52 protein-coding genes and 1 riboswitch (1 of these 53 cut by a window edge) are annotated in these 55,723 nt (G+C 73.3%); of the genes, 25 read left to right on the top strand and 27 right to left on the bottom strand.

All coding sequences use genetic code 11. The annotated features are described in order from the left end of the window. Both ACFCV8_RS07160 and ACFCV8_RS07155 read right to left on the bottom strand, forming a co-directional pair. Positions 1–484 carry the 5' portion of a lysoplasmalogenase gene (locus tag ACFCV8_RS07160; protein ID WP_376684258.1) on the bottom strand. The gene continues 200 nt to the left of window position 1, outside the view, so 484 of the gene's 684 nt are visible here — the first part of the coding sequence; the start codon lies at positions 482–484; the stop codon falls past the left edge of the window. Then, complete coding sequence (locus tag ACFCV8_RS07155; protein WP_376684257.1) at positions 484–1,359, bottom strand: sterol desaturase family protein; 876 nt, start codon at positions 1,357–1,359, stop codon at positions 484–486. Before ACFCV8_RS07155 ends, ACFCV8_RS07160 begins: the two co-directional genes overlap by 1 nt. Before the next feature lie 160 nt (positions 1,360–1,519). Here ACFCV8_RS07155 and ACFCV8_RS07150 point away from each other — a divergent pair, with 160 nt between their 5' ends. Beyond that, complete coding sequence (locus ACFCV8_RS07150) at positions 1,520–4,624, top strand: NACHT domain-containing protein (RefSeq protein ID WP_376684256.1); 3,105 nt, start codon at positions 1,520–1,522, stop codon at positions 4,622–4,624. Between the two features lie 10 nt (positions 4,625–4,634). Here ACFCV8_RS07150 and ACFCV8_RS07145 read toward each other — a convergent pair whose 3' ends face one another. The 4 genes from ACFCV8_RS07145 to ACFCV8_RS07130 are packed head-to-tail and all read right to left on the bottom strand — an operon-like array spanning position 4,635 to position 11,489. Continuing rightward, positions 4,635–5,348 carry a VIT family protein gene (locus ACFCV8_RS07145; protein WP_376684255.1) on the bottom strand — a complete coding sequence of 238 codons (714 nt, stop codon included), beginning with the start codon at positions 5,346–5,348 and terminating at the stop codon, positions 4,635–4,637. Between the two features lie 51 nt (positions 5,349–5,399). Continuing rightward, positions 5,400–6,014, bottom strand: coding sequence for a hypothetical protein (locus ACFCV8_RS07140; RefSeq protein WP_376684254.1), 615 nt, complete (start codon positions 6,012–6,014; stop codon positions 5,400–5,402). Beyond that, entirely contained in the window at positions 6,011–6,334 is a 324-nt protein-coding gene (locus ACFCV8_RS07135) for a hypothetical protein (RefSeq protein ID WP_376684253.1), read from the bottom strand. Before ACFCV8_RS07135 ends, ACFCV8_RS07140 begins: the two co-directional genes overlap by 4 nt. Beyond that, positions 6,318–11,489, bottom strand: a complete 5,172-nt coding sequence (locus tag ACFCV8_RS07130; RefSeq protein ID WP_376684252.1) for a caspase family protein — start codon at positions 11,487–11,489, stop codon at positions 6,318–6,320. The genes ACFCV8_RS07135 and ACFCV8_RS07130 overlap by 17 nt, the downstream gene beginning before the upstream one ends. Positions 11,490–11,794: 305 nt before the next feature. Between ACFCV8_RS07130 and ACFCV8_RS07125 the strand changes: the two genes are divergently transcribed. The 5 genes from ACFCV8_RS07125 to ACFCV8_RS07105 all read left to right on the top strand — a co-directional run bounded on the left by ACFCV8_RS07125 (position 11,795) and on the right by ACFCV8_RS07105 (position 16,698). Then, positions 11,795–12,793, top strand: coding sequence for a DEDDh family exonuclease (locus ACFCV8_RS07125; RefSeq protein ID WP_376684251.1), 999 nt, complete (start codon positions 11,795–11,797; stop codon positions 12,791–12,793). Between the two features lie 63 nt (positions 12,794–12,856). Continuing rightward, a complete protein-coding gene (locus ACFCV8_RS07120) occupies positions 12,857–13,090 on the top strand; it encodes a hypothetical protein (protein ID WP_072482991.1) in 234 nt (77 codons plus the stop codon). 81 nt (positions 13,091–13,171) lie between these two features. Then, complete coding sequence (locus ACFCV8_RS07115; RefSeq protein ID WP_376684250.1) at positions 13,172–13,984, top strand: SURF1 family protein; 813 nt, start codon at positions 13,172–13,174, stop codon at positions 13,982–13,984. 154 nt (positions 13,985–14,138) lie between these two features. Then, positions 14,139–15,938, top strand: coding sequence for a glycoside hydrolase family 15 protein (locus ACFCV8_RS07110; RefSeq protein WP_376684249.1), 1,800 nt, complete (start codon positions 14,139–14,141; stop codon positions 15,936–15,938). Between the two features lie 4 nt (positions 15,939–15,942). Continuing rightward, a complete protein-coding gene (locus tag ACFCV8_RS07105) occupies positions 15,943–16,698 on the top strand; it encodes an SDR family oxidoreductase (RefSeq protein ID WP_376684248.1) in 756 nt (251 codons plus the stop codon). Between the two features lie 27 nt (positions 16,699–16,725). On the opposite strand, the gene amaP is transcribed toward ACFCV8_RS07105, so the two are convergent. The 5 genes from amaP to ACFCV8_RS07080 are packed head-to-tail and all read right to left on the bottom strand — an operon-like array spanning position 16,726 to position 19,025. Further along, a complete protein-coding gene (amaP, locus tag ACFCV8_RS07100) occupies positions 16,726–17,304 on the bottom strand; it encodes an alkaline shock response membrane anchor protein AmaP (protein WP_376684268.1) in 579 nt (192 codons plus the stop codon). A gap of 5 nt (positions 17,305–17,309) precedes the next feature. Next, positions 17,310–17,972 (bottom strand): DUF6286 domain-containing protein, encoded by a 663-nt coding sequence (locus tag ACFCV8_RS07095; protein ID WP_376684247.1) that lies wholly within the window; start codon positions 17,970–17,972, stop codon positions 17,310–17,312. Further along, positions 17,969–18,331, bottom strand: coding sequence for a hypothetical protein (locus ACFCV8_RS07090; RefSeq protein WP_376684246.1), 363 nt, complete (start codon positions 18,329–18,331; stop codon positions 17,969–17,971). Before ACFCV8_RS07090 ends, ACFCV8_RS07095 begins: the two co-directional genes overlap by 4 nt. Beyond that, positions 18,328–18,519 (bottom strand): hypothetical protein, encoded by a 192-nt coding sequence (locus ACFCV8_RS07085; RefSeq protein ID WP_376684245.1) that lies wholly within the window; start codon positions 18,517–18,519, stop codon positions 18,328–18,330. The genes ACFCV8_RS07090 and ACFCV8_RS07085 overlap by 4 nt, the downstream gene beginning before the upstream one ends. Positions 18,520–18,551: 32 nt before the next feature. Further along, on the bottom strand, positions 18,552–19,025 hold the full coding sequence (locus ACFCV8_RS07080) for an Asp23/Gls24 family envelope stress response protein (RefSeq protein WP_376684244.1): 474 nt from the start codon (positions 19,023–19,025) through the stop codon (positions 18,552–18,554). A 92-nt stretch (positions 19,026–19,117) separates the two neighbouring features. Between ACFCV8_RS07080 and ACFCV8_RS07075 the strand changes: the two genes are divergently transcribed. After that, positions 19,118–19,819, top strand: a complete 702-nt coding sequence (locus ACFCV8_RS07075) for a hypothetical protein (RefSeq protein WP_376684243.1) — start codon at positions 19,118–19,120, stop codon at positions 19,817–19,819. A gap of 47 nt (positions 19,820–19,866) precedes the next feature. On the opposite strand, the gene ACFCV8_RS07070 is transcribed toward ACFCV8_RS07075, so the two are convergent. From ACFCV8_RS07070 to ACFCV8_RS07060, 3 genes are all read right to left on the bottom strand, one after another. Next, the gene (locus ACFCV8_RS07070; RefSeq protein WP_376684242.1) at positions 19,867–20,658 is read right to left on the bottom strand and encodes an enoyl-CoA hydratase/isomerase family protein; all 792 of its coding nucleotides are present in this window, start codon (positions 20,656–20,658) and stop codon (positions 19,867–19,869) included. A gap of 146 nt (positions 20,659–20,804) precedes the next feature. Continuing rightward, the gene (locus ACFCV8_RS07065) at positions 20,805–21,026 is read right to left on the bottom strand and encodes a helix-turn-helix domain-containing protein (protein ID WP_018518904.1); all 222 of its coding nucleotides are present in this window, start codon (positions 21,024–21,026) and stop codon (positions 20,805–20,807) included. Between the two features lie 343 nt (positions 21,027–21,369). Further along, positions 21,370–22,968, bottom strand: coding sequence for an ABC-F family ATP-binding cassette domain-containing protein (locus tag ACFCV8_RS07060; RefSeq protein ID WP_376684241.1), 1,599 nt, complete (start codon positions 22,966–22,968; stop codon positions 21,370–21,372). A 247-nt stretch (positions 22,969–23,215) separates the two neighbouring features. Between ACFCV8_RS07060 and ACFCV8_RS07055 the strand changes: the two genes are divergently transcribed. Next, the gene (locus ACFCV8_RS07055; protein ID WP_376684240.1) at positions 23,216–24,106 is read left to right on the top strand and encodes a neutral zinc metallopeptidase; all 891 of its coding nucleotides are present in this window, start codon (positions 23,216–23,218) and stop codon (positions 24,104–24,106) included. Between the two features lie 141 nt (positions 24,107–24,247). On the opposite strand, the gene ACFCV8_RS07050 is transcribed toward ACFCV8_RS07055, so the two are convergent. The 3 genes from ACFCV8_RS07050 to ACFCV8_RS07040 all read right to left on the bottom strand — a co-directional run bounded on the left by ACFCV8_RS07050 (position 24,248) and on the right by ACFCV8_RS07040 (position 27,680). After that, positions 24,248–25,546, bottom strand: a complete 1,299-nt coding sequence (locus ACFCV8_RS07050; RefSeq protein WP_376684267.1) for a hypothetical protein — start codon at positions 25,544–25,546, stop codon at positions 24,248–24,250. Between the two features lie 280 nt (positions 25,547–25,826). Next, a complete protein-coding gene (locus ACFCV8_RS07045; protein ID WP_376684239.1) occupies positions 25,827–26,954 on the bottom strand; it encodes an alpha/beta hydrolase in 1,128 nt (375 codons plus the stop codon). 66 nt (positions 26,955–27,020) lie between these two features. Then, entirely contained in the window at positions 27,021–27,680 is a 660-nt protein-coding gene (locus tag ACFCV8_RS07040) for a class II aldolase/adducin family protein (RefSeq protein WP_376684238.1), read from the bottom strand. A 227-nt stretch (positions 27,681–27,907) separates the two neighbouring features. Here ACFCV8_RS07040 and ACFCV8_RS07035 point away from each other — a divergent pair, with 227 nt between their 5' ends. The 7 genes from ACFCV8_RS07035 (at position 27,908) to ACFCV8_RS07005 (ending at position 36,495) form a co-directional block, all read left to right on the top strand. Then, positions 27,908–29,203, top strand: coding sequence for an anion permease (locus ACFCV8_RS07035; RefSeq protein ID WP_376684237.1), 1,296 nt, complete (start codon positions 27,908–27,910; stop codon positions 29,201–29,203). Positions 29,204–29,235: 32 nt separating this feature from the next. Next, entirely contained in the window at positions 29,236–29,466 is a 231-nt protein-coding gene (locus ACFCV8_RS07030) for a hypothetical protein (protein ID WP_376684236.1), read from the top strand. Positions 29,467–29,616: 150 nt separating this feature from the next. Beyond that, positions 29,617–29,747: riboswitch (cobalamin riboswitch) on the top strand. Positions 29,748–29,885: 138 nt separating this feature from the next. Next, the gene (locus ACFCV8_RS07025) at positions 29,886–30,929 is read left to right on the top strand and encodes a cobalamin biosynthesis protein (RefSeq protein WP_376684235.1); all 1,044 of its coding nucleotides are present in this window, start codon (positions 29,886–29,888) and stop codon (positions 30,927–30,929) included. After that, on the top strand, positions 30,926–32,488 hold the full coding sequence (locus ACFCV8_RS07020; RefSeq protein WP_376684234.1) for a cobyric acid synthase: 1,563 nt from the start codon (positions 30,926–30,928) through the stop codon (positions 32,486–32,488). The genes ACFCV8_RS07025 and ACFCV8_RS07020 overlap by 4 nt, the downstream gene beginning before the upstream one ends. Further along, positions 32,485–34,521 carry a putative cobaltochelatase gene (locus tag ACFCV8_RS07015; protein WP_376684233.1) on the top strand — a complete coding sequence of 679 codons (2,037 nt, stop codon included), beginning with the start codon at positions 32,485–32,487 and terminating at the stop codon, positions 34,519–34,521. The genes ACFCV8_RS07020 and ACFCV8_RS07015 overlap by 4 nt, the downstream gene beginning before the upstream one ends. After that, positions 34,521–35,120 (top strand): cob(I)yrinic acid a,c-diamide adenosyltransferase, encoded by a 600-nt coding sequence (cobO, locus tag ACFCV8_RS07010; RefSeq protein ID WP_376684232.1) that lies wholly within the window; start codon positions 34,521–34,523, stop codon positions 35,118–35,120. Before ACFCV8_RS07015 ends, cobO begins: the two co-directional genes overlap by 1 nt. Before the next feature lie 10 nt (positions 35,121–35,130). Continuing rightward, complete coding sequence (locus tag ACFCV8_RS07005; RefSeq protein ID WP_376684231.1) at positions 35,131–36,495, top strand: cobyrinate a,c-diamide synthase; 1,365 nt, start codon at positions 35,131–35,133, stop codon at positions 36,493–36,495. Positions 36,496–36,506: 11 nt separating this feature from the next. On the opposite strand, the gene ACFCV8_RS07000 is transcribed toward ACFCV8_RS07005, so the two are convergent. Further along, positions 36,507–37,229 (bottom strand): ZIP family metal transporter, encoded by a 723-nt coding sequence (locus ACFCV8_RS07000; RefSeq protein ID WP_376684230.1) that lies wholly within the window; start codon positions 37,227–37,229, stop codon positions 36,507–36,509. A 90-nt stretch (positions 37,230–37,319) separates the two neighbouring features. On the opposite strand from ACFCV8_RS07000, the gene cobC reads away from it, so the two are divergent. Further along, positions 37,320–38,828, top strand: a complete 1,509-nt coding sequence (gene cobC / locus ACFCV8_RS06995; RefSeq protein ID WP_376684229.1) for an Rv2231c family pyridoxal phosphate-dependent protein CobC — start codon at positions 37,320–37,322, stop codon at positions 38,826–38,828. Positions 38,829–38,852: 24 nt separating this feature from the next. On the opposite strand, the gene ACFCV8_RS06990 is transcribed toward cobC, so the two are convergent. Beyond that, the gene (locus tag ACFCV8_RS06990; RefSeq protein ID WP_376684228.1) at positions 38,853–40,001 is read right to left on the bottom strand and encodes an SCO1860 family LAETG-anchored protein; all 1,149 of its coding nucleotides are present in this window, start codon (positions 39,999–40,001) and stop codon (positions 38,853–38,855) included. Positions 40,002–40,323: 322 nt separating this feature from the next. After that, positions 40,324–41,424 (bottom strand): amidohydrolase family protein, encoded by a 1,101-nt coding sequence (locus ACFCV8_RS06985; RefSeq protein ID WP_376684227.1) that lies wholly within the window; start codon positions 41,422–41,424, stop codon positions 40,324–40,326. A gap of 110 nt (positions 41,425–41,534) precedes the next feature. On the opposite strand from ACFCV8_RS06985, the gene ACFCV8_RS06980 reads away from it, so the two are divergent. The 4 genes from ACFCV8_RS06980 (at position 41,535) to ACFCV8_RS06965 (ending at position 46,002) form a co-directional block, all read left to right on the top strand. Further along, complete coding sequence (locus ACFCV8_RS06980) at positions 41,535–42,641, top strand: pyridoxal-phosphate-dependent aminotransferase family protein (protein ID WP_376684226.1); 1,107 nt, start codon at positions 41,535–41,537, stop codon at positions 42,639–42,641. A 203-nt stretch (positions 42,642–42,844) separates the two neighbouring features. Next, positions 42,845–43,702, top strand: coding sequence for a class I SAM-dependent methyltransferase (locus ACFCV8_RS06975; protein WP_376684225.1), 858 nt, complete (start codon positions 42,845–42,847; stop codon positions 43,700–43,702). A 35-nt stretch (positions 43,703–43,737) separates the two neighbouring features. Beyond that, complete coding sequence (locus ACFCV8_RS06970; RefSeq protein WP_376684224.1) at positions 43,738–44,940, top strand: hypothetical protein; 1,203 nt, start codon at positions 43,738–43,740, stop codon at positions 44,938–44,940. Positions 44,941–44,982: 42 nt separating this feature from the next. Beyond that, a complete protein-coding gene (locus ACFCV8_RS06965) occupies positions 44,983–46,002 on the top strand; it encodes a VOC family protein (protein ID WP_376684223.1) in 1,020 nt (339 codons plus the stop codon). A 5-nt stretch (positions 46,003–46,007) separates the two neighbouring features. Here the strand turns inward: ACFCV8_RS06965 and ACFCV8_RS06960 are convergent, their stop codons facing one another. The 3 genes from ACFCV8_RS06960 to ACFCV8_RS06950 all read right to left on the bottom strand — a co-directional run bounded on the left by ACFCV8_RS06960 (position 46,008) and on the right by ACFCV8_RS06950 (position 48,765). Then, positions 46,008–47,069 carry an aminotransferase class V-fold PLP-dependent enzyme gene (locus ACFCV8_RS06960; RefSeq protein ID WP_376684222.1) on the bottom strand — a complete coding sequence of 354 codons (1,062 nt, stop codon included), beginning with the start codon at positions 47,067–47,069 and terminating at the stop codon, positions 46,008–46,010. Between the two features lie 82 nt (positions 47,070–47,151). Then, positions 47,152–47,859 (bottom strand): DsbA family oxidoreductase, encoded by a 708-nt coding sequence (locus ACFCV8_RS06955; RefSeq protein ID WP_376684221.1) that lies wholly within the window; start codon positions 47,857–47,859, stop codon positions 47,152–47,154. A gap of 156 nt (positions 47,860–48,015) precedes the next feature. Further along, positions 48,016–48,765 (bottom strand): XRE family transcriptional regulator, encoded by a 750-nt coding sequence (locus tag ACFCV8_RS06950; RefSeq protein ID WP_376684220.1) that lies wholly within the window; start codon positions 48,763–48,765, stop codon positions 48,016–48,018. 115 nt (positions 48,766–48,880) lie between these two features. On the opposite strand from ACFCV8_RS06950, the gene ACFCV8_RS06945 reads away from it, so the two are divergent. After that, a complete protein-coding gene (locus ACFCV8_RS06945) occupies positions 48,881–49,081 on the top strand; it encodes a hypothetical protein (protein ID WP_376684219.1) in 201 nt (66 codons plus the stop codon). 62 nt (positions 49,082–49,143) lie between these two features. Then, a complete protein-coding gene (locus ACFCV8_RS06940; protein WP_376684218.1) occupies positions 49,144–49,314 on the top strand; it encodes a hypothetical protein in 171 nt (56 codons plus the stop codon). Positions 49,315–49,372: 58 nt separating this feature from the next. On the opposite strand, the gene ACFCV8_RS06935 is transcribed toward ACFCV8_RS06940, so the two are convergent. The 4 genes from ACFCV8_RS06935 to ACFCV8_RS06920 all read right to left on the bottom strand — a co-directional run bounded on the left by ACFCV8_RS06935 (position 49,373) and on the right by ACFCV8_RS06920 (position 52,677). Further along, entirely contained in the window at positions 49,373–49,588 is a 216-nt protein-coding gene (locus ACFCV8_RS06935) for a hypothetical protein (protein WP_376684217.1), read from the bottom strand. A 203-nt stretch (positions 49,589–49,791) separates the two neighbouring features. Beyond that, positions 49,792–50,307 (bottom strand): hypothetical protein, encoded by a 516-nt coding sequence (locus tag ACFCV8_RS06930; protein WP_376684216.1) that lies wholly within the window; start codon positions 50,305–50,307, stop codon positions 49,792–49,794. 241 nt (positions 50,308–50,548) lie between these two features. After that, complete coding sequence (locus ACFCV8_RS06925) at positions 50,549–51,160, bottom strand: DUF1349 domain-containing protein (protein WP_376684215.1); 612 nt, start codon at positions 51,158–51,160, stop codon at positions 50,549–50,551. Beyond that, positions 51,157–52,677, bottom strand: coding sequence for an aldehyde dehydrogenase (NADP(+)) (locus ACFCV8_RS06920; protein ID WP_376684214.1), 1,521 nt, complete (start codon positions 52,675–52,677; stop codon positions 51,157–51,159). The genes ACFCV8_RS06925 and ACFCV8_RS06920 overlap by 4 nt, the downstream gene beginning before the upstream one ends. Positions 52,678–52,847: 170 nt before the next feature. On the opposite strand from ACFCV8_RS06920, the gene ACFCV8_RS06915 reads away from it, so the two are divergent. The 3 genes from ACFCV8_RS06915 to ACFCV8_RS06905 all read left to right on the top strand — a co-directional run bounded on the left by ACFCV8_RS06915 (position 52,848) and on the right by ACFCV8_RS06905 (position 55,674). Further along, the gene (locus ACFCV8_RS06915) at positions 52,848–53,618 is read left to right on the top strand and encodes an IclR family transcriptional regulator (RefSeq protein WP_376684213.1); all 771 of its coding nucleotides are present in this window, start codon (positions 52,848–52,850) and stop codon (positions 53,616–53,618) included. A gap of 4 nt (positions 53,619–53,622) precedes the next feature. Continuing rightward, positions 53,623–54,096: a GNAT family N-acetyltransferase gene (locus ACFCV8_RS06910; protein WP_376684212.1), complete on the top strand. Its 474-nt coding sequence runs from the start codon at positions 53,623–53,625 to the stop codon at positions 54,094–54,096. Between the two features lie 126 nt (positions 54,097–54,222). Next, the gene (locus ACFCV8_RS06905) at positions 54,223–55,674 is read left to right on the top strand and encodes a peptidoglycan D,D-transpeptidase FtsI family protein (RefSeq protein ID WP_376684211.1); all 1,452 of its coding nucleotides are present in this window, start codon (positions 54,223–54,225) and stop codon (positions 55,672–55,674) included. Positions 55,675–55,723: the final 49 nt, after the last annotated feature.

Genomic DNA, 55,723 nt, shown 5'->3' with positions numbered 1-55,723 from the left:
CCGCGTACCTGCCGAGCGTGCTCGCCCGGTAGGCCATCGCCGCGAGCAGCAGGCTGTAGCCGGTCATCGGGACGCGCAGCCCCTCCGGCAGCCCGCTCCACAGCAGCACGACGACGGTGGCCAGGGCGACGGCGTACCCGATCCCGACCGGCACCGAGGAACGGACCTTCCCGAAGAGCCACAGGTAGCAGACGTGGCCCACGCCGAAGGAGCCCATCCCCACGAGGAAGGCGAGGTCGGAGTCGAGCAGCAGGAAGGTGTCACCGCCCCAGCCGAACAGGAGCGCCGCGACGAGCAGCCGGGGCCCGCGCCGGGCGGCGGCGTACCCGGCCAGCAGCGGCATCAGCAGCGGCTTGGCCGCCTGGTGCGCGGCCGGGACGTCGGCGAGCAGCCCGAGGAGGTCGACGGCCGAGGCCACCAGGAAGGCGACGAGCAGCGGGCGTACGAGACGCTCCCGCCGGTCCGGAGTGGTCTCGGTGCTCATCAGGCGGTCTCCTCGGAGGTGGCGGCGGTACGGGAGGCGGCCGCGGCGGGCTGCCAGCCGGGCCCGCGGAAGATCCGCCCGGCCCGCTCGCCCCAGCTGCCCGCCGCCCGCACGTCACGGGCGATCGCGGCGTACTCGTGGGTGGCGACCCGCAGCGGGTTGAAGGTGTCGATGTTCTTGGTGAGGCCGAACACGGGCCGCTCGGTCTCGGCGGTGAACGAGCCGAAGAGCCGGTCCCAGACGATCAGGATGCCGCCGAAGTTCCGGTCCAGGTAGCCGCCCTGCGAGGCGTGGTGCACCCGGTGGTGGGACGGCGTGTTCAGTACGTACTCGAAGGGCCGGGGCAGCTTGTCGACGCGCTCGGTGTGCACCCAGAACTGGTAGACGAGATTGGCCGAGGAGCAGAAGGCGAGCGCCGCCGGATGGACCCCGCACGCGATCATCGGCAGGTAGAACGGCCAGACGGTCAGCGAGGTCCAGGGCTGGCGCAGCGCGGTGGAGAGGTTGAACTTCCGGCTGGAGTGGTGGACCACGTGGCAGGCCCAGAGGACACGGATCACGTGGTGCCCGCGGTGCGACCAGTAGTAGAAGAAGTCCTGCGCGAGCAGCATCAGCAGGATCGTCCACCACAGCACGGGGACGCGGAGCGGGGTCAGTTCATAGACCGCGGTGTAGATCGCGACGATGGGGACTTTCCACAGCAGGTCGAAGACCAGGCTGCCCAGTCCCATGCTGATGCTGGTGACGGTGTCCTTCGTCTCGTAGCCGGCGGTGTCCTCGTCCGGATGGAAGCGGTGCAGGGCCATTTCCAGGACGGTGAGCAGGACGAAGGCCGGTATGGACCAGAGCACGACATCGGGCAGGTTCGGCGGCATGCCTGCACCGTAGAGCCGCAGGTCGGCCCGGGACTAGATGTTGTTACCAACAAGTATGCGAGACGCGTTGTCAGCAGTCTTTGGATACTTCTGCCAAGTAGGGCTCCGCGGGCGTCATACGATCCCTGCGTCGAGGTGTCCGGTGGGGGAAGGAACACGCGTGTCCGGTCCGGAAGTTGCGCTGCTACGGCTGGCGACGACGGTCGCCTCCGCGGTGACCAGGTCGCTGCTCACGAAGAAGCCCGGCGCGGGGCTCGTCCCCGACCTGGTGCGCCCGCTCCCCCGCCCGGCGAAGCCGGACCGGCTCGCCCGGGTCCTCGGCGACCGGCTGGCCTCGTCGTACGCCGATCTGCCGGAACACGAGCGGCTGGCGGCGGTGGACGCGGTACGGGACGCCTTCGCGGCGGCGGGCGGGACGACGGCGGAGCGGCTGTTCGCCGTGGACCTCGATCCGGAGCGACTGGCCGCCGAGCTGGGGCCGCCCGCCGAGGGCCTTTCGGAGCGGGCGGCCGGGCTGTACGGGGAGCTGCTCGTCCGGTGCTGCGCGCATGTGGTGGAGCAGCTGACCGCCGAGCCGTCCTTCCTGGCCCGTGCGGCGGTGGAGCAGACCCGCGCGGCGGCACGGACGCAGGAGCTGGTGGCGGACGTACGGGACCGGGTCGGCCCGCGCCCGGACGCGGCCGCGCTGGACTTCGAGCGGCGGTACGCGCAGTTCATGGCCTCGTCGTACGGCCGGATGGGCCTGTTCGGGCTGACGCTCGGGCGGACGGCCGCCGAATGGCCGCTGGAGACGGCCTACATCAGCCTGACGGTGAGCGGGGGTGCCGTCCGGCATCACGACGGGCTGGACCACCCGGTCGCGGTGACGGTCTCCGTGGAGCAGGCCCTCGCCGGGACGGACCGGCTGCTGCTGCGGGGTCCGGCCGGTTCGGGCAAGAGCACCCTGGTGCAGTGGCTCGCGGTGAACGCCGCCCGCCGTACGTTCGGCCCGGCCCTGGCGGAGTGGAACCGCTGCGTGCCCTTCGTCCTGCGGCTGCGCGCCTTCACCTCGGACGACCCGCTGCCCGTGCCGGACGAGTTCCTGCGCGCGACCGGGGTCCCGCTGCACGGCGCGGCCCCCGCCGGGTGGGCGGACCGGCTGCTGGCCGAGGGCCGGGCGCTGGTCCTGGTCGACGGGGTGGACGAGGTGCCGATGCGGCAGCGGCGGCGTACCGAGAAGTGGCTGAAGGACCTGATCACGGCGTACCCGGAGGCCCGGTACGTGGTGACGACGCGGCCTTCGGCGGTGCCGGAGGGCTGGCTGTCCGGTACGGGGCTCGGTTTCGAGCCGCATGCGCTGCTGCCGATGAGCCGGGAGGACATCCGTCTGTTCGTCGAGCACTGGCACGCGGCGGCCCGCACGGAGTGCACCTCCCCGGAGGAGCGCGAGCAGCTCGATGTGTACGAGGCCTCGCTGCGGCGCGCGGTGGGCACGCGCCGCGACCTGGCACGGCTCGCGACGAACCCGCTGATGTGCGCCCTGCTGTGCGCGCTGAACCGGGACCGGCGGATGCAACTCCCGCGTGCCCGGAAGGAGTTGTACGACGCCGCCCTGGACATGCTGCTGGTCCGCCGGGACACCGAGCGGGACATCGCCGGGGTCGAGGGCGTCGACCTGACCCGCGAGGAGCAGACGGCGCTGCTGCAACGCCTCGCGTACTGGCTGATCCGCAACGGCCAGGCCGAGGCCGACCGCGCCGAGGCCCAGGAGATGGTGGCCGAGTGGCTGACGGCCATGACCCAGGTGCGGGGCGACGCCGAGGAGGTCTTCGCCCATCTGCTCATCCGGAGCGGCCTGCTGCGCGAACCGGCGCCGGGCGCGGTGGGGTTCGTGCACCGCACGTTCCAGGACTACCTGGGCGCCAAGGCGGCGGTGGAGGCCCGCGACTTCGGGGTGCTGGTGCAGCACGGGCACGACGACCAGTGGCACGACGTGGTCCAGATGGCGGTGGGCCACGCCCGCGCCGACGAACGGGCGAAGCTGCTGCGGCAGTTACTGAAGCGCGCCGCCCGGACGAAGAAGCACCGCAGCCGTCTCGTGCTCCTGGCGGCGGCCGCCCTGGACCACGCCCCGGAACTGGACCCGGCGGTGCGCGCGGAGGTCCAGGAGCGGACGGCGGAGCTGCTGCCACCGCGTACGCAGGAGGAGGCGGAGGCGCTGGCCGAGGTGGGCGAACTGGTCCTGGGGCTGCTGCCGGGACCGGAGGAGGTGGAGGGCGAGTACGCGGCGGGGTACGTGGTGCGGACGGCGGCGCTGGTGGGCGGCGAGGCGGCGTTCGAGGTGATCAAGGGGTACCGGGAGGACGAGCGGGTCTGGGTGGCCGATGAGGTGTCCCACGCATGGATTTCGTTCGACCCCGACGACTACGCCCGGGAGGTGCTCACGGCGCGGGCCTGGGACGAGACCTACCTGTACGTGAAGAACGACGGTCAGCTGGCGGCTCTGCCACATGTGCCCGAAGCCCGGTCCGTCCATCTGCGGGGCGACCGTCCGGATCTGTCCCCGCTGGTCCCGCACCGCGCGTTGGAGGATCTCTTCGTCTTCTCCAACGCCACGCTGACCGACATCTCCCCACTGGCCTCGATGCCGTCGCTCGCACACGTGGGGCTCAGCCGGTGCCCCGGGGTCCGCGACCTGAGTCCGCTGTCAGGCCTTCCGCTGACCTGGCTCTCCCTGGTCGAGTTGCATCCCGACCTGCCCAAGGAACATCTGGAGCCGCTCACTGGTATCGAGGAACTCCACCTGCACCACCGTTTCCCCGGCAGCAGCCTCGCCGAGCTGCCGCTGGGCCCGCACATCAAGCGGATGTCACTCGGCCACCAGGTCGGATACATGAGCCTGGAAGGCATCGAGCAGTTCACCGAGCTGGAAGAGCTCGGCCTTCAGGACATGCGACAGGTCGAGCAGTTGAGCCGGAATCCGTTCTTCCAGCACCTCACCCAGCTCAGACTCGACGGAGTGGCAGACCTCGATCCGAGCGTTCTCGTCGGCCTCACCGGACTACGGACGCTTACTCTCCTCCGCTGCCCGGTCGTCGAAAACCTGGCCCCCCTCCGGGAACTGCCCTCGTTGACGGCCATGAACCTGTACGGCAGACAGGGCGACGAACCGGTCGACTTGGCTCCCCTGGCCGACCTCGACGGCCTCACCGTCTCTTTCAGCAGCGAAACCGCGGTCACTGGCACCGAACGCTTCCCGCCCGAACGGCTCGTACGGCTCCGCTGAGCCCCGCCCCTCACACCCCCACCGCCCCCAACAACTCCCCCGCCCCGTAAGTAACCGCCATCGCCACCGCGCCTCCCGCCATGTTCCGCAGCACCGCCGGGCCGATCCGGGCCTCCCCGAGGCGGGCGCTCCACCAGCCGGTGAACGCCAGGGCCGCCAGCACCGAGACGACGGTGACCGGGAGCCGCAGCGTGGACGGCGGGAGCACGATGGCGAGCAGGGGCAGCAGGGCGCCGACCGTGAAGGCGAGGAAGCTGGCGCCCGCGGCGTGCCAGGGGTTGGTCAGCTCGTCCGGGTCGATGCCCAGCTCGACCGCCGCGTGGGCGCGCAGCGCGTCGCGTTCGGTGAGCTGGACGGCGGCCTCGCGGGCGACCTCGCGGCTCAGCCCCTTGCCCTCGAGGAGGCCGGTCAGCTCGTCGAGCTCCGCCTCCGGGGCCTCCGCCAGCTCGCGTTTCTCGGTCGCGAGGGCGGCCTGCTCGGAGTCCCGCTGGGTGGAGACCGAGACGTACTCGCCCGCGGCCATCGACATGGAACCGGCCAGGAGTCCGGCCAGGCCCGCCGTGAGGAGGGCGCCGCGGTCGCCGGTGGCCCCGGCCACGCCGACGACCAGGCCCGCGGTGGAGACCACACCGTCGTTGGCGCCGAGGACCGCGGCGCGCAGCCAGTTCAGCCGTGCGCCGAGTCCGTTCTCATGCGGTTCGTGATGCGTCCGGGTATCCGTCACCCCGGGATGGTCTCACCCCGCACGGCGACCCGGCGCGCACCGACACCACACTCAGCACCGTGGTGCCGGTGTGAGCGACCGGACGTCACCTGCCGGTATGCGCCGCAGCGCCTTCTTGCCGCTCATTCTGAGAGTCACCGCGTCGCCGTTGCTCAGCACCAGCTCCCCGCACGTGACACCGGCAGGCGTGGAGACCAGGACCTTCGGCCCGGCCGGCGTCTCTTCCTTGGCCGCTTCGACCGGCACGACCCAGGAGACCGCGATGGCCGCCACGACCGCCGACAGCCCGAGGACCGAACAGCGCCGCGCCGCGGTCAGTACGTCCTGGGTGTGCTCGACCTCGTCCATCACCGCGGACAGCAGCCGGTCTCCGCTCAGCCACATGCCCTGCCCGAGCCGGCCGTGCGCGGCACGCACCGCGGCGAGCGCCCCGGCCAGCAGCAGGGCGAACGCCAGGACGAGGAGCGCCGCCGTGGTCCAGCGCCATACGGCGGGCATCCCCGCGACGCTTTCGCGTCCTTTGAGGACGAAGACGACGCCGACCAGCCCGGTCAGCGCCGTGAGGCCGTTCCGCCAGCCCTCGGCCTGCTTCCGTACGGCGGTGAGCTGCTCGAGCTGGAGCTGCTGGCCGAGCTGGGCGAACCGCTTCCTGGTCAGGTCCGTCATGGCACCGGCACGTCCCAGAAGGCGCCGCAGCCCGTGTCGGGGGACTCGGAGGGCCGGTCGGGGTGCGGGTACCCGCACTGGCAGTAGACCAGGATGTTCCCCGCGTGCGGTTCCGGGGTCCTTCCGCGTCCGAGGCGCCCTCGGCCCTTGTACGGGCCGAGTACGCCGTACGCCACCCGGAACACACCGTCCGCATGGCAGTTCGGGCACGGGCCCGTGACCGTGTACCAGCGGCCGTCGGCGGAACGCGCGACGACGGGGTTCCCGGCGGGCGTGAGCTGTTGCTCGCGGAAAGGTGTCAGGTCATGAGCGGGCGGCATCGGGCTTCCTCTCCTGGTGGGCGTCGCGGTACGGCACCGCGGGCGGGGTCGGTGCCGGGACGTCGGGGTACGTCTCCGGCACGTCCAGGCCGAACACTCCGGCGTACAGGCGCAGTCGCTCCACGACCTGGGCCGTGGTCCATTCGAGCTCCCGCGCGCTGACGGCGATCCGCTCGCCGGACACCCGGCCGCCGAGCGCCGGGGCGCGGCCGGTGTACTCCTCGGTGAGCAGGATCAGATCCTGCCACAGGGGAATGTCGGAGAACTCCGGCCGCTCGACGAGCAGTTGGACCCCGAAGGGACGGTAGAGCGCAAGGCGGTCCCAGGCCCGGTCCATCGGCCAGCCGAAGCGGGCGGCGACCCGCAGGAGGTCGACCGGCCCGACGGGCCGGTCACCGGCGAGGTCGTCCTCGAACATCGCGATGTCGTGCTGGGTGGGGCGCCACCGCGCCCACTCCGCGTCGGCCGCTTCGTCGTGGGGCTGCCACGGGCCGCCGAGCGGGGCGAACCGGCTCAGCCTCTCGACGCTGTCGCCGAGGGTGCCTTCCGTGCTCAGCGCGTGCTGGGCCAGCCTGCCCGCCCGGATCTCCGTCAGCCAGCGGACCCCCTCCGGTGTCCACTCGCAGCTGGCCTCCGCATCGGCCGCGCCGACACGTTGGCCGGACAAGTGCCCGGGCAGGGGTCCCATCGCGTCCTCGGCGCCCAACAGCGGGGCGAGCTCGGCGAGCTTCGCGTACACCACACCGAGCGGAAGGCCGCGTGCGGAGGCGGCCAGCAGGGCATAGGCGGAGTCCAGCCGGGTCGGGCCCGCCACCGCTTCCATCCGGGCAAGGGCCCACGACCAGGGCATGAGGAACTCCATGTCGTCCTGTGGAATCCCGAGCCAATGACCAGCGAGTTCCGGAGCCCGGGCGTCCACGAGTCCGGACTCCGCCAGGCTCGTCAGCGCCTTGATCATGTCAGCGGTGTCGGCCTGGCACGCGCGTGCCGTGACGGCTATCTCCGCGAGCGGCGCGAGGTACGGCGACACCTGCGGACGGACCGTGTACGGCTGGTAGTTCTCGTGAGGCACGGCCGGGTCCGCCACCAACGCGGCCTCCAGTTTGGTGAAGGTCCGGTCCTTCAGCCCGTCCAGGTCGGGAAGGGTTCGGTTCATCCACGCGAACCACGGGGCGAAGCGCTCATGTACCTCTCCCACCGTCATCGACGTCACGGCGGAGGCCATGGCCCAGAATCGGGCGGACGGACCGTGTTCCCCCGACCAATAGGCGCGCCCGAAGGCGGCTTCCACCTCGGTGTGCCCCACACCTTCCCCGGTGTCGCCCCCGGTCTGCGCCATGACCGCGTCCGTGGCCAGCCCGAGCCACTCGTACCGCCGGACGACTTGTTCGAACTCCTCCTGCGACGGCGGCCGGACGTCGCCGAGGTGACGCCCGTCCCCAGCGAATGCCGGATGGCGCCGCAGCACCCGCATCTCCCGCTCCGTCGCGACCGACTCCGCGGGCACCTCACCGAGATCCGCCGACAGCGGCGCCAGGGGGAATCCCACCTCGCTGAATCGCCGGGCCCTCGTCAACGCCTCCCGCAAGGGAAGCCCCGCACCGACGGAGAAGCGGTCCAGCACCGACAGCACTGACAGCACCGCAGAAGGCTTCGTCTCCTGTTCCAGCTCCCCCTTCTCCGCCCACATGGTGATCAGCGAATAGAGGAAGCCCTCGCTCCTCACCAACAACTCGCGGTCAACGGAGTCGAGTTCGAACGCGTGGGCGGCATCGAGATCAGGAACGGCGGGTACCTGGACCCCGGCGATGGCGTATCTACGGAGCCTGGCGAGCAGTCCGGCGAAACTCAGGGACTGGTCACTCGAGTGCGGCACCACCGCCTCCGCCAGTCTGACGCCGCCGCGGTACCGCATCACAACGGCCCCGCTCTCCCACGGCACGGGCTGCGGATACCCGGCCAGCGAGTCCGGAGCCGGCGCGGCTACCCACTGGGATTCCACCGGGATACGCGCCCCCCGCAGGGCGGCCACGCGCCACGCCACCAGACCGGCCCTCGTCGCCCCGAAGGTCTCGTGCTGGATCTCGATCGGCTTCTCGCCCCGGTGGAGCACGAAGTCCATCGGGAAGCATCCGATCTCACGCAACGCGATCCCGGTGGCCCGGTCCCAGCTCGTCGCACTGGCCACGGTCGCATCCGCCCCGATGAGCCTGGCGACCAGCAGCTCCGCGTTCCCGCGTTGGCTGTTCGCGAAGCTCCAGAGCCACTCCATGGTGAACCACGGGGGAATGTCCATGCGTTCCGCCATGGAACGCACCTGCTCCGCGACCCATGCCTTGTCGTACGTGAGGATTGCCGTTCTGCTGGTGTTCAGATCGGGGGAGTGCGTCTCCCTGAGGTCGACCACGCACCCGAACAGCCCATCGCCGATCCGGTTCAAGCGCGGGTTGAACGAACCGCCCTGCCTCAGTTCCTGCTCATGTGTCGCTGTCCAGATCCCGTCCACCAGCAGGCAGCCCCGCCCCGGTACCCACCAGGCGTCGCGGCCCGCCCGGACCGGGGTCGTACGGTCCCCGTTGTAGTAGAGGATGTCCTCCTCCCACTCCCTGACCACCGCACCGGCCCGCTCGACCCGCATCGAGAAGTCGCACCGCCACACGTACTTGGCCAGTTCGGCGGCCACGTCGATCGCGTCGTCGTTGAGGTAGAGCCGCACCCTGGTCCCGCCGCCCGGCTGGGAGGCGTCGCTCTCCTTGATGCGGAAGAGGCTCCCGCTCGACGCGATGTCCACCCGCAGACCACGGCCGGACTCGGGGCGGCCGAACTCGTCCGTGACCCGTGTCCAGATGCTGATCTCGTCGGCCAGCATGAAGTAGCTGAACACCCCGATGCCGAAACGGCTGTTCGCGAAGAGTTTGAGGTCCTTGTCCACGGCCCGCCAGCGGGCCTGTTCCCTGCGGTACTCCCTGGACTGCTCGAACCGGCGCCCGGCGCGCGAGAAGGTGCTGCGCAGCACGGTCTGGCTCATGCCCACGCCGTTGTCCTCGCACTCCACATAGGCGCGGCCGTCCTCGTCCACGCCCTGGCGGAAGACGATCCCGCCGTCCCACTGCTGCCGGATGTCCGCCTTCAGCACGCCGTACCGCACCCGCGCCCGCCGGTAGCGGCAGGCGTCCAGGGCGTTCTGGTAGAGCTCGCGCAGGGCCAGCATCCGGTCCCCGTAGAGCTGGGAGCCCATGAGGAGTTCGCGCATCTCGTCCTCGGCGAGGCTGAACCGCATCAGCGGCAGCCCGTAGGCGTCTCCCCGGTCGGCGGCGTTGTACTGCGGCCGGAGCTTGCGGCAGGTGACGCGTTCGGGAAGGTAGGCGAGCGGGCCCGTGGGTTCGCCCGGTGCGAGGTGCTGCTTGATGTGCTGCACGGCGTCGTCGGCCCAGCCCGTCAGTGTCTCCAGGGCTGCGTGCACCGCCGGGTGCGGGCAGGGCAGGTCCAGGTCGATGCAGTTGCCGAGCCGGTCCCTGGACCAGCGCAGCTCCTGGACCCCGGTCACGGCCTGGGCGGGCACGAGGCCGTCCGTCACGCCGATGTTGTCCACCATGACGCCCGGCATGTCCCGCAGGTCCCCGCCGAGCAGCCCCGCCAGGCCGATCAGCCAGGACAGTTCCCTGGGCCGCCACCGTTCGGTGGGGCCGGTGCGGGGCGCGAGTTCCGACGGCCGCTGCGGCTCGCCCACGGGTTCGCGCTCCCCCGCGTACGGCTGCGACGGGGGCACGGCGGTCTGGCGGCAGACCCGCGTCAGACCGTCCAGGAACTCCGCGAACCGGGGCGACTCCTCGCTGGTGCCGAGCATCGCGAAGGCCAGCGGACGCAGCAGGCCCGGGGCGTAGACGTCCCAGAGCTCCTCGCGGCCCAGGACGTGGCGGTGCATCAGCCACGCGGCGACGGCGGTGGCCTCCTCCTCCGCGCCCCTGCCCGCCAGCTCGCGTCCCTTGCGCCAGATCAGCGGGTGCGCCGCGTAGGTGTGCTCCAGGTCGATCCGGGCCGGGCCGGCTCCGAGCTCGCCCGTCGCCGGCTCCAGCCGGAAGGGCTCCGCGGGCGCCGCCTCCTTGATCCCCATGGCGAACACGGCCTCGCGGACGAAGGGCGCCGCCATGAGCACGGCCAGTTCGCAGGGGTCCAGCACCGGGCCGCCCCGGGTCACCGACGGGGCCAGCAGGGGGCGCAGTCCCGCGGTCAGGACCCGTACCGGATAGCCGTCGTCGGCCCAGGGGTCGGCGGCCTCGGCCAGGGCCGTGGCCCGCAGCTTCGCGCACTCGGCGGTGAGGCGCACCAGTGCCTGCTGGAGTGCGCGTCTGCGGTCCTCGCCGCACTGGACGGCCGTCCACAGCTCGGGGTCGCCCACGGCCACCGACCACTCCTCCTGGAGGGTCCGTCCGGAACAGACCTCGGCCCCGGCGATCGCGCCCGGGCCGCTCGGCGCGTACTGCGGATGGGGCCGCTGTTCGTGCTGTGCCGCCCGGGCGAACTCGGCGGTCCTGCGCGTGGTGTGGGAGATCACGTCCCCCACGGTCCGCGGCGAACTGTCCGAGGCCAGGGCCTCCGCGAGCGCCCGGGTGAAGTGGCTGCCCTCGTGGTCGTCCGAGCCGCAGGTCTGGCCCGCCTCGCAGCCGAACAGGACGGCCACCCGGTCCCGCCACGAGGGGAAGTTGGTCGCGGGGCCGCCGAAGGACGCCTCCGCGTCGGGGAACGCGTCCCGGCAGGCGTCGACGGTGAGCAGGACGGTGCCCGCCCGGCAGCCCTTGAGCAGGGTGGTGAGGTCGAGTTTGATCAGGCTGCCGGCATCGACGTGAGGAGGGTCCGTCGACCAGTTGAGCTGGGCCTCGGAGGGGACGAGGTAGTCGGATCCGTCCACCGAGAGCCCGTGCCCGGTGAAGTGGATCAGTACGGTGCCGTCCTCCGGCGCCGTGCAGCAGACCCTGCTGATGGCGCTGACGATCCGGGAGCGCAGCGCGGGACGGTCCGGGGCGAGCCCCAGCGTCTCGACGCTGTATCCGGACGAGCGCAGCGCGGTGTCCATCAGTTCCACGTCCTTGACCACCGCATGGGTCAAGTCCGGGAAGTGGTCACTCAGTTCGTACTGCGGTACTGCGATGAGCAAGGCCTGCCTGCTGTCGCCCACGGCCGCCGTCGCCTCCCCCCGTCAGGCCTGATCGGTACGGATCACCTTGCCACAGACGGCCCGGCGGCCCGACGGGTTCGGCGACTCCCGGTCACCGGACGCACACCGTCCGGTTCGGCGTGAAGGCGGCGGGCGTCCGGTCCGGGGCCGGGGGCTCGAACCTGCGGGCACCAGCCACCTCGCCGGGTGTCCCGCGGCGCCCCGGCGGACTGGTCCGGCCCTTCCCGAACAGGGGACCGGGTCGTTCCCGAATAGGAGACTGTCAGTGGCGGCCCGTATTCTCTGTGACCATGCTCGACGACCGCCAGACCGCAGCACAGTGGCCGACCGCCTACCCGCAGGGGTACGCGGTCGTCGACGTGGAGACCACCGGGCTCGCCCGGGACGACCGGATAGTGTCCGCCGCCGTCTACCGTCTGGACGCGCAGGGCGATGTCGAGGACCACTGGTACACCCTGGTCAACCCCGAGCGTGATCCCGGCCCGGTCTGGATCCACGGGCTGACCAGCGAGGTGCTGGAGGGCGCGCCGCTCTTCCCGGAGATCGCCGCCCAGCTCTCGGAGCGGCTCACCGGCCGCGTGCTCGTCGCGCACAACGCGGCGTTCGACTGGTCGATGCTGGCCCGGGAGTACGCACGGGCCTCGGTCGTCGCCCCCGTCGAGCAGCGGCTGTGCACCATCGCGCTGGCCAAGGAGCTGCGGCTGCCGCTGCCCAACCACAAGCTGGAGTCGCTGGCCGCGCATTTCGGCGTCGTGCAGCAGCGCGCCCACCACGCGCTGGACGATGCCCGGGTGCTGGCCGAGGCGTTCCGGCCGAGCCTGCACGCGGCGGCGCGGGACGGGGTGCGGCTGCCGCTGCTGGAGTGCCGGCCGCTGACCGAGTGGTCGGATTCGCCGGTCACGCCGAGGGTCGGCTACCAGTCCTCGTACGGTCACGGCAGCTGGCGCCCGTCGCGCAAGCGCCCGGCGTGCCCGTATCCCAACCCGGGGCGGTACGAGAAGGACAAGCCGCTGATGCAGGGGATGCGGGTGGCCTTCTCCGGGGACACCTCCATAGACCGCGAGCTGCTGGAGGACCGGGCCGTGGAGGCCGGGCTGCACGTGGCCACCAGCGTGTCCCGGCTGACCAGCCTGCTGGTCACCAACGACCCGGATTCGGCGACGACGAAGACGGTCAAGGCGAAGTCGTTCGGCACTCCGGTCGTGGACGAGAGCGCCTTCACCCACCTGCTGCGCGACGTGGCACCGGCAACGGCCCGGCAGGCCGCGCCGTCATCGGAGTGAACCGGCGCGACTCGCCCGGCCGCCGCTCGCCCGTCGCCGTCCTCCCGCTCCACCCTGTGGCGCATGGCACGTTGCGAGGTTTGCGGAAACGACTACGGCATGTCCTTCGAGGTGCACGCGCAGGGCGCGGTGCATGTCTTCGACTGCTTCTCCTGCGCCATTCACCGGATGGCGCCCATCTGTGAGCACTGCCGGGTCCAGATCATCGGCCAGGGCGTGGAGGTCGACGGGCACTGGTTCTGCGGCGGCCACTGCGCCCGCGCCGAGGGGAAGGTGGGCATCATCGACAAGGTCTGAGCGACGGCCCCTTTGCCCCCCGGGCCCGCTTCCACCCACCCCTGCGCACGGCGCCCCACGACGCGGTTGTACGGTCGTGGGGTGTACCGCTTCCTGTTGACCCGGCAGTGGATGGCTCTCGCCCTCCTCGTCCTCGTCCTGATTCCCACGATGGTCGAGCTGGGCTTCTGGCAGCTGCACCGGCACGAGCACAGGGTCGCGCAGAACGCCCTGATCTCCCGCAACCTCAAGGCGAAGCCGGTTCCGGTCGCCTCGCTCACCTCCCCGGGGCACACCGTTCCGCGCTCCGACTACTGGCGGACGGTGACGGCCACCGGCACGTACGACGCCACGCACGAGGTGGTGGTGCGCCGCCGGACGTCGACCGACGGCCGGATCGGGGTCCACGTACTGATCCCGTTCGACCTCAAGGGCGGCGGCACGGTCCTGGTCAACCGCGGCTGGGTACCTTCCGCCGCCAGCCAGAGCGCCTTCCCGGACGTACCGCTCACGCCCGAGGGCGAGGTGACGATCACCGGACGGCTGAAGGCCGACGAGACGACCGGCACCAGCGGCATCAAGGACATCTCCGACCTCCCGGACCGTCAGGTCATGCTGATCAACAGCGCCCAGGAGGCCGAGCGGCTCTCCCGGCCGGTGCTCGGCGGGTACGTCGAACTGACCGCCCCCGAGCCCACCGGCGGCTCCCCCGAGCTGATCGAGACCCCGGACTCCGGCTCGATCGGCCCGCACATGGCGTACGCCGTGCAGTGGTGGCTCTTCGCCGCCGGAGTCCCGGTCGGATACGTGGTCCTGGCCCGTCGCGAGAAGCGCGACCGGCTGGAGGCCGCGGCGAAGGAGGCCGCCGGGGAACAGCCCGCCGAGCCGGAGAAGCCGGAACCGGCCACGGCCTGACGCCTCCACCGACCACACCCGCCGTACCAGTCGCACCCAGCCGTACCGGTCATGCCCGCCGTGTCCGCCGGATGCCGGGCACGGCGTCCCGGCCGGGTGACCCCTGCCGTCCGGGTCTGCTTAACCTGCCGCAGGTCCGGGAACACGGCAGAACGTGACCCCACGCATCGAGGACTACGCCCTCATCGGCGATCTCCAGACGGCGGCCCTGGTCGGCAGAGACGGTTCCGTCGACTGGTTGTGCCTGCCCCGCTTCGACTCGGGCGCCTGCTTCGCCGCGCTGCTCGGCGACGAGGAGAACGGCCACTGGCGGATCGCCCCGAAGGGCGCGGAGGTCTGCACCCGGCGCGGCTACGCGGGTGAGTCGCTGGTCCTGGAGACCTTCTGGGAGACCCGTACCGGCACCGTCAAGGTCATCGACTTCATGCCGCAGCGGGACAGGGAACCCGATGTGATGCGGATCGTCGAGGGGGTCAGCGGCACCGTCGAGATGAGCTCGGTGATCCGGCTGCGCTTCGACTTCGGCTCGGTGGTGCCGTGGGTGCGCCGCTCGCAGGGCCACCGGGTGGCGGTCGCGGGGCCCGACTCGGCCTGGCTGCGCAGCGATCCGCCGGTCAAGACCTGGGGCCAGCAGTTCTCCACCTGCTCCTCGTTCACCGTCACGGCGGGCGAGAAGGTGGCGTTCGTACTGACCTGGCATCCCTCCCACTCGCCCCGTCCCGATCTGGTCGACCCGCACGAGGCGCTGGAGAACACCCTGTCCGACTGGGCCGAGTGGTCGGCGCGGTGCAAGTACCGGGGGCCCTACCGCGAGGCGGTGATCCGCTCGCTGATCACGCTGAAGGCGCTGACCTTCGGCCCGACCGGCGGCATCGTGGCGGCGCCCACCACCTCGCTGCCGGAGGAGATCGGCGGCGTACGGAACTGGGACTACCGCTTCTGCTGGCTGCGGGACTCCACCCTGACCCTCGGCGCCCTCGTCTCGGCCGGATATCTGGAGGAGGCCGCCGCCTGGCGGGACTGGCTGCTGCGGGCGGTCGCCGGGGACCCGGCCGACCTCCAGATCATGTACGGGCTCTCGGGCGAACGCAGACTGCCCGAGGCGGAGCTGCCGTGGCTGCGCGGATACGAGAACTCCGCCCCGGTCCGGATCGGCAACGCGGCGGTCCGCCAGCGCCAGCTCGATGTGTACGGGGAGGTCATCGACTCGCTGCGGCTCGCCCGCGAGGCGGGCCTGGACGACAAGCCGCACGCCTGGAACCTCCAGCTCAGCCTGCTCGGCTTCCTGGAGTCCACCTGGCGCGAACCGGACGAGGGGCTGTGGGAGATCCGCGGCCAGCGCCGCCACTTCGTGCACTCGAAGGTGATGGCCTGGGTCGCCGCCGACCGCGCCGTACGCACGCTGGAGAGCAATCCCGCGCTGGCCGGTGACGCCGAGCGGTGGCGGACGATGCGGGACGCGGTGCACCGGGAGGTCTGCGAGCGGGGTTACGACCCGGTGCGGAACACCTTCACGCAGTCCTACGGCTCCCGGAACCTGGACGCCGCGACCCTCCTGATCGCCCGGACCGGCTTCCTGCCGCCGGACGATCCCCGGCTGATCGGGACCGTCGACGCGGTCCGGGCCGAGCTGGGCCGCGGCTGCCTGCTGCGCCGCTACAGCACGGACGGCGCCTCGATCGACGGGCTTCCCGGCAGCGAAGGGGCGTTCCTGGCCTGCTCGTTCTGGCTGGCCGACGCCCTGATCATGACCGGGCGGGCGGAAGAGGCCCGGGATCTCTTCGAACGGCTGCTGGAGCTCCGTAACGACGTGGGGCTGCTCGCCGAGGAGTACGACACCGTCGGCCGCCGTCAGCTGGGCAACTTCCCGCAGGCGTTCAGCCACATCGGGCTGGTGGGCACCGCCATGGCGCTGGCCGGTGAGGACACCCTGGAGCCCGACGCGGCAGGATAGGGGCATGGATCTTGGACTGAAGGACCGTGCGTACATCGTCACCGGAGCGACCCGGGGGCTGGGCAACGCCACGGCGCGGGTGCTCGCCGCCGACGGCGCGAAGGTGGTCATCACCGGCCGTGACGCGGGGCGCGCCGAGGCGGCCGCCGCCGAGCTGGGGCCGGACGCGGTCGGTCTCGCCGCCGACAACGCCGACCCCGATTCCGCGCGGCGGCTGATGGAGGCGGCGCACGAGCGGTTCGGGCGGCTGGACGGCATCCTCATCAGCGTCGGCGGCCCGGCACCCGGTTTCGTCGCCGACAACACCGACGAGCAGTGGCAGTCCGCCTTCGATTCGGTGTTCCTGGGCGCGGTGCGGCTCGCCAGGGCCGCGGCGGCGGTGCTCGGCGAGGGCGGGGTGATCGGTTTCGTGCTCTCCGGCTCCGTGTACGAGCCGATCCCCGGGCTCACCATCTCCAACGGGCTCCGGCCGGGCCTCGCAGGCTTCGCCAAGTCCCTGGCGGACGAGCTCGGTCCCCGGGGCATCCGGGTGGTGGGGGTGCTCCCGGCCCGGATCGACACGGACCGGGTACGGGAGCTGGACGCCCTCTCGGGCGACGCGGAGGCGGCCAGGGCGGCGAGCTCGGCGCAGATCCCGCTGCGCCGGTACGGCACTCCGGAGGAGTTCGGCCGGGCCGCGGCGTTCCTGCTGTCGCCCGCGGCCTCGTACCTGACCGGCATCATGCTGCCGGTCGACGGCGGCTACCGGCACGGCTTCTGAGGCCGGGCCACCCCCGGCCGGCGCCGGTCAGCTCACCCGCTCGGCGCGGTGCCCGACCGCCCTCAGCCGCACCTCGGCGGGCAGCTCGGCCAGCCCCGCCGCATCGCGCGCATGGGCCAGCGCCTCGTCCGTGAGGCGGCCGAGCGCCTCGTCCGGCGCCGCGTGCGGCTCCATCAGCAGACCGATCCGGGCCCGGGGTGCGCCACGCCGCCCGGTCAGCGCGACCCGGGCGCGGGCCACCCCGTCCAGCGTCCCCGCCTCCGCGGCGAGCGCCGCCTCCAGGGCCCGGCCGCGCAGGCGCGCCCCCTCGCCGTCACCGCTGTCCACCAGCACCTCGGCGAGGCGGGCGCGGCGCAGCTGGGCCAGCAGCCACCACAGGGCGAGCACCACCACGACGGCGAGGACGGCGATGACCACCGGCCACCACCAGCCCTCCCCGCGCCAGCGGTCCCGGTCCGCCGCGGAGAGCAGCACGTCGTCCCCGCCGTGCCAGGGCCACCAGGACGGCACGGCGAGGCCGGCCCCGGCGGCGAGCACCGCGCCGCCGCCGCAGACCATCACCAGCCCGGCCAGGCCCAGCAGTACCCGGTTGACGGTCCTGAGCAACGGGTTCACCCCTTCTTCGCGGGCCGGCGCACCTGGACGGTCAGGCCCGGCGGCCTGGCCAGCCCCAGCTCCCTGATCCCGGTCCGGAGCACGGTGTCCAGATCGGCCCGTACGTCGTCGAGTTCGCGGAAGTGCGACACGGCGCGCACCGCGGCCCGGCCCCGGCCCATCCGGACCCGTACCGACTGCACCCCGGCCACCTCGACGGCCCGGTCGCGCAGCACCAGGGCGGCGGCGGAGCGGTCGAGCGCGGCCCGGACGCCGGGGCGGTCGCGGCGCATCGGCAGCAGGGCGCGCAGGCCCGGAGTGGCGGCCAGCACGAGCAGCCACAGGCCGATCAGTACGGCGAGGGCGGCGAGGCCGAGCAGCCAGGGGCTGGAGAGCGGGCGTTCGGCCAGTTCGCCGGCGAGGACCCGGCGCCACCGCATCGCCGGCCGGCCGGCCCGTACCGCCGCCACGTCGTAGAGCAGCAGCCCGCTGCCGCCGAGGAGCACGAGCGCGAGGAGCGCCGCGGGGATGCGGCGCGGCGACCAGAAGCGGCCCGTCCGGCCGCTCCGCGCCCTGCGCGCGGGCGCGGGGTCGTACGAGGCGGACGAGCCGGACGGATCGATCTGGAGGACCTCGCCCTCACGCTGCTCCGTTCCGCCGGGTCCGTGGGGCTCGGTCATCGGACCCTCCCCCGCGCCGCGGTGCCCGCACCGGTCGGATGCAGGCGCTCGACCTGAACGATCACTTCGGGCACGTCCATCCCCGCCAGTGCCCTCACCCGTTCGACGACCCGGCGGCGCACCCCGCCGCACCGGCGGCCGATGTCGCAGGGGTAGCCGAGCTCCAGGCTCACCCGGACGCGGGCGGTGTCGCGGTGCACCGTGACCGTGGCGCGCGGTGCGACAGCCTCCTCGGGCTGTTCGTCGACCGCCTCCTTCGCCGCCTGTGCGGCGATCTTGGCGACCACCCGGTCGGCGATCCGGGTCTCCCCGCGCTCCGCCGCCGCGATCCGGCCGCTCGTTCCCGGCACGGCCGTCACCGGCGCCGGTCGTCGCGCTCGCGACTCCGGAAGAAGTCACCGGGCTCCAGATCGCCCTCCAGGAAGCGGCCGACGACGAAGCCGACCGCTCCGAGGGCGGCCACCAGCAGGAAGGCCCCGAAGCCGCCGAAGTACCCGGCGAATCCGAGTGCCATGCCGGCCACCATGCCGACCACCGCCATGTTCATCGTGCGCTCCTCGGCTCACTGACTGCGACGGGCTACTGGAGACGCGGCTCGGGCTGGTCGTCGTCATCGGTCTCGTCGGGCAGCTTCACGTCGCTGACCGCGATGTTGACCTCGACGACCTCCAGCCCGGTCATCCGCTCGACCGCGGCGACCACGTTCTCCCGTACGTCTCGGGCGACCTCGCCGATCGAGACGCCGTAGTCGACGACGATCTCCAGGTCGAGCGCGGTCTGGGACTCCCCGACCTCCGCCTTCACCCCCCGGGTGACGGACTTGCCGCCGCCGGGCACCCGGTCGCGCACCGCGCCGAAGGTCCGTGAGAGGCCGCTGCCCATCGCATGGACGCCGACCACGTCACGGGCCGCCATGCCCGCGATCTTCTCGACCACCCCGTCGGCGATGGTCGTACGGCCGCGGGTGGCGGCAGCGCCCTGGCCACGCTTGGTGAGCGGGCTCGCTTCCTTGTCGGGGTTCTCGGACCGGTTCCGCTGCGTGGTTTCGGTCATCACCGTGTTTCCCTTCGGGCGGATTTGCACCTCTTTGCCCACACTAGGTGTGCTTGCCCGGTCTCGCGCCATGGATGCGGCAGGCTGGGGAAATGACCACGGCTGACGGCCCGCGCGGGGCCGAGGGACGGACGGCGGCGGACCGGCAGAGGGCGGGGCGGGCCGTCCGGGTCGCGTCGGCCCGCTCCCGACGGCCTCCGGGCCCCGGACGGCTGCTGCCGCTGGGCGGCCCGGCGGACGGGGCCTGGATCGCCGAGCGGACGGCGGTCGCCGTGCTGCGCCGTGCGGTGGCGGGGCCGGGACCGGGCCCGGTGCTCGGGGCGGTCCGGATCAGCACGGCCCGCCCGGAGACGGGGGCGCTGCGGATCGAGGCGGCCATGTCGGCGGTGGCCGGGCGGCCCCTGCCCGAATCGGCCGAGGCGCTGCGCTCGGCGCTGCTGGCGGCGGCCGACCGGCGGCTCGGCCTGGTGGTGGGCGCGGTGGACATCCGGGTGACGGAGCTGCTGGACGCGGCACCGGCCGGGCCCGCCTTGCCCCCGGATTCCCGGGTGCACGGGGTGGCGGCGAAGGGCGCGGCGGAGGAAGCGGCGGCGGGCGTTGCGGGCGTGGTGACACTCACCCGGGAGCCCGGACACCCGGTGCGCCGGTCCCCGGACCGGATCAAGATCGCGCTGGCGACGGACGCGGACCACCGGGCACTCGACGTGGCCCTCGCGGTACGGGGCGCGGTGGCCGCCGCGGCGGCGACGCCCCCGGTCGCGGTGCTGGTAACCGCGGTGGTCGAGCGGGACTGAGCGCGGGACGGGTCCGGGGTCCGGGCCGCCCCGCGCGGCCCCCGGACTCAGTCGGCGAGGCCCGCCAGGTCGCGCAGCCGGCGGCCCTGTGCGGCACGCTCGGCGACGCGCTGCTCCTCGTAGCCGCGCGAAACGGCACCGCCCAGCAGCGCCTTGGTCTCCACCACGGCGTCGCGCGGGGCGGCCAGCAGCGCGCCGGCCAGGTCCCGGGCCGCCGCGTCCAGCTCATCGGCGGGCACCACGAGATTGGCCAGCCCGGTGCGCCCGGCCTCCTCGGCGTGCACGAAGCGGCCGGTGGCGCAGATCTCGAGCGCGCGGGCGTACCCCACCAGGTGCACCAGGGGATGCGTGCCGGTGAGGTCGGGCACCAGGCCGAGGCTGGTCTCGCGCATGGCGAACTGCACGTCCTCGGCGACGATCCGCAGATCGCAGGCGAGGGCGAGCTGGAAACCGGCACCGATCGCGTGCCCCTGGACGGCCGCGATCGACACGAGGTCGTTGCGGCGCCACCAGGTGAACGCCTCCTGGTACTCGGCGATGGTCGCGTCGAGCTCGTCCTGCGAGCCGCGCGCCATGTCGAGGAAGGACGGCTCACCGTCGAACCCCTCGGGGGTGAACGCCTGCCGGTCGAGGCCCGCGGAGAAGGACTTGCCCTCACCGCGGAGCACGACGACCCGCACGCTGCCGGGCAGCGCCCGGCCGGCTTCCGTCAACGCCCGCCACAGAGCGGGAGACTGGGCGTTGCGCTTGGCCGGATTGGTGAGGGTCACCGTGGCGACCGCGTCGTCGACGGTGAGTCGTACGCCGTCCTTGTCGAGCACGGGGTCGAGCGAGGTCATGGGGCGCCTCCGGATCGGTTCAGTCAACGTGCGGAGCTAAGTGACTGAACAGTAACCACCCGGTCCGCATCGCTGCCGACCGGGTGGCACACCGAACCGATGAGCCCCGGGACGGGCCCTGCGGCCTGCCCCGGACACCGGGGCCGTCAGGCCGTGGCGGCCTTCTTGCCCCGTGTCGCTCCGCCGCGTCCCCGCAGCGTGACTCCGGACTCGCTGAGCATCCGGTGGACGAATCCGTAGGAGCGGCCGGTCTCTTCGGCCAACGCCCGGATGCTCGCACCGGAGTCGTACTTCTTCTTCAGGTCTGCCGCGAGCTTGTCGCGCGCGGCGCCGGTCACCCGGCTGCCCTTCTTCAGAGTCTCGGCCACCCGTGCCTCCTCATGGGAAGTGCGCTCTGGACTTCTCATGATCACCCCTCAAGGGCTTCCTGGCCACCCATTCGGCAAGGTCCGTGCGCGCGCGTTCGCCGCCGGAGAAGGGCCGAACCTGTCCGGAATCCCGTATTCCGTGGGGTTGTGGCGGTAGGTGGGGCACCGTTCAGGACGAATGGGCAGGTCAGGGCCGTCCGGGCGGTACGGCCCGCCATACGGGTGGGCCCGGCGGGTTCGCGCCGGGCCCTGCGACCGGGTACGAGACGCCCTCACGCAGATGATGGATCACGCGTAGGCCGAATGATCCAGGCAGGTGGGACCGCACGGGCGGCGGGCCGGATCAGGCGAGCGCGACCAGGTCCCGGTAGTCCGCGCCCCACAGGTCCTCGACCCCGTCGGGCAGCAGGATGATGCGCTCCGGCTGGAGGGCCTCGACCGCTCCCTCGTCGTGCGTGACGAGCACGACGGCGCCCTTGTACGTGCGCAGCGCGCCGAGGATCTCCTCGCGGCTGGCCGGGTCGAGGTTGTTCGTCGGCTCGTCCAGGAGCAGCACGTTGGCGGAGGAGACCACCAGGGTCGCCAGGGCGAGACGGGTCTTCTCGCCGCCGGAGAGGACCCCGGCGGGCTTGTCGACGTCGTCGCCGGAGAAGAGGAAGGAGCCCAGCGTCTTGCGGACGTCGACGAGGTCGAGGTCGGGCGCCGCGGAGCGCATGTTCTCCAGGACCGTGCGGTCCGGGTCGAGGGTCTCGTGCTCCTGGGCGTAGTAGCCGAGCTTGAGACCGTGGCCCTCGACGACCCGGCCGGTGTCGGGCTTCTCGGCGCCGCCGAGGAGGCGGAGCAGGGTGGTCTTGCCCGCGCCGTTGAGGCCGAGGATGACGACCCGGGAGCCCTTGTCGATGGCGAGGTCGACGTCGGTGAAGATCTCCAGCGAGCCGTACGACTTGGACAGGCCCTCCGCCATCAGGGGGGTCTTGCCGCAGGGGGCGGGCTCCGGGAAGCGGAGCTTGGCGACCTTGTCGGAGACGCGGACCGCCTCCAGCCCGGAGAGCAGTCGCTCGGCGCGCTTGGCCATGTTCTGCGCGGCGACGGTCTTGGTGGCCTTGGCTCGCATCTTGTCGGCCTGGGAGTTGAGGGCCGCGGCCTTCTTCTCGGCGTTCTGCCGCTCGCGCTTGCGGCGCTTCTCGTCGGCCTCGCGCTGCTGCTGGTAGAGCTTCCAGCCCATGTTGTAGATGTCGATCTGCGAGCGGTTGGCGTCGAGGTAGAAGACCTTGTTGACGACCGTCTCGACGAGCTCGGCATCGTGGGAGATCACGATGAAGCCGCCTCGGTAGTTCTTGAGGTAGTCGCGCAGCCAGGCGATCGAGTCGGCGTCGAGGTGGTTGGTCGGCTCGTCGAGCAGCAGGATGTCGGCGTCCGAGAAGAGGATGCGGGCCAGCTCGACGCGGCGGCGCTGACCGCCGGAGAGCGTGTGGAGCGGCTGGCCGAGCACCCGGTCGGGCAGGCTGAGCGCGGCGGCGATGGTGGCGGCCTCGGCCTCGGCGGCGTATCCGCCCTTGGTGAGGAACTCCGTCTCCAGCCGCTCGTACTTCTTCATGGCCTTCTCGCGGGTGGCGCCCTTGCCGTTCGCCATCCGGTCCTCGTTCTCCCGCATCCTGCGCAGGATCTCGTCGAGGCCGCGGGCGGAGAGGATGCGGTCGCGGGCCAGCACGTCGAGGTCGCCGGTGCGGGGGTCCTGCGGGAGGTAGCCGACCTCGCCGGAGCGGGTGATCGTGCCGCCGACGGGGCTGCCCTCGCCCGCGAGGCACTTGGTGAGCGTGGTCTTGCCCGCTCCGTTGCGGCCCACGAGGCCGATGCGGTCACCCTTCGCGATGCGGAAGGAGGCGGACTCGATGAGGATGCGGGCGCCGGCACGCAGCTCGACGCCGGAGGCGGTGATCACGGTAATACTCCAGGGCGGTTGGACGGCTTACGGGACGAGGGCGGAGATGTCTCGACGCCGCTAATGCACAAGGAGAATTGCCATGCGGCCATTCTACTGGCGGTATGCAACTGCTTTTCCGTGCACACCCCCGGCACCTGCCCGGCACCGCGCCGCCGCACGGCCGAAAAAGGGCGTTGTGGTGTGACCTGTCCGATACTCGGCGGAGGCGGGGGACCCCGATGACCGGAGCGCGAGGCGGTGCCCCATGCAGTTCGACGACGACGCCGGCCTGGACACGTCCGAGGTCCAGGACGTGCGCGGCAGCCGGATCCCGGGCGGCCGGGCCACCGTGGGCGGCGGCATCGTCGGGATCATCGCCTTGCTGCTGGGACTGTTCTTCGGCCTCGGGCCCGAACAGCTCGGCCTGTCGTCCGGCGGTCCGGACACGGCACCGACCTCGTCCACGGCCGCCCAGGTGGAGCAGTCCTGCCGGACCGGGCGGGACGCGAACACCCGGGACGACTGCCGGATCGTGGCGGTGGTCAACAGCGTGCAGGACTACTGGAAGCAGGAGTTCCGGCAGCGCGGGGCCGCGTACACGCCGTCGAGGACGGTCCTGTTCAGCGACCGGATCGGCACCGCGTGCGGCGCCGCCACCTCGGCGGTCGGGCCGTTCTACTGCCCCGGTGACCGGCAGGTCTATCTGGACCTGGGGTTCTTCGACGAGCTGCGGACGAAGTTCGGCTCCAGCGGCGGCCCGTTCGCCCAAGCCTATGTCGTCGCCCACGAGTACGGCCACCACGTACAGGATCTGCTCGGGACGCTCCAGCGGTCCCAGGACGGCCGGACCGGCGCGAACAGCAACTCCGTCCGGGTGGAGCTCCAGGCGGACTGCTACGCCGGGGTCTGGGCCCACCACGCGACGACCACGCCGGACGAGTCGACCGGGCGTCCGCTCATCACCTCGCTGACCCGGGCGGACGTCCGGGACGGGCTCGACGCGGCGGCCGCGGTCGGCGACGACCGCATCCAGGAGAGGTTCCAGGGCCGGGTCACCCCGGAGTCCTGGACGCACGGCTCGGCCGCCCAGCGCCAGCAGTGGTTCACCACCGGCTACCGCGAGGGCGACCTGGCCTCCTGCGACACCTTCCGCTGAGCACCGGCACCGGCGGCGCCCGGCGGAGAAATGAGAGGCAGATCACACGGGCGGGTCGGCCCGCGCGGCGCTTCGGTGCGTACGCGCCGGGTCGGCGGGCCTCCGGGCAGCAGACCCGGGGCCGCCGCCCGGTGCGGGGCGTCAGGCGCCGCCGGTGTGCACCTGGAACGCGGCCCGGCGTACCGCCTTGGCCAGCGCGGGGTCCGGATGCGCGGCGGCCAGGGCCACCAGCACCTGCACGGTGCGCGGGTGACCGACGGCGCGCACCTCCTCCAGCAGGGCCGGGACGGTGCCCTGGACGGCCGAGTCGAGGTGGCGGACCAGCAGCCCGGTCTCGCCGTGGTCGGCGACGGCCGCCGCGGTGTCGACCCAGAGCCAGGTGGCCTCCTCGCGGCTGAGGACGTCGGGGGCGTCCTCGGGGTCGGCCCCGTCGTACTCGGCCAGCCAGAGCAGCGCGTAGGGGCGCAGCGAGGAGTCGGTGAGGACGGCGCGGACCTCGGGCTCGGCGGAGGCGCCGACGACCCGGAGCGCCTCGAAGGCGAGCCCGCGCAGGAGGGCGTCCTCGCCTCGGGCGACGTCGAGGAGTTCGGCGACGGCGCTGCCGACGGGGCGGGCGGCCAGCCAGGCCCGGTACTCGTCGCGGGCCGGGCCGGGGGTGAGCCGGGCGCAGCCCAGGAGCATGTCGGCGGCGGACTGCTCGATGTTCCCGGCCGGGCTCTGGGCCGCGACGCAGATCTGTTCCAGCTTGACCCAGACCGCCCAGTTGCCGAGCGGGGTGAGGGTGGCGTGGTCGGCGGCGAGGGTGAGCGCGCCGACGGCGGCCAGCCCCTCCAGGGCCCAGTCCAGCAGGGCGGCGGGGTCGGCGGGCGGGGCGGGTTCGGCCGGTCCGGGCAGCGGCTGCGGACCGTAGGGCACCTCGCAGCGCTCCTCGCGGAGTTCGGCGACGCGCTGGCCGAGCAGGTCCAGCAGCGCGGGCACGGTGACCGGGCCCGCCGAGAGCTGGAGGAGGGAGAGAACCTGGGGCACCGCTTCGACGGCCTCGGCGACGGCGGTGGATTCCAGGTCCGCGGGTGCCGGGTGGACGAGCGACCAGGCGTCGAAGAGCGCCACCCAGCCGCGGAGCACGGCGGAGTCGTCCCGGTCCCAGGCGCGCAGCCGCCAGCCGGGGCGTGCGGTGTCGCCGTGCAGTTCGACCAGTCCGGCGAGCCTGGCCCGGTCCCAGCCGGAGCGCACCTGGGCCGGGGACAGTTCCAGAGCGGTCGCGGCCCGTTGGAGCGCCTGGGCGGCGAGGGGGGGTGTGCCGGGGGCCGCGCCGTCGGCCGCCCAGCGGGCGATGCGTACGGCGTCGGCGAGAGCGGTCCTGGCCTGGCGGGCCAGTTCCGACCGGGGTGGGGTGCCCTCCGGCGGGCGGGGGGCCGGCCTGGTGCGCCGGGTGGTCACGGCCTTGCGAGCGGTGGCAAGGGGTCGCGGGCGGACAAGTCGCAGCCTGGAGTCGCGCGGGTTACGGGACGTCACGGGTAGCAGTCTTGCCCCTGACGGCCCGAAAGCCCAAACGGAACCCGAATTCCCGGTGGAGCGGCCGATGAACGGGGTCCGGGACCAAAAGGGGCCGATCCCCTCCCATCGGGTCACATCAGCTCTCCCGCCGGGTCACGTCACCGGGCGCGCTCCCGGGCCGGCGGTCGTATCGCCGGGCGGATCGGCCGGGTCATGTCACCGGTCACATCAGAGGAGTCAGGAAGCGGCGCAGGGTCTCCTCGTAGCGGGCCGGGTCGGCGTTCCACATCGCCGCGTGCGGTGCCTGCGGGACGGTGTGCAGGGCGATCAGGTCGGGGCGGCGGTCGGCGAGGTCGCGGGTCGGCTGCCAGGGCGAGAGCTGGTCGTCGGGGCCGTGGAAGATCAGGGTCGGGGCGTTCAGGGCCCGGGCGAGGGTGTCGTCGAGGAGCCGGGCGCCGTGCAGTCCGGTCTGGCCCTCGGCCGCGCGGAGGGCGAGCGGCAGCAGGACGGCCGGGACGCCGCGGGCGGCGGCCAGGGCGCGCAGGGTGGCGGCCCAGTCCAGCACCGGGGAGTCCAGGACGAGCCCGCCGATCCGGTCGCGCAGGGCGGAGTCGACGGCCGCGTGCAGTGCCATCGAGGCGCCGGTGGACCAGCCGTGCAGGACGACCTTCCGGGCCCCGTACCGGACGGCGAAGCGGATCGCGGCGTCCAGGTCGCGCCACTCGGATTCGCCGAGACGGGAGAGGCCGTCCGGGGAGCGCGGGGCTCCGGCGTCGCCGCGGTAGGCGAGGTCGAGCACGGGCAGCCGCAGCTCGTGCAGGAATCCCATGAGGTTCATGGGGTGTTCCCGGGTGGTGCCGAGGCCGTGCACGGTGATGACCCAGGTGTCGCGGGGGCCGGGTACGAACCAGGCGGGCAGGACGCCGAGTTCGCCGGGGATCTCGACCTCCTTGTGGCCTAGGCCGAGGGCGGTGAAGGGGTCGCCGCTGTGGAGCTGCGGAGTGACGCGGACCTTGGCGCCGGGCTCCAGGGTGCCCCGGTCCACGCGTTCCAGCCGGCGGACGACGGTGTCGGGGGCGTGGTGGGCGTGTTCGATCACCGGGCCGACCACGGCGTGGACGTCGTCGCCGACCAGTCCGTACGTACCGGGGCGCAGGGCGGTGAAGGAGCGGGTGAGGGTGACCTGCCCGGCCGCCGTGGCGTGGACGGTGAGTCTGCGGTCGGCGGGGAGCGGCCGCCCGGCCGGGGCCCTGAGGGCGGCGTCGCTGGCGTACCGGCCGGCCGCGACCGCCGCCGCGCCGACGCCGAGGACCGTGGTGACGGCTGCTGCCGTGATCGTTGCCGGGCGCACGGCTCCAGTGTCGTGGCGGGCGGGGCGCGCGGCCAGCGGACGGGGCCGTCCGCTGGGCCGGTCGGGTCAGCCCGGCTGTCCGTACCCCTTGAGCGCCTCGCCCACCTCGTCGAGCTGCTCCGGGGTGAGCAGGCTCGGGGAGCGTCCGGGGACGGAGCTCGCGGCGAGCCAGAGCCGGCAGAGCCATTCCAGCTGGGCGGTCCGGTCGTACGCCTGGTCCAGGGTGGCTCCGTAGGTGACGGTGCCGTGGTTGCGGAGCAGGCAGCCCGTGCGGTCCCGCAGGGCGGTGAGCATGTGCCCGGCCAGTTCCGGGGTGCCGTAGCGGGCGTAGGCGGCGACGCGGACGGGGCCGCCGAGCATGGCGGCGGCGTAGTGGACCGGGGGGATCTCGGTGACCAGGGTGGAGACGGCCGTGGCGTGGACCGCGTGGGTGTGGACGACGGCGGCGGCGTCGGTGTTCCGGTAGACGGCGAGGTGGAGCGGGAGCTCGCTGGTCGGGGCCATCGTGCCGAAGAGGCGGTTGCCCTCCGGATCGACGCCCACGGCGTCCTCGGGGCCCAGCCGGTCGTAGGGCACTCCGCTCGGTGTGACCAGGATCGTGGAGCCGACCCGCGCCGACACGTTCCCCGAGGTTCCGACGACGAGCCCCTCGGCCGCCGTCCGGCGCGCGGTGGCGACGACGCCGTCCCAGGCCCGCCCGATCTCGTCACATTGCTGATCGCTCATACGCCGAAGCTGATCGCTCATGGACCGATCCTGTCAGTCCGGGGAGGTGATGGGTACGGGGCCGATCGGACCTGGGCGTTCCACTCGTCCGAGGGAACGGCCCCGAACGGAAACGGAATGATGTGACTCCGGTTGGAGTCACCACAGTGCCCTCCCCAGTTCATCTTCCGTTTACCCAGGTTGCCTACGGTCCACATGCCAATGACGTCGAACGATTGCCTGGGTAAATGGAACACATCACGCTGCTCCTCGCGATTGTGATCGTGACAGCTCTAGTGTTCGATTTCACGAACGGTTTCCACGACACCGCGAACGCGATGGCGACCACCATCTCGACCGGTGCACTCAGACCGAAGACCGCGGTGGCCATGTCCGCCGTTCTCAATCTCGTCGGCGCGTTCCTGTCGGTGGAGGTCGCCAAGACGATCTCCGGCGGGATCATCAACGAGGACGGGCTGCGCACAGAAGTGATCTTCGCGGCACTCGTCGGCGCCATTCTGTGGAATCTGCTGACCTGGCTGGTCGGGCTGCCGTCCAGCTCGTCGCACGCCCTGTTCGGCGGTCTGATCGGCGCGGCCGTGATGTCGGCGGGCTGGTCGTCCGTCAACGGCGGCACCGTCGTCACCAAGGTGCTGCTCCCCGCGGTCGCCGCCCCGATCGTCGCCGGTCTCGCCGCGCTGCTGGCCACCCGGCTGACGTACCGGATCGGCGGGAAGATCCGCAACGAGGCCCAGGAGAAGGCCACCGCCAAGGGCTACCGGGCCGGTCAGATCGCCTCGGCCGGACTGGTCTCCCTGGCCCACGGCACCAACGACGCGCAGAAGACCATGGGCATCATCACACTGGCCCTGGTCACCGGCGGGGTCCTGCACCCCGGGGCCAACCCCCCGGTCTGGGTGATCGTCTCCGCCGGCATGGCCATCGCGCTCGGCACCTACCTGGGCGGCTGGCGCATCATCCGCACCATGGGCAGCGGCCTCACCGACCTCAGGCCGCCGCAGGGCTTCGCCGCCCAGACCAGTGCGGCCACGGTCATCCTGGCCTCCTCGCACCTCGGCTTCTCGCTCTCCACCACCCAGTCCTGCTCCGGCGCCGTGATGGGTGCGGGTCTGGGCCGTCAGGGCGGGGTGGTCCGCTGGTCCACCGCCACCCGGATGTTCGTCGCCTGGGGTCTGACCCTGCCGGCCGCCGGCCTGGTCGGGGCGGGCGCGGAGCTGCTCACCAAGCAGGGCACCTGGGGTGTCGTCGTCGTGGCGGCGCTGCTGGTCCTGGGCTCCGGCTCCATCTGGCTGCTCTCCCGCCGCAAGCCGGTCGGCCACGGCGACGTCGCCCCGGCGGACGCCGGGGCCGTGGCCGGGGTCCCCGCCGAGCCCGCCGGGGTCGTCACCACGGCCATCGCCGCCGTCAGCCCGCCGCCCACCGTCGCCCAGGCCACGGCTCCGCTCGCGGCCGCGAGCGTCGTGACCGCCGTCCCGGCCGCGTCCGGCACCCCCCAGGACCCGGCGCGACCCGCCACCGTCTGACCGGTCCCGCACCGACCGTCTAAGGATTCAGCATGAAAATCGACTGGGCAGCCCTCGGTTCCGTGTTCGGCGTCTCCCTCGTGGTCACCGTCGCTCTGGTGGGCCTCTTCACCCTGGGCATCGTCGGCCTCTCCAAGCAGGCCGAGCCCGCGGCACAGGGCGGCTCCGGCGGCTCGCTGCTGCTGGCCCGCGCCGGTGCGTACGCCTGCTTCGCGCTGTGCGCGGCGGCCGTCGGGTACGGCATCTATCTGATCGTCGCCTGAACCGCCCCGCGTACGCCCCACATCGGGCCGGACACCCCCGGGTGTCCGGCCCGATGTGGGTATCAGCACACTGCGCCACCGCAGGTCAACGGCAGGTTGACGGGCCTTCACGGGGCGTGGTGGACTGCCGGAGCCAATCACGGCGACAGCAGAGGAAGCCGGTGCGAATCCGGCGCGGTCCCGCCACTGTCACCGGGGAGCGGTCCCCCACACCGGACGTCACGGCGCGCGCGAGCGGGCTGGAAGGCCGGGGGCCCGCGGATCCGGGAGCCAGGAGACTCTCGTCGCCGGTCACGTCGAACCAGGGCGCGGACCCTGAGTGAGGACATATCGCCATGCCCGGCCGCCATGCGCCCGCCACCCCAGCCCCCAGGGCCTCCCGTACGAGAATCCTCCGCGGCGCGACGGCCGGCTGAGCCGTGCGAGCCGACCGCATCTTCGCGTACGGCGCCGCCGCCGGGCTGATCGGCGACCTGCTGCTCGGTGACCCCCGCAGGGGCCACCCGGTCGCCGCCTTCGGGCGGGCCGCGGCGGGCGTCGAGCGCCGCCTGTGGCACGACCACCGCGGCTGGGGCGCCCTGCACACCCTGGTCTGCGCCGGAGCCGCCGCCGGCGGTGCCGCCCTGGCCGCCCGCGCGGTACGCCGCAGCCCCGCCGCCTCCGTCGCGCTGACCGCCGCCACCACCTGGTCCGTCGTCGGCGGCACGTCCCTGGGCCGGGAGGCGCGGGCCATCGGCGGCGCCCTGGAGGCCGGTGACCTCGCCCTGGCCCGGGAGCGGCTGCCGCATCTGTGCGGGCGCGACCCGCAGTCCCTGGACGGGCCGCAGATCGCCCGCGCCGTCGTGGAGTCCGTGGCGGAGAACACCTCGGACGCCGTGGTCGGTGCCCTGGTGTGGGGTGCGCTGGCCGGGGTTCCCGGGCTGGCCGGATTCCGCGCCGTCAACACCCTCGACGCCATGGTCGGCCACAAGTCGCCGCGCCTGCGCCGCTACGGCTGGGCCTCGGCCCGCCTCGACGACCTCGCGGGCTGGCCCGGCGCCCGGCTCACCGCCCTGCTCGCGGTGGCCGCCGGGGGCCGCCCCGGGGGCGCGCTGCACGCCTGGCGGGCCGATGCGGCCAAGCACCCGAGCCCCAACGCGGGCCCGGTGGAGGCCGCCTTCGCGGGCGCGCTCGGCGTGCGGCTGGGCGGGACCCTCGCGTACGGCGGCCGGGTGGAGCACCGCCCGGTGCTCAACGGGGAGCGCGGCCGGGCCGTGGAGGGCGCGGACATCGAGCGCGCGGTGCGGCTGTCGCGGCGGGTGGGCGCGCTGGCCCTCGGCGTGTGCGTGGCGGGGCGGCTCGGCGCGGCCCTCGCCGTACGCCGGATCGGCGCGCGGCGGAGCGGTGTGCCGCGGACCGGTGCACGGGTGATCGGCGTGCGCCCGGCGGCGGGTCCGCGCGGCACGGGACGGAGGAGCTCATGAGCGGCGGACTGCTGGTCGCCGGAACCACCTCGGACGCGGGCAAGAGCGTCGTCACGGCGGGCATCTGCCGCTGGCTGGTGCGCCGGGGCGTGAAGGTGGCGCCCTTCAAGGCGCAGAACATGTCGCTGAACTCGTTCGTCACCCGCGAGGGCGCCGAGATCGGGCGTGCCCAGGCCATGCAGGCCCAGGCCGCCCGCGTCGAGCCGACCGCGCTGATGAACCCGGTCCTGCTGAAGCCCGGCGGCGACCGCTCCAGCCAGGTCGTCCTGATGGGGAAGCCGGTCGGCGAGATGAGCGCGCGCGGCTACCACGGCGGCCGCCAGGAGGCCCTGTTCGGCACGGTCGTGGACTGCCTGGAGCAGCTGCGGGCCACGTACGACGCGGTGATCTGCGAGGGGGCGGGCAGCCCGGCGGAGATCAACCTGCGGCGCACGGACATCGTGAACATGGGCATCGCCCGGGCGGCGGACTTCCCGGTGGTGGTGGTCGGCGACATCGACCGGGGCGGCGTCTTCGCGTCGTTCTTCGGTACGACGGCGCTGCTGGCCGCCGAGGACCAGGCACTGGTCGCGGGCTACCTGGTGAACAAGTTCCGCGGTGACGTGTCGCTGCTGGAGCCCGGTCTGGACATGCTGCGCGGGCTGACCGGGCGCCCGACGTACGGGGTGCTGCCCTTCGCCCACGGGCTCGGCATCGACGAGGAGGACGGGCTGCGGGTCTCGCTGCGCGGGGCGGTGCGCGAGTCGCTCGTCGCGCCGCCGCACGGGGAGGACGTGCTGCGGGTCGCGGTGTGCGCGGTGCCCTTGATGTCGAACTTCACGGACGTGGACGCGCTGGCCGCCGAACCGGGGGTGGTCGTCCGGTTCGTGGACCGGGCCGAGGAGCTGTCCGACGCCGACCTGGTCGTGGTGCCGGGCACCCGGGGCACCGTGAAGGCGCTGGCCTGGCTGCGGGAGCGCGGCCTCGCCGGCGCGCTGGCGCGCCGCGCGGCCGAGGGGCGGCCGGTGCTCGGCATCTGCGGCGGCTTCCAGCTCCTGGGCGAGCGGATCGAGGACGAGGTGGAGTCCCGGGCCGGTCTGGTCGAGGGCCTCGGACTGCTCCCCGTCCACATCCGCTTCGACCGGGAGAAGACCCTGGCCCGGCCGGTCGGCGAGGCGCTCGGCGCGCCCGTGGAGGGGTACGAGATCCACCACGGGGTGGCGGACGTGCTCGGCGGCGAGCCGTTCCTGGACGGCTGCCGGGTGGGGGCCGTGTGGGGCACCCACTGGCACGGTTCGCTGGAGAGCGACGCGTTCCGCCGCCGCTTCCTGGCCGAGGTCGCGCGGGCCGCGGGCCGGCGTTTCGTCCCCGCCCCCGACACCTCCTTCGGCGCGCTGCGCGAGGAGCAGCTCGACCGCCTCGGCGACCTGATAGAGGAACACGCCGACACCGACGCGCTGCTCCGGCTCATCGAGTCGGGCGCGCCGCCCGGGCTCCCGTTCGTCGCCCCCGGGGCGCCCGGCGGCGCCGGGCGCCGTGTCCGTACATCCGCAGAAGACGCAGGAAGGACCGCCCAGTGAGTACGCATTTCCCGTTCACCGCCGTCGTCGGGCAGCAGGACCTGCAGCTCGCCCTGTTGCTCAACTCCGTCTCGCCGGGCATCGGCGGGGTGCTGGTGCGGGGCGAGAAGGGCACCGCGAAGAGCACCGCCGTACGCGCGCTGTCGGCGCTGCTGCCGCCGGTGGCCGTGGTGTCCGGGTGCCGTTTCTCCTGCGATCCGGCGGCGGCCGACCCGGCGTGTCCGGACGGCCCGCACGAGCCGGGGGCCGGTGTGCCGCGGGACGCCCGGATGGTGGAGCTGCCGGTCGGCGCGTCGGAGGACCGGCTCGTGGGGGCGCTCGACATCGAACGAGCGCTCGCGGAGGGCGTGAAGGCGTTCGAGCCGGGGCTGCTGGCCGACGCGCACCGCGGCATCCTCTACGTCGACGAGGTCAACCTGCTCCACGACCACTTGGTGGACCTGCTGCTGGACGCGGCCGCCATGGGCGCGTCGTACGTGGAGCGGGAGGGTGTCTCCGTCCGGCACGCGGCGCGCTTCCTGCTCGTCGGGACGATGAACCCGGAGGAGGGCGAGCTGCGCCCGCAGCTGCTCGACCGGTTCGGGCTGACCGTGGAGGTCGCCGCGTCCCGGGAGACCGACCAGCGGGTCGAGGTGGTGCGGCGGCGGCTGGCGTTCGACGACGACCCGGCGGGCTTCGCGGCCGGCTGGGCCGGTGAGGAGGAGGCGCTGCGGGCGCGGATCGTCGCCGCGCGGGCGCTGCTGCCCGAGGTGGTCCTCGGCGACACGCCGCTGCGGCAGATCGCGGCGACCTGCGCGGCGTTCGAGGTCGACGGGATGCGGGCGGACATCGTGATGGCGCGGACGGCCACGGCGCTGGCCGCGTGGGCGGGGCGTACGGAGGTGCTCGCCGAGGACGTGCGGCAGGCGGCCCTGCTCGCCCTCCCGCACCGGCGGCGGCGCAACCCCTTCGACGCGCCGGGGCTCGACGAGGACAAGCTGGACGACGCGCTGGAGCAGAACGGCGGGGACGACGACCCGGATCCCGACGGCCCCGGTGGCGGCGGCCGACCGCCGCGGGGCGACGGCCCCGACACACCGCCGGCCCCTGGGGAGGGCGCCGACGACGCGCCCGCCCCGTCCGTACCGGAGCAGGGCCAGGGGCCGGAACAGGGCCGGGGCCGGCCGTCCGGGAGCGGCGAACAGCGGCCGGTGGGCGCCACCGAGCCGTTCCGTACGAAGATGCTCAGCGTCCCCGGGCTGGGCGAGGGCGCGGCGGGGCGCCGCTCCCGGGCACGTACCGAGCACGGGCGTACGACCGGCGCGCGGCGCCCGGAGGGTGCCCTGACCAGGCTGCACCTGGCGGCGACCGTGCAGGCCGCCGCCCCGCACCAGCGGGCGCGCGGGCGGTCGGGGCGGGGGCTGGTGGTCCGGCGGGACGATCTGCGGCAGGCGACGCGGGAGGGGCGCGAGGGGAACCTGGTGCTCTTCGTGGTCGACGCCTCCGGGTCGATGGCGGCCCGGCAGCGGATGGCCGCGGTGAAGGGCGCGGTGCTGTCGCTGCTGCTGGACGCGTACCAGCGGCGGGACAAGGTCGGGCTGGTCACCTTCCGGGGCCGGGACGCCGAGGTGGTGCTGCCGCCGACGTCGTCGGTGGACGCGGCGGCGGCCCGGCTGGAGCTGCTGCCGACCGGCGGGCGCACCCCCGTGGCGGCCGGGCTGCTGAAGGCCCACGAGGTGCTGCGGGTGGAGCGGCTGCGCGACCCCTCGCGCCGTCCGCTGCTGGTCGTGGTGACCGACGGGCGGGCGACCGGGGGACCCGGACCGGTGGCGCTGGCGTCCCGGGCGGCGCGGCTGCACGCCGCGCAGGGCACCGCGTCCGTCGTCGTGGACTGCGAGTCGGGGCCGGTACGGCTCGGGCTCGCGGCCGAGCTGGCCCGGGATCTCGGCGGCAGCGCCGTGACCCTGGACGAGCTGCGGGCCGACGCGATCGCCGGACTCGTCAAGGGCGTCCGGGAAGCGGACAAGAGGGACATCAACAGGAGGGCCGCGTAATGCCGCAGGGACAGCCGACCACCGTGCCGGACGACGGGCTCACCACCCGTCAGCGCCGCAACCGGCCACTGCTGATGGTGCACACCGGCGTCGGCAAGGGGAAGTCGACGGCGGCCTTCGGGATGGCGCTGCGCGCCTGGAACCAGGGCTGGCCGATCGGGGTGTTCCAGTTCGTCAAGTCGGCGAAGTGGAAGGTCGGCGAGGAGAACGCGCTGAAGGTCCTCGGGGCGAGCGGGGAGGGCGGCCCGGTCGTCTGGCACAAGATGGGCGAGGGCTGGTCGTGGGTCCAGCGCGACGGCCAGATGGACAACGAGGAGGCGGCGCGCGAGGGCTGGGAGCAGGTCAAGCGCGACCTGGCCGCCGAGACGTACCGGCTCTACGTCCTCGACGAGTTCGCGTACCCGATGCACTGGGGGTGGATCGACACCGACGAGGTGGTCGAGGTGCTGCGCGGGCGCCCCGGCACCCAGCACGTGGTCATCACCGGCCGCAACGCGCCGCGGGCGCTGCTGGACGCCGCGGATCTGGTGACCGAGATGTCCAAGGTCAAGCACCCGATGGACGCCGGGCAGAAGGGTCAGCGGGGCATCGAATGGTGAGGTTCTCCCGGTGACGGCCGCACGTCTGGTGATCGCCGCGCCCTCCTCGGGCAGCGGCAAGACCACCGTCGCGACGGGGCTGATGGCGGCCTTCGCGCGGCGCGGCCTGGCCGTTTCCCCGCACAAGGTCGGGCCCGACTACATCGATCCCGGCTACCACACGCTGGCCACGGGGCGGCCGGGGCGCAATCTCGACGCCTACATGTGCGGCCCCGGCGCGGTCGCCCCGCTGTTCGCGCACGGGGCGGCCGGGTGCGACCTGGCGGTGGTCGAGGGCGTGATGGGGCTGTACGACGGGGCGTCGGGGCAGGGCGAACTGGCCTCGACCGCCCAGGTGTCGAAGCTGCTGCGGGCGCCCGTGGTGCTGGTCGTCGACGCGTCCTCGCAGTCGCGGTCGGTGGCCGCGCTGGTGCACGGCTTCGCCTCGTGGGACCCGGGGGTGCGGATCGGCGGGGTGATCCTCAACAAGGTCGGTTCGCAGCGCCACGAGGAGCTGCTGCGGGACGCGCTGGACGAGTCGGGGCTGCCGGTGCTGGGGGTGCTGCGGCGGGCCGAGCAGGTGGCGGTGCCGTCGCGGCACCTGGGTCTGGTGCCGGTGGCCGAGCGGCGGGGCGACGCGGTGGGCGCGGTCGAGGCGATGCGGGAGCAGGTGGAGGCGGGGTGCGACCTGGACGCGCTGATGGCGCTGGCCCGGTCCGCGCCCCCGCTGCCGGGCGGGGTGTGGGACGCGGCGGAGGCGGTCGGCCGCTCGGGCGGCCCGGTGACCTGCGGGGCGGCCCCGGTCGTCGCGGTGGCCTCCGGTGCGGCGTTCACCTTCTCGTACGCCGAGAACACCGAGCTGCTGGCCGCGGCCGGGGCCGAGGTCGTCCCGTTCGACCCGCTGCGTGACGAGAAGCTGCCCGAGGGGACTCGGGGCCTGGTGATCGGCGGGGGCTTCCCCGAGGTGTACGCCGCCGAGCTGTCCGCCAACGCGGCGCTGCGGGAGGCCGTCGCGGCGCTCGCGGCCTCCGGGGCGCCGGTGGCGGCCGAGTGCGCGGGGCTGCTGTACCTGGCGCGTTCGCTGGACGGGCTGCCGATGTGCGGGGTCCTCGACGCCGAGGCCCGGATGTCGAAGCGGCTGACGCTGGGCTACCGGGAGGCGGTGGCGGTCTCGGACAGTGTGCTGGCGGCGCCCGGCACCCGGGTACGCGGCCACGAGTTCCACCGGACCGTGCTGGAGCCGGGGGCCGGGGCGGAGCCGGCGTGGGGCATGCACCTGCCCGAGCGGCGTGTCGAGGGCTTCGTACGGGGCGGGGTGCACGCCAGCTATCTGCACACGCACTGGGCCTCGGAGCCGGGGATGGCCCGCCGTTTCGTCGAGCGGTGCGCCCGGTGAGGACCGGTCGTTCAGTCCGCGATGCCCACCACGAGCCAGATGAAGCCGACCCCGGCCACCGTGCACAGCAGCGTGGAGCGGGCCGGGTGCTCGTGATGCGCCTCGGGGAGGATCTCGGCGGCGGCGAGATAGAGCAGGGCGCCGCCGAAGAAGCCGAGGTAGCAGCCGAGGAGTTCGGCCGGAAGGGTGAACAGCAGGGTCGTCGCGGCGCCGGCCAGCGGGGCCAGGGCGTCCGCGAACAGCATGAGCAGGGCCTTGCGTCGGGCGTTCCCGTACAGGCTGGTGATCGTGTAGGTGTTGAAGCCGTCGGCGAAGTCGTGGGTGATGACGGCGAGCGCCACGGTGGCGCCCATGCCGGTGCCCACCTGGAAGGCGGCGCCGAGGGCGACGCCGTCCATCAGGCTGTGGCCGACCATCGCGGCCGCCGCCGTGAGCCCGACCTGCGGCACCCGTTCCTCGCCCGCGCCGTGGGCCGCCCGGCGCACCGCGAGCAGCCGCTCCACGAGGTGGGCGAGAAGGAAGCCCGCGACGAACAGCAGCAGGGCGGCCGGGACGCCGAAGACCGGCCCGCCCGCGGCCTCGATCGCCTCCGGCAGCAGGTCCAGGCCGACCACGCCGAGCATCAGGCCGCCGGCGAAACCGAGCACCAGATGGCGGCGGTCGGTAACGCGCTGGGCCACCCAGCCGCCCACCAGGGTCATCAGGAACGCGCCGAGCGCGACGAACACCGCCATGGGCTCTTGCTAGCCGATCGCCCCCGGTCCGCGCATCTCAGCGCCGCCTGAGATCCGCGCCCTTCTCCGAATTCCGAAAGGACCCGTTCCATGTCCGAAGCCGTCGACGCCGCCGCGGTGTTGCCGTCCGCGCCGCTCGCCGTCGGGGTCGGCGCGTCCCGGGGCGCCCCCGCCGAGGAGATCGTCGGGCTGGTCCGGGACGCCCTGCGGGAGGCCGGGCTCTCGCCGCTGAGCGTCGTGGAGCTGGTGACCGTGGACAGCAAGGCGGACGAGCCGGGCATCGTCGCCGCCGCGACGGCGCTCGGGGTGCCGCTGCGTACGTATCCGGCCGGGGAGCTGGCCCGGGTCGACGTGCCCGGGCCGTCCGGCGCACCGCTCGCCGCCGTCGGGACGCCCTCGGTCGCGGAGGCCGCCGCGCTCGTGGCGGGGGGCGAGCTGCTGGTGCCGAAGCGGAAGTCGGCGCCCCGGGGGCGGGTGCCGATGGCGACCTGTGCGGTGGCCCGCCGCGCTCCGGACGCCGCCGCCCCGTACGGCACCGCGGCGGACGCGCACGATCTGCGCCACCACGGGGACGCGGAGGTGCGGGGACGGGACCGGGATCTGACCGACCTCGCCGTCAATGTGCGGGCCGGTACTCCCCCGGCCTGGCTGCGGGAGCGGATCGCCGGGTCGCTGGCCTCGCTGGCCGCGTACCCGGACGGCCGGGCGGCGCGGGCGGCGGTGGCGGCCCGGCACGGGCTGCCGGTGGAGCGGGTGCTGCTGACCTCGGGGGCGGCGGAGGCGTTCGTCCTGCTGGCGCGGGCGCTGCCGGTGCGGCGCCCGGTGGTGGTCCATCCGCAGTTCACCGAGCCGGAGGCGGCGTTGCGCGCGGCCGGGCACCGGGTGGAGCGGGTGCTGCTGCGGGCCGGGGACGGCTTCCGGCTGGACCCCGGGGCGGTGCCCGAGGAGGCGGATCTGGTGGTGGTCGGCAATCCGACCAACCCCACCTCGGTGCTGCATCCGGCGGCACTGCTGGAGCGGCTGGCGCGGCCCGGCCGGTTCCTGGTGGTCGACGAGGCGTTCATGGACGCGGTGCCGGGCGAGAGGGAAGCGCTCGCGGGGCGCATGGACATCCCGGGGCTGGTGGTGCTGCGGAGCCTCACCAAGACCTGGGGGCTCGCGGGGCTGCGGATCGGCTACGTACTGGCCGGGCCGGGGACCGTCCGGGCGCTGGAGGAGGCGCAGCCGCTGTGGCCGGTCTCGACACCGGCGCTGGCGGCCGCCGAGGCGTGCGTGGAGCCGCGGGCCCTGGCGGAGGCGGCCGGGGCGGCGGAGCGGATCGCGGTGGACCGGGCCCGGCTGGTCGCTGGGCTGCGGGGATTCGACGGGGTGCGGGTGGTGGGACCGGCCGAGGCGCCGTTCGTCCTGGTGCGGCTGGAGCGGGCGGCCGAGGTGCGGGAGCGGCTGCGGGCGCTGGGCTTCGCGGCGCGGCGCGGCGACACGTTCCCCGGGCTGGGCCCCGAGTGGCTGCGGCTGGCCGTGCGCGACCGGGCCACGACCGGACGCTTCCTCAAAGCGTTCGGCCGGGCGCTGCGGATGCCGGGCGCGGCGACGGACTGAGGGGCCGCCGCGCCCGGCACCGGATCAGCCGCGGGCGCGGGCGCGGCGCCTGGTGAGCAGCACCGCCCCGCCGCCGGCGGCGAGCAGCACGGCCGCGCCGCCCGCGATGTACGGGGTGCTGGAGCTGCTGCCGGTCTCGGCGAGGCTGGAGTCGTCGGCCGGTGCGTGGCCGGTGCCGGTCTGCGGCTTCACACCGTCGCCGCCGGTGCCGTTGTCACCGGAGCCGGAACCGGAGCCGGAGCCGGAACCGCCGGTGCCGTGGCCGCCGGTCGAACCGGCCGTACCGCCGCCGTTGCCGGAGCCGCCGCTGGATCCCCCGGTGCCGGAGCCGCCGTTGTCGCCGCCCCCGTTGCCCGAGCCCCCGGTGTTCGATCCGCCGTTGCTTCCGGAACCGCCGTTGCTGCCGGAGCCCCCGGTGCCCGTGCCGCCGGTGCTCGTACCTCCGTTGTCCCCGCCGCCCGGCTTCGGGGTCTCGCAGGTGGCCTCCACCAGCGTGACCTCGCCCTGGACCTCGGCGACGTTCAGGTTGAGCGGGTTGACGGAGACCTTGAGGCGCAGCGCGGTCGCGGCGGCGGTGCGCGAGGTGGTGTCCGTCTTCGAGAGGTCGAGGGTCACCTCGCCGACGCCCGGCACGGCGACCCGCGTGGTGCCGCCCGCGCCGAGCTCGATCCGCTTGCCGAGGACCGTCACGTGCCCCAGGACGTTCGACTCGGCGACCGGCTTGCGGCCCGCCTCGCAGACCGCCCTGGACGTGACCTTCTCCACCTCGATCAACGAGAGCGCCCGCAGCCCGGGGACGTGGACCCGGGCCTTGACCACATTGCTGTAGCCCTCGGCGCGGTGCCGGTCGGCAGTGGCCTTCGCGGTGGCCACGTCGGCGGCGAGGAGGCTGACCGGCCGGTTGCCGTCCACCCCGTCGACCCGGACGCGCAGCGCGGTGCTGTCCGCGTCGGCGGGCGCCTGCACGGCGTTGAGCGAGGTCCTGAGCGGTACGTCGACCGTCTTGTTCAGGAGCGAGACGTCGAGCGAGGCGCGGAGCACGGCCGCACTCGCCTTCCCGCCGCCGGTGGTCGTGGTGGCCGCGGGCGCCGCCTGGGCCGGAACGGCGGCCAGCAGGGCGACCGGGGCGACGGCGACCGCCAGGGCGGCGAGTCTGAAGGTGTTGCTGTTCAAGGTGGTGGAACCCCCACATGAGACATGGAGCCACCGGTGCCCTCCAATGGGGGACATCGAGAGCTCCGGTGGCCTCGACCCCGAAAGCTTTACGCACGGAGGGTGAACTCGTGGATACCTGACGTGAGTTCACCCCAAAGGGGGGTTTTCGCGCCTGTATTCGATTATCTCGGTACGTGCGTTCCTCCGGCTCACCCGATCCGCCGAGCGCGGACGGCGCGGCCACCGACCGCGCCCGAGCGCGCGCATGAGTGCTTCAACGACGACCGCTGCGTTCCGGTCACTGCCCGTCAACCCGGCGTACTCCGGCGGCGGTCGCCCGTCAGCCGACCACCCGTCCGTTCAGCACCACCCGGCGCGGCGCCGCGAGGGCCCGTACGTCCGCCCGCGGGTCCTCGTCGTACACCACCAGGTCCGCCGGGGCGCCCTCCTCCAGGCCCGGCCGCCCCAGCCATCGCCGGGCGCCCCAGGTCGTCGCGGAGAGCGCGTCCAGGGGCGGGATGCCCGCCTTCACCAGCTCGGCGACCTCGTCCGCGACCAGCCCGTGGGCGAGCACACCGCCCGCGTCGGTGCCGGTGAAGACCGGGATGCCCGCGTCGTACGCGGCGCGGACGGTGTCGTAGCGCCGTTCGTGCAGCCGCCGCATATGGGCCGACCAGCGGGGGAACTTGGCCTCGCCGCCGTCCGCGAGCGTGGGGAAGGTGGCGATGTTGACCAGGGTGGGGACGATCGCGACGCCGCGCTCGGCGAAGAGCGGAATCGTGTCCTCGGTGAGACCGGTGGCGTGCTCCACGCAGTCGATCCCGGCCTCGACCAGATCGCGCAGCGAGTCCTCGGCGAAGCAGTGCGCGGTGACCCGGGCGCCGAGCCGGTGCGCCTCGGCGATGGCCGCCGCGACCGCGCCGCGCGGCCAGCAGGCAGTCAGGTCGCCCACCTCGCGGTCGATCCAGTCGCCGACCAGCTTCACCCAGCCGTCGCCGCGGCGCGCCTCCCTGCCGACGTACGCGACCAGTTCCTCCGGCTCGATCTCGTGGGCGTAGTTCCGGGTGTACCGGCGGGGCCGGGCGATGTGCCGGCCGGCCCGGATGACCTTCGGCAGGTCCTCGCGGTCGTCGATCCACCGGGTGTCGGCCGGTGAGCCCGCGTCCCGCAGCAGCAGCGCGCCCGCCTCCCGGTCGGCCAGCGCCTGCCGCTCGCTGGTGGCCGCGTCCACGGCGCCGTGGAGATCGAGCCCGACATGGCAGTGGGCGTCCACCAGGCCCGGCAGCGCCCACCCGGTGACGGTCACCGCCTCGTCGGCCCCGGCCGGCCGGCCGTACGTGATCCGGCCGCCGACCACCCAGAGCTCGTCCAGGACGTCCTCGGGGCCGACGAGCACCCGCCCCTTCACGTGCAGCACTTGCGAAGCCTTGTGATCACTCATGGGCAGCACTGTACGAGGCGGCGTCCGGGGCCCTCGGTACGCTTCGACGAAAGCACCTCCCGTACGCGCCACCGCGCGCCGAACCGATCCGACCCGAAGAGAGCACCGCCGTGACCCATCCCTTCCTCGACCTCGCCCCGCTCACCGCCGCGCGCTTCGCGGCCATCGAACAGCGGGTGGCCGGCCTCCTCGCCACCGAGCAGGACGTCGTCATCACGCAGGGCGAGGCGCTGCTCCCCCTCGAAGGCTGCATCCGGGGCGGCGCCCGGCCCGGCACGACCGCGCTGAACGTGGTCACCGGTCCGTACGGGCAGACCTTCGGGAACTGGCTGCGGGACTGCGGCGCCGAGGTGATCGACCTGGCGGTGCCCTTCCACACGGCGGTCACCGCCGACCAGGTCGCGGCGGCGCTCGCCGAGCACCCGGAGATCGACTTCGTCTCGCTGGTCCACGCGGAGGCGGCCACCGGCAACACCAACCCGATCGCGGAGATCGGTGAGGTGGTCCGGGCGCACGGGGCGCTGTTCATGCTGGACGCGGTCGCCTCGGTGGGCGCCGAGCCGCTGCTGCCGGACGCCTGGGGCGTCGACCTCTGCGTGATCGGCGCGCAGAAGGCGATGGGCGGCCCGGCCGGAGTGTCGGCGGTGTCGGTGAGCGCGCGGGCCTGGGAGCGGATCGCCGCCAACCCGCAGGCGCCGCGCCGCTCGTACCTCTCGCTGCTGGACTGGAAGGAGCGGTGGATCGACGGCGGCCGCAAGGCGCTGCTGCACGCCCCCGCCCAGCTGGAGATGCTGGCGCTGGAGGCGTGCGTGGAGCGGATCGAGGCCGAGGGCCTGGACGCGGTGATGGCCCGTCACGCCGCGGCCGCGGCGGCGACGCGGGCGGGCGCGGTGGCGCTCGGCGGCGGCCTCTCCCCCTACGTGCACCGGGCCGAGGAGGCGGCGCCGGTCGCCACGACGCTGCGCGCCCCCGAGGGCGTGGACGCCGCCGGACTGGTCGCCCGGGCGCTGGCCGCCGACCCGTCGCTGCCGCTGATCGCGGGCGGCGGCGCGCTGTCCAAGGAGATGATCCGGGTCAATCACTACGGCGTGGACGCGACGCGGGGCGCGGTGCTCTCCTCGCTCGCGGCCCTGGGCTCGGCACTGGCCGACACGGGCCGCCGGGTCGACCTCGAGGCGGCCAGCAAGGCCGTCGCGGAGGCCTGGCCGAGCGCGTAGCTCCTGGGGTGGATTCCCGTGAAGTGCCTGCTCCGGACCGGTCGTTGAACCATCGGTCCCTGGCGGGCGCCGAACGCCGGTGCGTACTATGTGGGGCCTGATCACGAGCCCCGGCACTCCGGAATTCCGGGGACCGGGGCGGTGGTCGGGCCATGGCACACCACGGACCCACGGGAGATGCGCCTATGCGTTGTGGAGTAGAAGTGACCGCCTATCTCGTCAACGAGTCGCGCGCCAGGATGCCCGATCTCGCCGAGGACCCGCTGGCAGCCGCCTGGATCCCGGAGAGCGACCGGCCCGCGGTGCGTGAGCTGTGGGACGAGTTCGCCGGCACCGTCTACCCCCACGACGACCTGGTCGTCTCCCTGCGCGGGAGATACATCGCGGACACCCTGGCCCGCGCGCTGGAGAAGGACCCGGACACGGTGCTCGTGGTGTGCGGGGCCGGATTCTCCTCGTACCCCTGGCTGTTGCCGTTCCGGACCGCGATCGAGGTGGACCTGCCGGACATGATCGCCGCCAAGCGGGCCCGTACGGCGCAGCTGGTGGCGTCCGGGGTGCTGCCCGAGCGGGACGTCCGCCACCACGCCGCCGACCTCGCCGAAGCGGCCTCCCGCGAGGAGCTGGCCTCGCTGGTGCGCAAGGTGGCCGACGGGCGCCCGGTGGCCTATGTGGCCGAGGGCCTGGTCTTCTACCTGCCGCCGGACGAGGCACGCGCGGTCGTGTGCCTCGGGGCCGAGTTCGGCTCGTGCGCGGTCACGGCGGTCAGCTACTGGCCCGCCGCGGCCGCCGGGAGCCAGGTCCTCGCGAACCAGCGGCAGTGGTTCCGCGACCGCTCGGTGCCGGAGGACGCCTCGTACCTGACCCACCACGGCCTGACGGAGCTGTTCGGCGACGAGATCGAGGACTGCGGCCCGGAGGACCTCCAGCAGCGGTACCTCGACCGGGTCGACGTGCCCGAGGCCGACCTGATCCCCGAGTACGTGGCGGTCTCCTGGCACGCCTCCGCGCGCGGTGTCCCCGGGCAGGGTGTTCCGGGGCGCACCGGAGTGACGCGTTGAGACCGGTGCTGCACCTGCAGAGCAGGGCGTACCCGGTGCACCACAATTCCCCGCCCCTGGCGATCGACTCCTTCCAGGTGCCGGGGCACGGCACGTTACGCCCGGTCGCGGGCGAGCTCGGCACGCTCGTGTACAACCCGGACCACACGATCGAGCTCGACCTGAAGGAGGTCGTCGCCGGGGTGGTCAGCCTGCCCGGCACGGAGATCGTCGGCTGCCACGCCCGCATCCTCAGCGCGGGCAGCATCCTCGTGACGTACGCGCTGCGCCACGAGGAGGATCTGCGGCTGCTGCCGCTCGCCGAGCTCGACGCGGTGGACGCGCGGGTGAACAACCTGCTCCGCGAGGCGGACGGCCCCGTCCTCGGCGCGGTGCTGACGGCGGCGGCGGCCTGCGGGATGGTGCAGGGGCTCGCGCTGCGGCCGGACCTGGCGAGCAGCGGGGTGGCCGCGCCGGTGGACCGCCAGTCCGCCCGGTACAACTGCCACTTCGTCACCGAGGACCCGCCGTGGACGCCCGACCCCCGGCTGCCGGACTTCAGCCCGGGTCCGCACTGCCGGATACTGCTGCCGTACACGTACGCCTGGGACCGCGATCCGGGGACCGCGCTGCCGGAACTGCGGACGATGACGGAGCCCACCGACATCGCGACCGCGCAGCAGTCCCTGCTGGTCGGTGCCCTGCTGGGCGGCAAGCGGATCCTGGTCGACCTCGCGAAGGCCGAGTCCCCCATGACCGATGTGCACGCGTTCCGGCGCTTCCTCGACGGGGTCTGGTCCGACTACCACCACCTCGACGGCTACCGCATAGAGTCCGCCCAGGGACCCCGGGCCACGTATCTGGCCGCCCGTGAGTCCATCGGCCTGGACAACACCCAGGAGCGCACGGACAAGCTGCTCGGATACGTCGGCAACTCGCTGCTGGCCGCCGCCGCGCAGCGCACCGAGGCGCTCGACAACCGGCTCAACCGGGTCGCCTCGACCCTCGCCATGGTGGCGGCGGCGTCGTTCAGCCTCGACGCCGTGGTGTTCCTGCTGCCCGATTCGTCGCCGCTGACGCCGCGTCTGGGCATCCTCGCCGGGCTGATCGGAATGACCGCCGCCGGCATCCTCGCCCTGTTCCTCCCCGGGCGCCGCGGCCGCAGGATCGTGGCGCCTCCGCTGCTGCCGCGCCAGCGCAGGACCGTCCCCGTGCCCGTGCCCGAGGGGCAGCCCGGCGCCCCGTCCCCGCAGGCGTAAACCGCTGTACCCGCCGGTGCGCCGGCGGGCACAGTGAGGCCCATGACCTCACACGTACGCCACATCACCGTCGACTGCGCCGATCCGTACGGGCTGGCCCGGTTCTGGGCCGGGGTGTTCGGTGTTCCGGTCTCCGCCGACGACGCCCCCGGTGATCCGGAGGCGCTCGTCCAATCGCCCGGTGCCGCGCTGCTCTTCATCACCGTGCCGGAGTCCAAGCGCGTCAAGAACCGGGTCCACCTGGACATCCGGCCGAAGGACCGGAGCAGGGACGAGGAGGTCGAGCGGCTGCTCGCACTGGGGGCCACCCTCGTGGCCGACCACCGCAAGCCGAACGGGCGGGGCTGGGCGACGCTCGCCGACCCCGAGGGCAACGAGTTCTGTGTCGAGCTCGGTGCGGCGGAGCGCGCGGCCCTGACCGGGGCCCGGCTGCCGGTCACGGCCGACGACGTGACCGAGGCGGTGCGACTGGCGGCCGAGGCGCTCCGGGACGCCCCGGCCGGCCGCTGGGACACCCCGGCCGGTTCCCTGGAGTGGACCTGCTGGGAGACGGCCGAGCACATGAGCGACGACCTCTTCTCGTACGCGGCCCAGCTCGTCCCGCGACGGCCGCCGCTGGGCGACTACATCCCGTACCGCTGGAGCGCCGACCGGGAGGGCGGTCCGAAGAACGCGGTGTTCGCGGACCGGGCGGCCGGTCCGGCCGGGCTGTCGCGGACGCTGGAGGCGAACGGCGCGATGCTCGCCGCGATGGTGCGGACGGCCCCGGCCGGGCTGCGCGCGTACCACCCCTACGGGATTTCGGACCCGGAGGGCTTCGCCGCGATGGGGGTCGTGGAGACGCTGGTGCACATGGACGACCTCGCCGCCGGTCTGGGCGTGGCGTGGAATCCGCCGTCCGGTCTGTGCGACCGGGTGCTGGCCCGGCTGTTCCCGGACGCCCCGGCGGACACGGACCGGTGGGCCGTACTGCGCTGGGCCACCGGCCGCGCCGAACTGCCCGGCCACCCGCGCGTCACGTCGTGGAAGTGGCACGGCGCGCCGCTGGACGGGACCCCGTAGCGTCCTCAGCCCGCGAGCACGTCCAGGACGCGGTCCACATCGGCCTGCGTGTTGTAGAGGTGGAAGGCCGCGCGCAGGTTCCCCGCCCGGTTCGACACCACGATCCCGGCGCGTTCGAGCTCCGGTTCCCGGTCGCCGAGGCCGGGCACGGCCACGATGGGCGACTCCCCCGGCACCGGCTCGTGCCCGAGCCCGGCCAGCCCCGCCCGGAGCCGGGCCGCGAGCCCGGTGGCATGGGCGTGTACGGCCTCCACCCCGATCTCCTCCAGCAGCGCGAGGGACCGCTCGGCACCGTGGTAGGCGAGGAAGGCGGGCGGGGCGTCGAAGCGGCGCGCGGTCGGGGAGAGCCGTTCGACCGGGCCGTAGACGCTGCCCCAGGGGTCCTCGGCCGCGCTCATGGCGGCGTGGAGCGGCGGCAGGGCCGGCTGCGCCTCCTCGGTGACGGTGAGGAAGGAGGTGCCGCGCGGGGCGAGCAGGAACTTGAAGCCGCCGGTGACGGTGTAGTCGTACTCGCCCGCGTCCAGCGGCAGCCAGCCCGCGGACTGGGTGGCGTCGATCAGGGTCCGGGCGCCGTGGTCGGCGGCGGCCGCGCGTATCGCCTTCAGGTCGGCGGTGCGGCCGTCGGACGACTGCACGGAGGAGAGGGCGACCAGCGCGGTGTCCGGGCCCACCGACTCGGCCATCCGCTCCAGCGGCACGTAGCGCGTCCGGAGGTCGCCGCGGACCGCGAACGGGGTGACGACGGAGCTGAACTCGCCCTGTGGAGCGAGCACTTCGGCGCCCGGCGGCAGCGAGGCGGCGATCAGCCCGACGTGCACGGACACGGAGCCGCCGACCGCGACCCGGTCGGCGTCGACCCCGGCGAGGCGGGCGAAGCGGTCCCGGGCGGCCTCCACCACCGCGAAGTCGCCGGAGCCGTCCGGGCGGCCGTCTGCGAGCGACCGGGCGAGCGCCGTGACGGCCGCCAGGGTCCGGCGGGGCAGCAGCCCGCAGGAGGCGGTGTTGAGGTAGGTCTTCGTCGGCGCGAACTCGTCGTCCGCCAGGGTGCTGAGCGAGGCGTCATCCATGCCTCCAGCCTGGGGTCCCCCCGGCTCCCGGTCAATCACGAACGGCCGGGGGAACACCCGGTCACTGTTTACGGAAGGGCCCTCAGGGCCGCGGGACCTCGCAGCTGCCGTCGGCGTCGCAGGCCGCCGCGTCCCCGCCGATCGCGGTGAGCGGGCGGTCCTTCCAGGCCTGCTCCAGTGCCTGGGCGAAGACCTCGGCGGGCTGGCCGCCGGAGATGCCGTAGCGCCGGTCGAGGACGAAGAACGGCACCGCGTTGGCGCCCAGCTCGGACGCCTCGCGCTCGTCGGCCCGCACCTCGGCCGCGTACGCCTCCGGGTCGGCGAGCACGGCACGGGCCTCGGCACCGTCGAGCCCGGCCTCGACGGCCAGCTCGACGAGCACCTCGTCGTCGTAGACGGACCGCTCCTCGGCGAAGTTCGCCCGGTAGGCGAGGTCCAGCAGCACGTCCTGGCGGCCACGGGCCCTGGCGAGGTGGAGCAGCCGGTGGATGTCGAAGGTGTTGCCGTGGTCGCGGCCCTCGGTGAGGTAGCCGAGCCCCTCGGCGCGGGCATTGGCGGCGACGTTCTCCTCCATGCCCCGCGCCTCCTCGGGCGTGCGGCCGTACTTCTCGGCCAGCATGTCGATCACCTGCGCGGTGTCGCCCTTGGCCCGCCCGGGGTCGAGCTCGAAGGACCGGTGCACGACCTCGACCTGGTCACGGTGGGCGAACCCGGCCAGCCCCTTCTCGAAGCGGGCCTTCCCGATGTAGCACCAGGGGCAGGCGATGTCGCTCCAGATCTCGACGCGCATGTCTCTTCTTCTCTCCGTCTTCCTCGTACCCACTGCCCGAGCAGCGCGGAGACACCCTCCGCTCCCGTCCACAACACCGGAACGGAAGACCTCATTCCCTCACCGGGGAGCAGCCCTCGGCCCGTGGTGCCGGTTCGGGGCCTTCGGCTTTCCGTACTACGGGCGAATCGCCCGCCCCCACAGCTCTTCGGCATGTTCCGTGAACCGGTCGAACATTCCGCCTCCGTCGTGTCGGCGCAGATGCAGCAGCGGCGAGTCATGACCCGCCATTCGCGCCAGATGGGGGGTCACCAGGGCTTCGTCGTCGAATCGGAAAACCGACAGACTCACGTGGTTGACGGCATCGAGCGGGGCGGAGAAGCGCGCTTGGACATTGTCCGGGGAGCCGAGCCGATCAAGGTGTTCCAGCGTGATACGAATGCGCGTCGAAACCGAGAGCGTCACGTCCTCGATCTCTTCGCGCTGCCGGGTGACCTCCCCGTCCGGGTCGCCCACGAGAAAGCGCACCCGGCATCCCGATTCCGCCTTTCGCCGAATGGTCTCGGCGAAGTGCGGCACCTGCGTCCAGAAGAAGTAGTTCGTGTAGCCGGCCAGGAACAGTTCTTCACCGGCGGCTTCCGCCAGTTCCGTCCAGACGGTGGAGGGGCATGCGGACCGGTAGGGATAGCTGTGGACCAACTCCCTGTCGTTTCCGATCTTGACCCTTTCCCGCACCGCTTTCGGCCACAACATGTCTTCGTCAACTCCCAGCGCCCGGCAGGCGTCCGCTCGGTTCCTCGCGTGGGGTGTCAGCTCGTGATTGCCGAGCCATCGCTCCACCTGCTTGGACGATACCCCTACCCGGTATGCAAGTTGACGTGGGGTGAGTCCGGCGTCATCCATGGCGGACTTCAGCGCGGTATTCAATCCGTCAACCCCCTTGCGTTGCCCTTTTGGGCCTTCTCCGAGACTAGCGGCGGACGTCCCAACTGTCGCCGCCGTACTCGGAGAAACGTCCGCGCAGGTGAGTAACCATCAACGTGTGACCGAACCAAGGCGATACGCCGACACTCAACCGCTCCGGCTCCCCCTGAGCACACGGCCGGCGGAACCCGAACCGGCCCAGGGATGCGCAGGCTGCGCCGAGCTGGCCAAGGTCCGCAGCTGGGCACGCGCGGGGTTCGATCTGACGACTGTCACGGACTGCAACGTCCTGATGCGAAGGCACCCGGAAGGCCACTGATGGGCGTTCGCGCCAGATTCCGATACGTACCCCACACGATCGCGCACGCGCCGGAGAGCGGTGTGACGGCACAGCTGTTCTGCACCTTCATCGGATGTGAAGAGTCGTCCGGACCGCAGGACCGTCCCGAAGCAGCCCAGGAGTGGGCTCTGAGGCACACCGGCCTGCACCCCGGCCACGGCTTCTACCGGCGCGAGTACACCGACCATGCCCGTGTGACCCGCCACGAGTAGGCCTCGGCCCACTGGACGACCGGCAGCACAGTTCCTCGCACCGCGGCCCGAGCGGCCCTCAGCTGTCTTCCTCCTCGTCACAGCGGGAGTTCTGCACCAGCGCCCACGCGCCGAGCGACAGCGCCCCGACGGCAACGATCGAGGCCATGGAAAGGAATCGCAGCTGGACACGTTCGGAGACGTTCTGTGCCGTCAAGCGAACTGCCTTGCAGTCGAGTTCGAAGTCGCTGCCCGGAGTGGAGGCCGGACCGTCAGCGCTCATACTTTCAGACATGGAGGCAGGAGACAGCATCACGGGCGACGCGTCAAATCCATGGATTCCGCGACGCCCGGATGGCTGGGAGGCGGGGACTACCGGAGAGTGCGTGCCTTCGGCATGCGCGTCAGGACGCGCTCCCGGAACCGTGTCCCGGGCGACTGCGCGCGGTCGCTGCCGTTCCGCGCACCAGGGGGTACGCGGCACAGGAACGGAGGACCTCATTCCTCGTCGTCGAGCTCGGTGATCGGCCGGTCGGTGACCACGGCCACCAGGATCATCGGGGCGTCGCCGTCGCACTGGTTGAGGGAGACCGCGATCCACCGTCCGCCGACCGGTCCCCACACCGCCAGGTCGCCCAGGCAGTCCGCGTCGCACAGCGCCCGGTAGAGCGGCGGCAGGGGTTCGCCCGCCGCGTCCCGGAAGATCGGCACCCGCATGCCCACCGCCCGGTGGGCGCCCCATCGCCGGTCCAGCTCGCCCACGAGAGCGGCGAGATGCCCCGAGGCGGCCTCCTCGGCTTCCTCCCACTCCCGTTCGTACACGCCCACGAGGTCGTCGCTCTCCCAGAGCGGCACGAACCGGAAGCCCTCGCCCGCCGTCGCGCTCCACTCCCCGGTGTCGGGCTCCCCCTCGGCGACCGTCGGCCCCGTGGCCGGTACGGGTCCGGTGAGCAGCGCCTCGATGTCCGAGACCGCACGGCCGGTTCCGAAAGTCTCCCCGCTCCGCGCGGTCACGGCGCCACCGCCCCGGCCGGTGCCGCCGATCCGCCGAGGGGTGCTCGGCAGGCGCCGGGGCCGCGCCGCGCGCGGCGCAACCGCCGGCTGATCGAACCTTGGCATCCTGAGCACTGCTCTCCCTTCCTCCTGCCATCGGCCACACGCGCCCGCGATCCCGGCCGCCCAGCCTGCGCCGTGCCGTGCCGCGCCGTGCAGGCCCGGCGGCCGGCCACGCACGCGGAGGCGAACGGCAGCGGCTTCAGCTGCCGTCCCGCAGGTCCCCCACCCCCGTCGCGCGGAACGCGATCCGGTCGAAGGACGCCTCGCAGCCCTCGCCCGTCGGCGACTGGACCAGGAAGCCGATCGACGCGTCGGCCGCGCGTTCCGGGTCGCCGAGGGCGAAGACGCGGACGAAGGTCCACCGCTCGCCGTCGGCCGAGGCGTGGAAGGCGAACGCGTTGCCGGTGCGGCTGAGGCGCAGCCAGCAGCTGTCACCGTCCACCACGAAGGAGTTGACGTCGTCGGAGTGGCCGCGGGTGACGACCGTGCAGACGGTGGGGCGGTCCGGGGAGAGTTCCAGGCAGATCTTGGCCCACTCCCGTTCTCCGACGTGGAGGTAGAGCACCCCGGCGTCGAAGGCGGCCGCGAAGCCGACCTTCACCCGGGCGATCAGCTGGAAGTCTCCCCGGGGCGCGGGGCCGAGCAGGCGGGGGGCGTCACTCGTGGAGTCGAGCGACGCGCCGCCGGGCGGTACGAACCGGTCCTGACGGGCGCCCGCCCTGCCGGTCAGTACGCCGTCCTCGTACGTCCAGTCGGCGTCGGGGCCGAACGGGCTGAGCCCGAAGGGGAGTTCGGGGAGCCGATGAGTCATGCCCGGCGGCCGTCCACCCGGCGGGGCAGGCCCAGCGGGTTGTCCTCGTGGAGTTCCGGCGGGAGCAGGGCCTGTGGGGTGGTCTGGTACGTGACCGGGCGCAGCCAGCGTTCGATGGCGGTGGTGCCGACCGAGGTGGAGGTGGAGGTGGAGGACGGGTAGGGGCCGCCGTGGTGCTGGGCGGGGGCGACGGCGACGCCGGTGGGCCAGCCGTTGACGAGGACCCGGCCGGCCAGCGGGGTGAGGGCCGCGAGGAGTGCCGGGGCGTCCGGGTCAACGGTGCCGGTGGCGGTCTGGAGGGTGGCGGTGAGGTTGCCGGGGAGGCGGGAGAGCACGGCGGTGATCTCGGCCTCGGAGGCGTAGCGGGCGACGACGGTGACCGGGCCGAAGCACTCCTCCAGCAGCTCGTCGTGCGGGCCCTCGGCGGCCAGGAGCCCGGCCGGCACGGTGAGGAAGCCGGCCGCGACGGTGTGCTCGCCGCCCGCGCCGGGGGTGACGGGGGCCTCGACGCCGGGGAGGTCGGCCCGGGCGCGTACGCCGGTGAGGAAGGCTTCGCGCATCCGGTGGTCGAGCAGGACCGCGGCCTCGGTGTCGCTGACCGAGTCGGTCAGGGTCTTCAGCAGCCGGTCGCCGTCCTCGCCCGCCGGGGCCAGGACGAAGCCGGGCTTGGTGCAGAACTGGCCCGCGCCCAGGGTCATCGAGCCCGCGAGCCCGGCGCCGATCTCCTCGGCGCGCTCGGCGGCGGCCGCCCCGGTGACGACGACGGGGTTGAGGGAGCCCAGTTCGCCGTGGAAGGGAATGGGGCGGGGGCGGGCCGCCGCCGCGTCGAACAGGGCCCGGCCGCCGCGTACCGAGCCGGTGAACCCGGCGGCGGCGACGAGCGGGTGGCGGATCAGCTCGACCCCGGCCTCGAAGCCGTGCACCAGGATCAGCACGTCCTCGGGCAGGCCGACCCGGGCGGCCGCCCGGCGCAGCACGGAGGCGCACAGTTCGGAGGTGGCGGGGTGGTCGGGGTGGGCCTTGACGACGACCGGGCAGCCGGCCGCGAGCGCGCTCGCGGTGTCGCCGCCGGGGACGGAGAAGGCGAGCGGGAAGTTGCTGGCCGCGTAGACGGCGACGACACCCAGCGGGATCTTGTAGCGGCGCAGATCGGGCCAGGGCGGGGTGCGGTCGGCGTCCGCGTGGTCGATGTGGATGTCGAGGAAGGCGCCCTCCTCGACGACCTCCGCGAAGGACCTCAACTGGGCCGCCGTGCGGGCGAGTTCGCCGGTGAGCCGGGCCGGGCCGAGCGCGGTCTCCGCGTCGGCGGCCTCGATGACGTGTTCCCCGGCCTCGGTGAGCAGCTCGGCGGCGGTGCGCAGGAAGGCGGCGCGCAGGGTGCGGTCGGCGAGCGCTTCCCGTACCGCGTGGGCGGCCCGGACCGCGCGGTCGACCTCCTGCGCCGTGGCCTCCACCGCGACCTGCTCCCGCGGGTTCCCGGTGCGGGGGTCGACGCTCCAGACTGGTGCTGCTGCCACCGTGGTTCCTTCCGCTCACTGCCGCGCATCAGAGATTGTTCGGTATTCTGAACAGAGTTCTGAATCGTGAATTTGATGTGACTCTATTTCCGGGTGCTCGGTGTTGGCAAGGAGCTCCCGGTCCGAGAGGTCTCAGGGTCTCGCCAGTGGGCTGGAAGGGGTGCAGGGCGATGTCGGTTGCCGAATCCGGTGGGGCGCAGGTCAAGTCCGCCGTGCGGACGGTGGAGCTGCTCGAATACTTCGCGGGGCGGCCCGGCATGCACTCGCTCGCCACCGTGCAGGAGGCCGTCGGGTACCCGAAGTCGAGTCTCTACATGCTGCTGCGCACCCTGGTGGAGCTGGGCTGGGTGGAGACCGACGCGACGGGCACGCGGTACGGGATCGGCGTACGGGCCCTGCTCGTCGGCACCTCGTACATCGACGGTGACGAGGTCGTCGCGGCCGCCCGGCCGACTCTGGACCGGCTCTCCGACGACACCGCGGAGACCATTCACCTGGCCCGGCTCGACGGGACGAACGTGGTGTACCTCGCGACCCGGCAGTCCCAGCACTATCTGCGCCCGTTCACCCGCGTCGGCCGCCGGCTGCCCGCCCACTCGACCTCGCTCGGCAAGGCGCTGCTGGCCACCCACAGCGACGAGCAGGTCCGCAAGCTGCTCCCCGAGACGCTGCCCGCGCTGACCGAGCACACCATCACCGACCGAGAGAAGCTCATCGAGGAACTGCACCTGGTCCGCGAGCAGGGGTACGCGGTGGACCGCGAGGAGAACACCCTCGGCCTGCGCTGCTTCGGCGTCGCCGTCCCGTACCGCACCCCCGCCCGGGACGCGATCAGCTGCTCGGTGCCGGTCGCCCGGCTCACGCCCGCGCACGAGCAGATGGTGAAGGACGCGCTGTTCGACGCCCGGGACCGGCTGGCCCTCGCCACCCGTAGGCTCTGACCCCATGACGATCACCCTGCGCGAGGTCCGGGACGAGGATCTGCCGCTGTTCTTCGCCTTCATGTCCGACCCGGAATCGACTCGTACGGCCGCCTTCACCAGCGCGGACCCCAACGACCGGGAGGCGTTCGACGCCCACTGGCAGCACATCCGGACCGCCCCCTCGATCGTGCTGCGCACGGTGGTCGAGGACGGCACGGTGGTCGGCAACGCCGGGGTGTACGGGCCGCCCGACGACCGCCAGGTCACCTACTGGATCGACCGGGCACGGTGGGGCCGCGGGCTCGCCACGGCCGCCCTGTCGGCCCTGCTCGACGCCGTGGCCGAGCGCCCGCTGCACGCGCGGGCCGCGGCCGACAACACCGGCTCGCGCCGGGTCCTGGAGAAGTGCGGCTTCACCGTCACCGGCACGGACCGCGGATACGCGCACGCCCGCGGCGAGGAGACCGACGAGCTACTGTTCACGCTGCCCGGCTGACGGGGCGCGAGGGGCCGGGCCCGCCCGGCCTCCGCCGCCGCGGGCGGGCGGGCACCTCATGAGAAACCGGTGAGAACCGCCTCATTCGGGAACGGTGCCCGGCACCCCGCTCGTCCCTCCGGTGCGATGAACAGAACCATCAGACGAACCTCGGTCTTCTGCCTGCTGCTGGTCCTCGCCCTGCTGATGCGGGCGACCTGGCTGCAGGCGTACCAGGCGAAGGCGCTCGCGGACGACGACCACAACCGGCGGAACACCATCGCGCAGTACGCGCAGCCGCTCGGTGACATCATCGTGGCCGGAAGCCCGGTCACCGGATCGAAGAGGACGGCGGGCAGCGACCTCGCGTACAAACGCACCTATACGGAGGGCGACCTCTACGCGGCCGTCACCGGCTACGGCTCGCAGGCCTACGGGTCCACCCAGCTCGAAGGGATCTACAGCCATGTGCTGGACGGCACCGACGACCGGCTGAAGAACCCGCTGGGCGCGCTGACCCGCGAGCAGTCGGCACCGGGCAACGTCCTGACGACGATCGACCCGGACGTGCAGAAGGCGGCGTACGAGGCGCTCGGCGACGACAAGGGCGCGGCGGTCGCGATCGACCCGGCGACCGGCCGGATCCTGGCCATGGTCTCCACCCCGTCCTACGACCCGTCGACGATCAGCGGGACGGCGGACGGCACCGCCTGGCAGAAGCTGCTGGACGACCCGGACAAACCGCTGGTCAACCGGGCACTGCGGCAGCCGCTGGCCCCCGGCTCCACGTTCAAGCTGGTGGTGGCGGCCGCCGCGCTGGAGGACGGGCTGTACGGGTCGGTCGACGAACGCACCGCCAGCCCCAACCCGTACACGCTGCCCGGCACCAGCACGGTCCTGCGCAACGAGAACTCCTCGGCGCCCTGCGAGAACGCGACGCTGCGCACCGCGCTCCAGTACTCCTGCAACAACGTCTTCGCGAAGGCCGCCGTCGACCTCGGCCAGGACAAGGTCCGGGCGATGGCGGAGAAGTTCGGCTTCAACGCGGAGAAGCTGGACGTGCCGGTACGGGCGTCGAAGAGCGTCTACCCGGCCGGCATGGACCGGCCGCAGACCGCGCTCACCGGCATCGGCCAGTTCGAGGTGACCGCGACGCCGCTGCAGATGGCCATGGTCCCGGCCGTGCTCGCCAACGGCGGTGAGCTGGCCGCCCCGCACATGGTGTCCTCGGTGACCGACGCCGAGGGCGACCCGCTCCAGGAGTTCCCGGACGGGGACACGAAGCGGGTCGTCTCGGCGTCCACCGCCGAGCAGCTGCGCAGCGCCATGGTGACCGTCGTCGAGGAGGGCACCGGCACCAACGCCCGGATCGCCGGGGCCGAGGTCGGCGGCAAGACGGGTACCGCGCAGAACGGCGTGGGCAACAGCAAGACCCCGTACGCCTGGTTCACCTCGTACGCGAAGGACCTGTCCGGCGGCAAGGAGGTCGCGGTCGCCGTGGTCGTCGAGGACTCGGGCGCGGCACGCTCGGAGGTCAGCGGCAACGGCCTGGCGGCGCCGATCGCCCAGAAGATGATGAAGGCGGCGCTGGCGGACTGAGCCGGTGCGGACGTCGTGACGTGACGGGCCGGTGGGGGCGCTGAAGGGC

The organism is Streptomyces sp. NPDC056347 (assembly GCF_042262625.1).
Classification (GTDB): Bacteria; Actinomycetota; Actinomycetes; order Streptomycetales; family Streptomycetaceae; genus Streptomyces.
This window is presented reverse-complemented; position numbering and strand designations above follow the sequence as displayed.

What these genes read in the sequence shown, in the direction of transcription:
- ACFCV8_RS07155 (WP_376684257.1), bottom strand. Translation starts at nt 1,359, where the DNA reads ATGCCGCCGAACCTGCCCGATGTCGTGCTCTGGTCCATACCGGCCTTC.
- ACFCV8_RS07140 (WP_376684254.1), bottom strand. Translation starts at nt 6,014, where the DNA reads ATGACGGACCTGACCAGGAAGCGGTTCGCCCAGCTCGGCCAGCAGCTC.
- ACFCV8_RS07135 (WP_376684253.1), bottom strand. Translation starts at nt 6,334, where the DNA reads ATGCCGCCCGCTCATGACCTGACACCTTTCCGCGAGCAACAGCTCACG.
- ACFCV8_RS07120 (WP_072482991.1), top strand. Translation starts at nt 12,857, where the DNA reads ATGGCACGTTGCGAGGTTTGCGGAAACGACTACGGCATGTCCTTCGAG.
- ACFCV8_RS07105 (WP_376684248.1), top strand. Translation starts at nt 15,943, where the DNA reads ATGGATCTTGGACTGAAGGACCGTGCGTACATCGTCACCGGAGCGACC.
- ACFCV8_RS07095 (WP_376684247.1), bottom strand. Translation starts at nt 17,972, where the DNA reads ATGACCGAGCCCCACGGACCCGGCGGAACGGAGCAGCGTGAGGGCGAG.
- ACFCV8_RS07085 (WP_376684245.1), bottom strand. Translation starts at nt 18,519, where the DNA reads ATGAACATGGCGGTGGTCGGCATGGTGGCCGGCATGGCACTCGGATTC.
- ACFCV8_RS07080 (WP_376684244.1), bottom strand. Translation starts at nt 19,025, where the DNA reads ATGACCGAAACCACGCAGCGGAACCGGTCCGAGAACCCCGACAAGGAA.
- ACFCV8_RS07075 (WP_376684243.1), top strand. Translation starts at nt 19,118, where the DNA reads ATGACCACGGCTGACGGCCCGCGCGGGGCCGAGGGACGGACGGCGGCG.
- ACFCV8_RS07070 (WP_376684242.1), bottom strand. Translation starts at nt 20,658, where the DNA reads ATGACCTCGCTCGACCCCGTGCTCGACAAGGACGGCGTACGACTCACC.
- ACFCV8_RS07055 (WP_376684240.1), top strand. Translation starts at nt 23,216, where the DNA reads ATGCAGTTCGACGACGACGCCGGCCTGGACACGTCCGAGGTCCAGGAC.
- ACFCV8_RS07040 (WP_376684238.1), bottom strand. Translation starts at nt 27,680, where the DNA reads ATGAGCGATCAGCAATGTGACGAGATCGGGCGGGCCTGGGACGGCGTC.
- ACFCV8_RS07035 (WP_376684237.1), top strand. Translation starts at nt 27,908, where the DNA reads ATGGAACACATCACGCTGCTCCTCGCGATTGTGATCGTGACAGCTCTA.
- ACFCV8_RS07030 (WP_376684236.1), top strand. Translation starts at nt 29,236, where the DNA reads ATGAAAATCGACTGGGCAGCCCTCGGTTCCGTGTTCGGCGTCTCCCTC.
- ACFCV8_RS07020 (WP_376684234.1), top strand. Translation starts at nt 30,926, where the DNA reads ATGAGCGGCGGACTGCTGGTCGCCGGAACCACCTCGGACGCGGGCAAG.
- cobO (WP_376684232.1), top strand. Translation starts at nt 34,521, where the DNA reads ATGCCGCAGGGACAGCCGACCACCGTGCCGGACGACGGGCTCACCACC.
- ACFCV8_RS07000 (WP_376684230.1), bottom strand. Translation starts at nt 37,229, where the DNA reads ATGGCGGTGTTCGTCGCGCTCGGCGCGTTCCTGATGACCCTGGTGGGC.
- cobC (WP_376684229.1), top strand. Translation starts at nt 37,320, where the DNA reads ATGTCCGAAGCCGTCGACGCCGCCGCGGTGTTGCCGTCCGCGCCGCTC.
- ACFCV8_RS06985 (WP_376684227.1), bottom strand. Translation starts at nt 41,424, where the DNA reads ATGAGTGATCACAAGGCTTCGCAAGTGCTGCACGTGAAGGGGCGGGTG.
- ACFCV8_RS06965 (WP_376684223.1), top strand. Translation starts at nt 44,983, where the DNA reads ATGACCTCACACGTACGCCACATCACCGTCGACTGCGCCGATCCGTAC.
- ACFCV8_RS06960 (WP_376684222.1), bottom strand. Translation starts at nt 47,069, where the DNA reads ATGGATGACGCCTCGCTCAGCACCCTGGCGGACGACGAGTTCGCGCCG.
- ACFCV8_RS06955 (WP_376684221.1), bottom strand. Translation starts at nt 47,859, where the DNA reads ATGCGCGTCGAGATCTGGAGCGACATCGCCTGCCCCTGGTGCTACATC.
- ACFCV8_RS06935 (WP_376684217.1), bottom strand. Translation starts at nt 49,588, where the DNA reads ATGTCTGAAAGTATGAGCGCTGACGGTCCGGCCTCCACTCCGGGCAGC.
- ACFCV8_RS06925 (WP_376684215.1), bottom strand. Translation starts at nt 51,160, where the DNA reads ATGACTCATCGGCTCCCCGAACTCCCCTTCGGGCTCAGCCCGTTCGGC.
- ACFCV8_RS06915 (WP_376684213.1), top strand. Translation starts at nt 52,848, where the DNA reads ATGTCGGTTGCCGAATCCGGTGGGGCGCAGGTCAAGTCCGCCGTGCGG.
- ACFCV8_RS06910 (WP_376684212.1), top strand. Translation starts at nt 53,623, where the DNA reads ATGACGATCACCCTGCGCGAGGTCCGGGACGAGGATCTGCCGCTGTTC.
- ACFCV8_RS06905 (WP_376684211.1), top strand. Translation starts at nt 54,223, where the DNA reads ATGAACAGAACCATCAGACGAACCTCGGTCTTCTGCCTGCTGCTGGTC.